Here is a 42810-nt window from a genome sequence, read left to right on the forward strand (position 1 = left end):
TACAGGTCGTTCATCAGCGTGTAGTGCCAGAACGTCGCCCAGCCTTCGTTCATCACTTGGGTCTGGCGCTGTGGATAAAAATACTGGGCGATCTTACGTACGATGCGCACGATTTCCCGTTGCCAGGGCTCCAGCAGTGGTGCGTGTTTTTCCAGAAAGTACAGGATGTTTTCCTGAGGTTCGGCGGGGAAGCGCGCATTGTCCTTGTCGCTGTTTTTCCCGGCACGTTTTGGAATGGTGCGCCACAGGTCGTTGATCTGTTTTTGCAGGTGCTCCTCGCGTTCCTTCTGGCGCAGGCGTTCTTCTTCGGCGGAAATCGGGTAGGGCCGTTTGTAGCGGTCGACCCCGTAGTTCATCAGCGCATGGCAAGAGTCGAGCAAGTCTTCCACCGCATCAATGCCGTGGCGTTCCTCGCATTGCATGATGTACTGCTTGGCGAACACCAGGTAATCAATGATTGAGCTGGCATCGGTCCAGGTGCGGAACAGGTAGTTGCCCTTGAAGAAGCTGTTGTGTCCGTAGCAGGCATGGGCCACTACCAGCGCCTGCATGCAGATGGTGTTTTCTTCCATCAGGTAGGCAATGCACGGGTCGGAGTTGATCACGATCTCGTACGCCAAGCCCATCTGGCCTCGGGTGTAGGACTTCTCGGTGCTGAGAAAGTGTTTGCCGTAGGACCAATGGTGATATCCCAACGGCATGCCGACAGAGGCGTAGGCATCCATCATCTGTTCCGCGGTGATCACTTCGATCTGGTTGGGGTAGGTGTCCAGGGCATAACCCGCCGCGATGCGGCTGATTTCCCGGTCATAGGCCTGGATCAGTTCAAAGGTCCACTCGGAGCCCGTGGATATGGGTTGGCGCTTATGCTCTTTTTTGGCGGTCATGTCACTAACCTGCGCTGGAAGAGTTCACGGAAGACCGGGTAGATATCGCCGGCCGAGACCAGTTGCTGCTGGGCGAATGTGTCGGCAAAGGCTTCGCCAATGCGCTCGTATTCGAACCACAGGGCCTGATGCTCACGGGGGGTGATTTCAACGTAAGTGTAGTACTGCACGAACGGCATAATCTGGTTGATCAGGATGTCGCGGCAGATGGGCGAGTCGTCGTTCCAGTTGTCACCGTCCGAGGCCTGGGCCGCGTAGATGTTCCACTCGTTGGCGGGGTAGCGCTCGGCCATGATCTCCTGCATCAGCTTCAAGGCACTGGAGACGATGGTCCCGCCCGTTTCCCGTGAGTAGAAAAACTCCTCCTCGTCGACCTCCCGCGCGCTGGTGTGGTGGCGGATGAACACTACGTCGATCTTGTCGTAGTTCCGCTTGAGAAACAGGTAAAGCAGGATAAAGAAGCGCTTGGCGATGTCCTTGGTGGCCTGGGTCATGGAGCCGGATACGTCCATCAGGCAGAACATCACTGCCTTGGAGCTGGGGTTGGGTTGTTTGACCAGCAAGTTGTATTTCAAGTCAAAGGTGTCTAGGAATGGCACACGATGAATGCGCGCACTGAGTTTCTCGATTTCCGCCTCGATTTGCTGAATGTCGCCGAAGTTGTCCGGTTCCTCACGTTTCAAACGCGCCAGCTCTTCCTTGGCATCTCTCAGTTTGGCGCGGCTGCTGCCAGACAGTGCGATGCGCCGCGCGTGGGCCGAGCGCAGGGTACGGATGATATTGATGCGGGAAGGGTTGCCCTCGTTGCTGATCCCGGCGCGAACGGTCTTGAAGGTGTCGGTGCCGGTCAGGTTGCGCTTGACCAGATTAGGCAGCTCCAGGTCCTCGAACATGAATTCGAGAAATTCTTCCTGAGTGATCTGGAACACGAACTCGTCCATGCCTTCGCCGGAATTGCCCGCCTTGCCAGGGCCTTTACCGCCGCCACCGCCTTGTGGGCGCTGGATGTGCTCGCCGGTGGTGAATTCCTTGTTGCCCGGATGCACGACGGTCTGTTTGCCGCCCCGGCCGTGGTGCAGCACCGGTTCGTCGATGTCCCGTCCGGGAATGCTGATTTGCTCGCCATGCTCCATATCCGTAATGGAGCGGCGGCTGATGGCCTCCTCGACGGCTTTTTTGATGTGGTCACGGTAACGCCGCAGGAAACGCTGGCGGTTTACCGTGCTCTTGTTCTTGCCATTGAGGCGTCGGTCGATCACATAGCTCATAGGCCCCTCCGGGGAGCTTCAAGTCGTAAGCTACAAGCCGCAAGTCAAAGCCCATCAATTCCGCGAAACCACGGGTTCAATAGCTTTTCTCTTGCGGCTTTCAGCTAGAAGCTTGCAGCTGCTTCACTGCGATTTCCGGACCCGTAGGTACCATTCCGAAAGAAGCCGTACCTGTTTGTCGGTGTAGCCGCGCTCGACCATTCGTGTGACGAAGTCGTTGTGCTTTTGCTGATCCTCCTTGCTGGCCTTGGCGTTGAAGCTGATGACCGGCAGCAGATCCTCGGTGTTGGAGAACATCTTCTTCTCGATGACCACTCGCAGTTTCTCGTAGCTGAGCCAAGTCGGGTTCTTGCCATTGTTGTTGGCCCGGGCGCGCAGCACGAAGTTGACGATTTCGTTGCGGAAATCCTTCGGATTGCTGATGCCGGCCGGTTTCTCAATTTTCTCAAGCTCCTCGTTGAGTGCGACGCGGTTGAGGATCTCGCCGGTTTCCGGGTCGCGGTATTCCTGGTCCTGGATCCAGAAGTCGGCGTACAGCACGTAACGGTCGAAGATGTTCTGGCCGTACTCGCTGTAGGACTCCAGGTACGCGGTCTGGATTTCCTTGCCGATGAATTCGATGTAGCGCGGCGCCAGGTACTCCTTGAGGAATCGCAGGTAGCGCTCGCGGGTTTCCGCCTGAAATTGCTCCTGTTCGATCTGCTGTTCCAGCACGTAAAGCAGGTGCACCGGGTTGGCGGCGATTTCGTGGGGGTCAAAGTTGAAGACCTTGGACAGGATTTTGAACGCGAAGCGCGTCGACAGGCCGTTCATGCCCTCGTCCACACCCGCCGTGTCGCGGTATTCCTGGATCGACTTGGCCTTGGGATCGGTGTCCTTGAGGTTTTCACCGTCGTACACGCGCATCTTCGAATAGATATTCGAGTTCTCCGGCTCCTTGAGGCGCGACAGCACGGTGAACTGGGCGAGCATCTTCAGGGTGTCGGGTGCGCAATGGGCCTTGGCCAGGGAGCTGTTGAACAGCAGTTTGTCGTAGATCTTGATTTCATCACTGACGCGCAGGCAGTACGGCACCTTGACGATGTAGATCCGATCGATGAAGGCTTCGTTATTCTTGTTGTTACGGAAGGTGTGCCATTCCGATTCATTGGAGTGGGCCAGCAAGATTCCGGTGAACGGAATCGCGCCCAGCCCTTCAGTGCTGTTGTAGTTGCCTTCCTGGGTCGCGGTAAGCAGTGGGTGCAGCACCTTGATCGGCGCCTTGAACATCTCCACGAACTCCATCAGGCCCTGGTTGGCGCGGCACAGTGCGCCTGAATAGCTGTAGGCGTCGGCGTCGTTTTGCGGGAATTCTTCGAGTTTACGGATATCGACCTTGCCCACCAGTGCCGAGATATCCTGGTTGTTCTCGTCACCCGGTTCGGTCTTGGCCACGCCGATCTGGTTGAGGATGGACGGGTAGAGTTTCACCACGCGGAACTGGCTGATGTCACCGCCGAATTCGGCCAGGCGCTTGGTGGCCCAGGGCGACATGATGGTGTTGAGGTAACGACGCGGGATGCCGAAGTCTTCTTCGAGGATTGCGCCATCTTCCGTGGCGTTGAACAGGCCCAGGGGCGACTCGAAGACCGGTGAGCCCTTGATGGCGTAGAAGGGCACCTTCTCGATCAGTTGTTTGAGTTTTTCGGCCAGGGACGACTTACCGCCGCCGACGGGGCCGAGCAGGTAGAGGATCTGTTTCTTCTCTTCCAGGCCCTGGGCGGCGTGGCGGAAGTAGGAGACGATCTGGTCAATGCACTCTTCCATGCCGTGGAAGTCTTCAAAGGCCGGATAACGGCGGATCACCTTGTTGGAGAATATTCGCGACAGCCGCGAGTTGTTGGCGGTTTCCACCAGCTCCGGCTCGCCAATTGCCAGTAGCAGGCGTTCGGCGGCAGACGCGTAGGTGCTGCGGTCCTGTTTGCACAGCTCGAGATACTCTTGCAGTGTGAGTTCTTCTTGCTGTGTGGACGCGAAGCGTTGTTGGAAGTGGCTAAAGATACTCATGACGTCGTCACCTCGCTCGATACGTGGAGCCGACGCCGGATCAATCAGTCGATGCTGGCAGACATTGGCAGACGCCAATGACTGTTTTCCCCCCAAACACCCTGAAACACTACCGATGACCCGCACGCCGGTGTACCGGCTCTCCCCTGATTCGGATGGCCTGCGCTTAAGGATAGTTCGGAATCGGAGAGGTCAAGGCGCGATGCGCAATTAGTTTGGCTGCGCCGTTCGTCAGAAACGGCGCGAGCCCAAGCGTCACGCGGGGTAGCGGGGTGTTAAAAAAATTATTGCGAATTGCCTGAAGAAATTTCCGCAGGATAAGTCGCACGCCACAGTTCAAAGCCGCCATCCAGGCTATAGACGTCGGAGAAGCCCTGGCTGATCAGATAGGCCGCAGCGCTTTGGCTGGAGTTGCCGTGGTAGCAGGCCACGATTACGGGCGCGTCGAGGTCGGCGGCGCGGATGAAATCGGCGATGTTGACGTTGTCCAGGTGCTGGGCGCCGCGGATGTGGGCGGCCAGATAAGTCGGCTGGTCACGGATGTCGACCACTACGGCGCCTTTCTCGCGCAGGGCCTGGGCTTGTTCGGGAGGGATACGTTTGAATTCGCTCATGGCGGGCTCCTAGGGCTTGGCGGTGATAGGTTGGGGCGGTTCGCACTGGCAGCTCTGGCGCTCGCCGGTATCGATATTCATCAGGGTCATGGCGCCGCCCCACACGCAACCGGTGTCGAGGGCGAACACGCCGGGCTCATCGCATTGGCCTTCAAGTGCCGCCCAGTGACCGAAAATGATCTGGGTGTCGCGGGCCTTGCGGTCCTTGTGCGCGAACCAGGGCTTGTAACCCGGCAATGCGGTGTCGGCGCCTTCCTTGCTTTTGAGGTCCAGCTTGCCCTCGGCGGTGCAGAAGCGCATGCGCGTGAAGTAGTTGGTGATCACCCGCAGGCGTGCAACGCCGGTGAGGTCGTTGTCCCACTTCACCGGCTCGTTGCCGTACATGCCGTCGAGGTAGGCGGTGTACAGAGTGTCATCGGCCAGCGCGCTTTCGACTTCGGCGGCGCACTTGAGGGCTTTCTTCAGTGTCCACTGGGGCGGGATGCCAGCATGGACCAAGGCCATATTGCAGCCTTCGTCGTAATGCAGGATTTTTTGCCGGCGAAGCCAGTCGAGCAACTCGGTGCGATCTGGTGCTTCGAGGATTTCCCGCAGGGTATCGCCCTTTTTCAGACGCTCAATGTTATGGGCGGCCGCGAGCAGATGCAGGTCGTGGTTGCCCAATACGCACACCAGGGAATCGCGCAGGCTATATAAGTAGCGCAACGTCTCGAGGGACTCGGGGCCGCGATTGACCAGGTCACCGACCAGCCACAGGCGATCTTTCGCTGGGTCGAAGGCCACGCGGTCAAGCAGGCACTTGAGGGGCTCCAGGCACCCTTGCAGGTCTCCGACCGCATAGGTCGCCATCAGTGCAGGGCTCCCGGCACGGCGAGGCGGAAGGGCGGGATGATGGCGTCGAACAATTTACCGTCGGTGGCCTTCATCTGATAGGAGCCCTGCATGGTGCCGACTTTGGAGGTCATCACCGTGCCGCTGCTGTAGGTGTGGCTCGCGCCGATGTCGATCAGCGGTTGCTGGCCTACCACGCCTGCGCCGCGTACTTCTTCGACCTGGCCGTCACCGTCGGTGATCACCCAGTGGCGGGACAGCAGCTTGGCCGGCACCAGCCCGTTGTTTTTCACCGTGATGGTGTAGGCAAAGGCGAAGCGGTTATGTTCAGGTTGCGATTGGTCCGCCAGGAAGCGGGTGACGACGCTGACGTCGATCTGGTAGCGAGGATCGGACATGCAAGAGGCCTTAAAAGCAAAAGCGGAGGACAGCAGATGCGGGTCAGTCTAGGCCAAGAGCGGGGCACTAGGCCAGACATGGTGTCTGGCCCAGGTACGGCCGACTTCAGCCCGCGGCTGGCGCAGGCTGGATGGCAAGCTGGTCGGCCAGGCGCACGAACGCCGCGAGGTCCAGTTGCTCTGGGCGCAGGCTGCCGTCGACACCAGCAGCTTCGATTTCAGCGGTGCTCAAGAGGTTCTTGAGTGTATTGCGCAAGGTTTTGCGGCGCTGGTTGAACGCTTCGCGTACGACGCGCTCCAGCAATTTGTGATCCTTGGCCGGGTGGGGCAGCACGGCGTGAGGCACCAGGCGCACGATGGCCGAGTCGACCTTCGGCGGTGGGTTGAACGCGCCGGGCCCGACGTTGAACAGGTGTTCGACGCGGCAGTGGTACTGAACCATGATCGACAAACGACCCCAATCGCCACCACCAGGCCCTGCAGCCAGGCGCTCGACCACTTCCTTTTGCAGCATGAAGTGCATGTCGCGGATGATCCCGGCGTTGTTCAGCAGGTGGAAGATCAGCGGCGTGGAGATGTTGTATGGCAGGTTGCCCACCACCCGCAGGCTGTTGGGCGCTGCGTTGAGGCTGTTGAAGTCAAACTTCAGTGCATCGCCCTGGTGCAGGTTGAAGTTCGGCTTGTCAGCGAACTGCTGGTTGAGGATCGGGATCAGGTCCTTGTCCAACTCAACCACATCCAGTTGGCCGCCACTGTTAAGCAGACCTTTGGTCAGTGCGCCCTGGCCCGGGCCGATTTCCAGCAGACGGTCTTCGGGCTTGGCATGGATAGAGCGCAGGATACGGTCGATCACGCCAGCGTCATGCAGGAAGTTTTGCCCGAAGCGCTTACGCGCCCGGTGTTGGTAATGCTCGGTCATATACGGGTCTCGGCCATCTGATAGGCGGTTTCCAGGGCCACGTGCAGGCTGCCGGTATCGATCTTGCCGCTGCCCGCCAGGTCCAGGGCAGTGCCATGGTCGACGGACGTCCGGATGATCGGCAGGCCCAGTGTCACGTTGACGGCGGCGCCGAAGCCTTTGTATTTAAGCACCGGCAGCCCCTGGTCGTGGTACATCGCCAGCACTGCGTCGCAGTGCTCCAGATATTTGGGGGTAAACAGAGTGTCCGCAGGCAGTGGGCCACGCAGGTCCATGCCTTCTTGGCGCAGACGCTCCAAGGTTGGTTCGATGATGTCGATTTCTTCATGGCCCAAGTGGCCGCCTTCACCCGCGTGGGGGTTGAGCCCACAGACCAGGATGCGCGGTTGGGCAATGCCGAATTTCTGTTGCAGGTCGGCATGCAGGATGCGCGTCACACGCTCCAAACGTTCGGCAGTGATGGCGTCCGCAATCTCACGCAGGGGCAGGTGCGTGGTCACCAAGGCGACTCGCAGGCCGCGCGTGGACAGCATCATGACGACTTGAGCGGTGTGGGTCAGCTCGGCGAGGAATTCGGTATGGCCGGAAAAGGCGATGCCAGACTCATTGATCACGCCCTTGTGCACTGGGGCGGTGATCATGCCGGCGAAGTCGCCGTCGATGCAGCCTTGCCCTGCGCGAGTCAGGGTTTCCAGCACGAACGCCGCATTGGCCTTGTCCAGTTGCCCGGCCACTACCTTGGCCTGCAGCGGCGTGTCCCACACATACAAGCTGCCGGCGGGAGCGGGCAGGTCGGGCCAGTAACCCGGCGCCACGTCCAGCAAATTGACGGCCACACCCAGTTGCGCGGCCCGCTCGAGGAGCAGGTCGCGGCTGGTAATGGCGATCAGGGGGTATGGCTGGGATTGCGAGGCGAGCAGCAGGCACAGGTCAGGACCAATGCCGGCCGGCTCGCCGGGTGTCACCGCGAAACGCTGGGGTTTCACTGAGTAGCCTGGTCGGTGCCTGTTTGCTCGGCGCCTGGCAGCTTGTTCTCAACGTAGGCTTCGTCGCGGATCTGACGCAGCCAGGTTTGCAGCTCTTCGTCGTATTTTCGGTTACGCAATACGTTCAGTGCTTGTTGCTCGCGGGCCTGGCTGGTGTTGTCGGTGGCGCGACGGCCAAGGACTTCCAGCACATGCCAGCCATATTGGGTCTTGAACGGCTTGGACAGCACACCTTGCGGAGTATCGGCCATCACTTGCTGGAACTCTGGCACCAAGGCTTTCGGGTCGATCCAGTTCAGGTCGCCGCCGTTGAGAGCAGAACCCGGGTCTTCCGAGAAGCTTTTGGCCAGGGTGGCGAAGTCTTCACCGCTTTCGATGCGGTCATAGATCTTCTGGGCCAGTTCCTTGGTTTGGGCTTCGGTGCGGATTTCGCTTGGTTTGACCAGGATGTGACGAACGTGTACTTCGTCTTTCAGCGAGGTCTCGCCACCGCGTTTTTCCAGCAACTTGAGAATGATGAAACCGCCTGGGGTACGGGCTGGCTGAGTAATGCCACCCACTTCCATAGCGCTCAGCTCGCGGTCGAACGGTGGAGGCAACTGAGCAGCCTTACGCCAGCCCATATCACCGCCTTCGAGGGCGTTGTCGCTGCCCGACTGGGCGATCGCCATTTGGGCGAAGTCAGCACCGGCCTTCAAACGATCATAAATAGCCTGGGTTTTAGCGGCGGCTGCATTGAGCTGCTCGGAGTTCGAGCTGTCCGGTGTCGGGATCAGGATGTTGGCCAGGTGCAGTTCTTCGGAAAGCTGCATCTTGCCAAGGTCCGACGCCAGAAAGTTCTTCACTTCCTGCTCGGACACTTGAACCCGCTCGGCGACACGGCGCTGACGCACACGGCTGATGATCATTTCACGGCGGATCTGGTCACGGGCGTCCTCATAGGACAAACCGTCGTGGGCCAGTGCTGCACGGAACTGATCAATGCTCATATTGTTGCGCTGGGCAATGGTGCCTACCGCCTGGTTCAGTTCCTCGTCCGAAATACGGATGCCGGAACGATCACCGATCTGCAATTGCAGGTTTTCGACGATCAGGCGCTCCAGAACCTGTTGGTCCAAGACGCTGGTCGGTGGCACGCCACCGCCACGTTTGGCGATGGTTTGCTGGACTTCCTTGACGCGTTGGTCCAGTTGGCTCTGCATGATCACGTCGTTATCGACGATGGCCACTACCTTATCCAGCTGTTGAACCGCAGCGTGTGCCGATGCGGTCCCCAGGAACAGCGCGCCCAGCACTAGCGGGCGCAGACAATCAGAAAGCTTGGTTTTCACGTTCACGATAACCTTCAATGCCTTTGTCGAGGAAGCTCTCTACCTTGGCGCCGGTCAGGCCGCCGAGTCCTTTGAGGACGATCTGCAGGAAGAGCCCGTGGTCACCCTTTTCGTTAAGCGGGGCGATCTGGCTGTATTCGTCGTTGGAAACCCAGTAGCGGTTGATGACGCGCAGTTTCCAGCAGCAGTTGTCGTACTCGAAACCACCGAAGGCTTCCAGCGTACGGTTGCGAGCGTAGTCATACTGCCAGCGGGTGATCAGGTTCCACTGAGGAATGATCGGCCACATCATCGAGAAGTCGTGTTGCTGGATTTTGTAGTAATCCTTCACGAAGTTCGCGTCGCCTGGCTGGCCGTAGTCACCGCCGAACTGCCATTTGCCGGTCAGCTGGTTGTAGACGACCTGGTCGTTACGATAGCGATAACCGACGTTGATGATCTTGTTCGGGTTGTCTTCCGGCTGGTAGTGAAGCATCGCGCTGCCGGAACGAGGACTGTGTTCCTCGGTGTCCCAGTTGTAGTCGGCCGTGGCGCGCCAATCGCGGTTGAAGCGGAACTCGTAGTCCAGGGCGACTGGCGATACGTCCGACTGTGCATCGGCACGGTCGGCGGCGAGGATGCCCGGCAGTTGAACTTCACGATCCTTGAAGTACAGCGCCTGGCCCACGGCTACGCGCTGACGCTCGAAACCGTTGTCTTCGATCCAGCGGCTGGTCAAGCCCAGCGACAGCTTGTTCTCGTCGCCGATACGGTCGGAGCCGCTGAAACGGTTGTCGCGGAACAACGACGCGTAGCTGAACGAGTACTCGCTGGTGTCGAAGACCGGGATGTCAGCCTGGTCCTTGTTCGGCACATACAGGTAGAACGCACGTGGTTCGAGGGTCTGGCGGTAGTCTTTGCCGAACCAGTTGGTATTGCGGTCGAAGTACAGGCCGCTGTCGACGCTGGCCACCGGAACCGCACGGTCCTGGGAGCTTTTGAACGTGCCGCCTGCGTACGGGTTGGCCGGGGTGGCTGCAGCTTGAGCGGCAATGATGTCGTTCTTGCCAATGCTGTCCAGGTCCAGATCGTACTTGGTGTAGACGTACTTGAGTTTCGGCGTAACAAAGCCGTAGGTCCAGTTCATCGGGTATTCGACGGCCGGCGCTACGTTCAGGCGAGTACCGTTCGCGCGGGTCAGGCCCGTGACGTAGGTATCCAGGCGGCGTGTTGCTACGCCATCCTGATCCTTGAAGAATCCGTTCTCCAGGTCACGGTCGAAGCGCACGGCTTCGGTCTCGTAGCTGAAGTTCAGGCCGCCAGGGTGGTATGGCAGCTGACCGTTGAAGGTGATCTGCGGCAGGCGGTCATACGGGGTGATCTGGGAGATCGTTGCCAACTGGTAGGCCTGAAGGTTCAGGCGAGCCTGGAAGGTGTCACCGCGATACGTCACGGAACCCTGCTGGTTGACGTAGTCTCGGCTTTCGACGCCTTCCTGGTTGGACTTGAGGTCCTGGAAGAAGTAAGGGTCGCTGATCGTTGTGTAGTCGACCTGGGTCATTACACGCGAATCCAACCCGCCCTTGTGTTGCCAGTTGAGCATGTAGCGGGTTTTTTCGTAATCGGTCTGCTTGCTGCGCTCGTCGTTGTCGTCGTTCAGGTACGCGCCGCCGAACTGGCCTTCGCTAGACTTGGTGAGGTAGCGGAATTCGCCTTCCATCATCATGCCGCGCTTGGTCATGTATTGCGGGTACAACGTGGCGTCGTAGTTTGGCGCCAGGTTGAAGTAGTAAGGCGTAACCAGGGTAAAGCCGTTTTCGCTGCCGCTGCTGAAGCTCGGTGGCAGGAAGCCGGATTGACGACGGTCGTCGATCGGGAAATAGATGTAAGGGGTGTACAGGATCGGGATGTTCTTGATCCGCAATGTCGCGTTGGTCGCCGTACCGAAGCCGGTTGCCGGGTTCAACGTGATGTTGTTGCCTCGCAGCTGCCAGGCGTTGCTGTCTGGCTCGCACGTCGTGTACGTGCCGTCCTTGAGACGGATGATCGCGTTTTCGGCACGCTTGGCGTACAGCGCGTTACCGCGGATACGCGACTTGTGCAGCACGTATTCGGCGTTGTCGATCTGGGCGGCGCCGGTGTCGAGTTGCACTTCGGCATGGTCGCCGACGATCAGTGCACCGTTGTCGCGCAGACGGACTTTGCCATTCAGCTCGCCACGGTTCTCGGCCTGGTACAGGCTGGCTTCTTCGGACTCCATCTGCATGCTGCCCTGGCGCATGACGACGTCACCGGCCAGGGTCGCGACTTGCGACTCCTGCTCGTAACGCGAGGCTTTGGCACCGATGAAGGTGGGCGCATCGCTCTTGTTCGTCTTGTCGTTCATGCCAGGACGAATCGGCTCGATGTACGCACCGCCGCAATACGGGCCGGTTTCGGCCAACTGCGCTGCGGTCAGCTTGTCGCGCGGTACCCAGTCCAGGTGGCTGTAGTCGGCGCTGCGCGAGCGCAGGCCACGGCCCTTGGAGTCGGTGACCAGTGCGGTCTGCGGCACGGCCTCGGCTTTGCCGCCAGCCTCGGCTTGCGCCGTGCTGTTGGCGGAGCTGACGGCTGCGCCGTCATGCACCGGGCGTGGTGGCAGAGGGGCTGCGGCGGTTTTCGGCGCGCAATCCCAGGCACCCGAAGCAGAGACTGAGCAGTCATACTGTTCCGCGGCGACCACGAATGAGGTGGCGAAGGGTTGCAAGGCCAGCAGACTGCCGGTTACCAGCAACGGAAATTTTCTACGAAACGCGGGGGATTTCAATGCCATCTTATTAGTCCGGGCTTCCTGCGTGCCATCTGCCCGCGGTTTGGGCCGCACGCCTCTCGATGGTCTGAAAAAGATGCGTGATAATAAAGCATGCCCCGCTTGACGGCTAGCGCCGTCGGAGACCCTTGTAATGCCAGAGCAAGATCTACGTTTACAACAGCTGGAAGTCTGGCTGGATGAGCAGTTGCCGATCCTTTTCAACGCTCAAGGCTGGGGTGCTGTACCCCCGGCCACATTGACCGCGGCCAGCAGCGACGCGAGTTTCAGGCGCTACTTCCGTTGGGAAGGCGGTGGTCATACATTCGTGGTAATGGATGCGCCACCCCCCCAGGAAAACTGCAAACCTTTCGTCGATATCGCACATTTGCTGGCGAAGTCAGGGATAAATGTTCCAAAAATTTATGCAGAAGATTTGCCGCGAGGCTTTCTTTTGCTCAATGACCTGGGCAGAAAAACCTATCTGGACGTGATTGACGACAAAAACGCCGACCCATTGTTTGTCCAAGCCATCGATGCCTTGCTGGCGTTCCAGCAGTTGCCGATGGACGCGCCATTGCCAAGCTATGACGTGGCCTTACTCCGTCGTGAGCTCGAATTGTTTCCGGAGTGGTACGTGCGTCGCCATCTGGGTATCGAACTCGATACGCAACAACAAGCGCTCTGGCAGCGCGTCAGTGACCACCTGATCAACAGTGCCCTGGCGCAGCCGAAGGTGTTGGTGCACCGCGACTATATGCCACGCAACCTGATGATCAGCGAGCCGAACCCCGGCGTGCTGGATTTTCAGGATGCGGTCTACGGCCCGGTGACCTACGACATCACCTGCCTGTTCAAGGACGCCTTCCTCAGTTGGCCCCAGGCCCGCGTGCGGGAATGGCAGCGCGGCTATTGGGAGCGCGCGGTAAGACTGGGCATCCCGGTGCAGGCCGATTTCGAAGACTTCCTGCGTGCCAGCGACCTGATGGGCGTGCAGCGCCACCTCAAGGTCATCGGTATCTTCGCGCGCATCTGCCATCGTGACGGCAAGCCACGCTACCTGGCCGATGTGCCGCGCTTCTTTGCTTATATAGACGCGGTGTTGGCGGACCGTTCGGAGTTGAGCGAGCTGGGTGAATTGCTGGCCAGTCTGCGCCCACCTGCGCAGGTGAGCGTATGAAGGCGATGATCCTGGCCGCTGGCAAAGGTGAGCGGATGCGTCCGCTCACGTTGCACACGCCCAAGCCGCTGGTGCAGGCCGGCGGCAAGCGTCTGATCGAGTATCACTTGGAGGCGCTGGCCAAGGCCGGCTTCACTGACATCGTGATCAACCATGCCTGGCTCGGCCAGCAGATTGAATGTTATCTGGGGGACGGCGCGCAGTTTGGCTTGCGCATCCGTTACTCCCCCGAGGGCGAGCCGCTGGAAACCGGCGGTGGGATTTTCCAGGCATTGCCGTTGCTGGGCGACGAACCCTTCCTGGTGGTCAATGGCGATATCTGGACCGACTACGACTTCACCCCACTCAAGCGACCGCTCAAGGGCCTAGCCCATCTGGTGATGGTCGACAACCCGGCGCATCACCCTTCAGGTGGCGATTTCTACCTTGATCAAGGTTTGCTTCATGATGCTGCGGCCGGTGCCGATAACCTGACCTTCAGTGGCATTTCAGTGCTCGACCCCACGTTGTTCGCGGGTTGCAGTGCGGGTGCCTTCAAGCTGGCGCCGCTGCTGCGGGCGGCCATGGCTAAAGGTCTGGTAACGGGGGAGCACATGGCGGGACGCTGGATTGATGTCGGTACGCTGGAGCGCCTGGCGCAAGTCGAAACCCTGCTGACAGCGGGGCAGTAACATGCTGTGGCCAGGGACGCTGATCGGCGCGGGGGCTGGCTTTGCCATAGCCAGTATTCCGGGGGCCTTGTTGGGTGCGCTGTTGGGGCAGGCGCTGGACCGTCGCCTGCAACTGCAAAGCTGGGCGCAGTTGCGCGAGCGGCTGGGCGGGCGCCCGGCGTTGCGCAATGACGAGCTGTTGTTTGTGTTGCTGGGGCGTTTGGCCAAGAGCAATGGGCGCGTGGTGGACGGCCATATTCAACAGGCGCGCCAGGAGATGCGCTCGCTGGACATGACCGAGTCAGCCCAACGTCGTGCTATCGCAGCGTTCAATCGTGGCAAGTCCGGCTCCGACCGGGTACGCCGCTATCTGCGGGTGCTCAAGGCGCAACCCCACGCGGCCGAAGGTGTATTGCGTGCGTGCTGGCGCATGGCCTGGGCAGACGGCAAGGCGGATGACGCCGAGCGTGACTTGATCGACTTGTGGGGCAAATGGCTGGGCTGGACGCCGCAACAGCTCCAGGCGTTGGCGGCCGACTACACACCGGAGCGTAAGCCGCTGGTCAGTCGGGGGCCTACCTATCAGGACGCGTTGCGCGTGCTGGGTGTGACGGCCACCACCGAACCGTCGGTGATCAAGCAGGCTTATCGCCGCCTGCTCAGCCGCCATCACCCGGACAAGGTTGCCGGCAGTGGCGCGAGCGCTGCGCAAGTGCGTGAGGCGACCGAACGTACTCGCGAATTGCATAGCGCTTATGCGTTGATTCGCGAGCGGCGGGATTTCCGCTGATTATTTTTGCGTGAAAACCCGATCTACTGTGGGCGCTCGCTTGCCTGGGATAGCGGCGGGTCAGCAATGCCTTTGGCACTGATAGTCCGCCATCGCAGGCAAGCCCGCTTCCACATTTCGACCGGGTTGCCAATCCGGTTTCAGTCAGTCGTCGCCTGCGGACTCAACCACCCGCGAACCCGTCGATACAACTGCTCCTGCTCAGCCGCGCTGTTACCGGGCAAGGTTTTCAGCGACACCTGTTTATAACCGTCATTCTTCAAACGCTTGGCCGCCTGGGCGCGGGCCAGGGCGTTTTTGCGTGTCTGAGGGTCGTCTTGATAGAACACGTCGGCGGTCGGCAGCTTCAGGCCGGGGGCCAGTTGCTGGATGTCCGGATGGCGCCCGGTTGGCGTCTGCGCCGCGACCATGACGAACTTCTGCACCTGGGACGGCTGCTTCTCGCTCAAATAGCGCGCCGCCCACCAGGCGCCGGTGCCATGGCCGAGCAGCACCACACTGCGCGCACTCTGGGTCTGGGCGAAGGCCACGGCGGCATCGATGCGGGCAAAGATGCGCGAAGCATCGGTCTTGTCCTGCTCGTCGGCCCCAGGAACCACTGCCGGGTCAGTGCCCTCGGCCTCAGCGCTGGCAGCCTGCTCGATGGGTTTGTCGGCGGTGCTCGCTTCCTTGCTGCTGGCATCGACGGTGGCCTTGGGCGCTTCCATCACACGCGGCGGCAGGGTGTCCACGCTCACGTCCGGCAACGACAGGCTGAGGCTGCCCCAGTTGGCATCCGGCAATTTGTGCCGCAACGGACTGATCGCTTGCGGCCAGTCAGCATTCTCTCCGGCGCCCGGTACGAGAATCACCACACCTTCGGGTTCGGCACTGTTGGCCGGTTTCCACAGGGCGAGGAATGAATCGCTGCCGGCCTGTAATTGTTGCTGCTCCTGTTGCGGGATTTTGCGTTCCAGGGCGCTGGCTTCTGCCAGGCTGCGCTCAGGCAGAGGCTGGCGCTCGACGGGTTTTTCTGCGGCAGGCTCTGGGGCGTCAGCGGCCTGTACAGAAAAGGCACTGGTAAAAAGCAGCGACAGGCACAATGCTGGCAGTGCCGAACGGTGGAAAAAGGGCATCGTTAATTCCCGGCCAGAAGTGATTCCAGCAGCCTAATGGGTTGGTCAGTGTTTGTCAGTGATGTGAGGCGTGGATCATGGGTTTTCGCTGTCTGCTGGTTATCGGCTGTATGTGCCTTGCCTTGATGGCAAACGCCGCCCCTGCGCCCGCCGTTCCCCAGGCGCAGCTCGATGTACAGCAACGCGAATGGCTGGCCCAGCACCCGGAGCTGCGGGTGGGCCTGGTGTTGCAGGCACCTTACGCGCAATACGACCGGCGTTTGCAGCGGCTGTCCGGGGCCAATGTCGAGTTGATGCAATGGTTAGCCAAGGCGCTGAACATCGAGCTGACCTGGCGCAACTTCCCCAACCAGGAGCAATTGGAAGCCGCCGTACGCGATGGCGAAGTGGACATCGCCCCCGGCCTGCAACAAACCCCTGCCGGTTTGCGTCTGTGGTTGTTCACCGACCCTTATATGCGCGTGCCGCAGCACATTGTCGGTATCCGCGATGGCGGTGGGGCCGTGGAGTTGGAGAAACTCGATGAGCAATCCCGCGTCGCCGTGCGCATGCCCAGCGCTGTGGCCGATTACCTGCGCAGCACCTACCCCGGCCTCAATCTTCAAGGCGTGCCCATGGAGCGCCAGGCTCTGCAGTTGCTGGTGAGCCGGCAGGCACGCTACGCGGTGGTGGACGAAGCGCAATTGAGCCGTCTGTCCGGCGAAGCGGAATTCGCCGGGCTGGCGGTGGTGGGCGATATTGGTCTGCCGCAATTGCTGCGGGTGGCTACGCGGCGGGAATGGCCAGAATTGGCCAGCATCATGGAAAGCGCCTTGCGCGCCATCCCCGCACGCGACCTTGACCAACTGCACAGCCGCTGGCTGCAACCTAAATACCCACACCTCACAGCATCCCCAGGGCTGTGGCAAAACCTCTGCCTGTTGCTGGGGCTGTTGCTGCTCGCCAGCCTGGCTGTCGTGTTTTGGCAGCGTCGCCAGCAGCGTGTGCTGGAACACGGCTTGCTGGCCGCCCGCGAAGAAAGCACGGCCCGCGCCGCCGGTGCCGAAGCCTTGCGGTTGACGCAATTTTCTATCGACCAAAGCACTGTCGGCATCCTCTGGGTCAACTGGGACAGCCATGTGCGCTACGCCAATCGTGCGGCCGAGAGCATGCTCGGCTACGGCCCCGGTGCGCTGATCGAGCGGCCGCTGGTTGACCTTGATCCAAGCCTGCATATGGACCGCTGGCTCAACCTGTGGAAGCGCGCGCGGGCCAGCGAAGACGGTCCGCAGAATTTCGCCACCGATTGCCAGCGTGCTGACGGCAGCATCCTGCCGACCAACGTGTCCTTGAGCTTCCTGCGTTTTGCCGAGGCCGAATACCTGGTGGTCTACCTCAACGATGTCACTGAGCTACGCCGTACCCTGACGGCCTTGCTGCAAAGTGAAGCGCAATTGCGCGAGCTGTCCGCCCACCTGGAAACCGTGCGCGAAGAAGAAAAGGCGCGGATCGCCCGTGAGGTGCACGACGAGCTTGGGCAAATGCTCACGGTGCTCAAGCTCGAGACCTCAATGTGCGAGCTGAGCTATGCGCAACTCGACCCCGGTTTGCACGACCGCTTGAACAGCATGAAGCGCCTGATCGCGCAGCTATTCCAGCTGGTGCGCGATGTGGCGACGGCGCTGCGCCCGCCGATTCTCGATGCCGGCATTGCCTCGGCCATTGAATGGCAGGCCCGGCGTTTCGAAGCCCGCACGCAAATTCCCTGTCTGGTACAAGTCCCGGATAACCTGCCGGCCCTCAGCGATGCCAAGGCCATTGGCCTGTTCCGGATCCTGCAGGAGGCGCTGACCAATGTGATGCGTCATGCCCAGGCGCATACTGTGGAGCTGACCCTCGCCGTCGAGGGCGCCGGTTTGCGGCTGACCATCAGCGATGATGGCGTCGGTTTCGTCCAGGTTCAGGGGCGCCCTGTGTCGTTTGGCCTGGTGGGCATGCGCGAGCGGGTGCTGATCATGGGCGGGCAACTGAGCCTGGACAGCGAATTGGGGGAGGGCACCACCCTGAGTGTCACGGTGCCGTTGGATGCATAACACCAAGAGGAAGTCCCTGTGATCCGCGTACTGGTAGCCGAAGACCACACCATCGTTCGTGAAGGCATCAAGCAATTGATCGGCCTGGCCAAAGACCTGTTGGTCGTTGGCGAAGCGAGCAATGGCGAGCAACTGCTGGAGACCTTGCGCCATGTGCCGTGTGAAGTGGTGCTGCTGGATATCTCAATGCCTGGCGTCAACGGCCTGGAGGCGATTGCACGCATCCGTGCGCTGAACAATCCGCCGGCGATCCTCGTGCTGTCGATGCACGACGAAGCGCAAATGGCCGCCCGTGCCTTGAAGGTCGGCGCCGCCGGCTATGCCACCAAGGACAGCGACCCGGCGCTGTTGCTCACGGCAATTCGCAAGGTGGCGGCCGGTGGGCGTTATATCGACCCGGACCTGGCGGACCGCATGGTTTTCGAAGTGGGCCTCACCGATACCCGGCCGCTGCATTCGTTGCTGTCGGAGCGCGAGTTCTCGGTATTCGAACGCTTGGCCCAGGGCGCCAACGTCAACGACATCGCCCAGCAGTTGGCGTTGAGCAGCAAGACCATCAGCACCCACAAGGCGCGGTTGATGCAAAAACTCCATATCACTTCGCTGGCTGAACTGGTGAAGTACGCCATGGAGCACAAGTTGTTGTGATGACATGCCTGTTTGCGACTACCGGTGAGATGCGCTGAAGCCATTTCCGGCGTATCGCGCCGTTGCACTGTCCCATCCCCGCCATCGTTGTAGGGCAATCCCTACCCCAAACCTTCCATCCGGCTGATGCGATTCTCTCCTGGCCCCCGATTTCCGGGGGGCTCGCGCCTGGACTACGCTTGTCTCACAGCAGTCCAAAACACAAAGGTGCGGGTATGAGCGAGGTGGATTCAAATGATGTGCTGGTCAGCTTTCGTGGCGTGCAGAAGAGCTACGACGGCGAGAACCTGATCGTCAAAGACCTCAACCTGGAGATTCGCAAGGGCGAGTTCCTCACCTTGCTCGGGCCTTCCGGTTCGGGCAAGACCACCAGCCTGATGATGCTGGCCGGTTTTGAAACGCCGACGGCAGGCGAGATCCAGCTGGCCGGACGCTCCATCAACAATGTGCCGCCGCACAAGCGCGACATCGGCATGGTGTTCCAGAACTACGCGCTGTTCCCGCACATGACCGTCGCCGAGAACCTGGCGTTCCCGCTGTCGGTGCGCGGCTTGAGCAAGACCGATGTCAGCGAGCGGGTCAAACGCGTGCTGAGCATGGTCCAGCTCGACGCCTTCGCCCAGCGTTATCCGGCGCAACTCTCCGGCGGCCAGCAACAGCGCGTGGCCCTGGCCCGTGCGTTGGTGTTCGAGCCGCAACTGGTACTGATGGACGAACCCCTCGGCGCCCTCGACAAGCAACTGCGCGAACACATGCAGATGGAGATCAAGCACCTGCACCAGCGCCTCGGCGTGACCGTGGTGTACGTGACCCACGACCAAGGCGAAGCGCTGACCATGTCTGACCGCGTGGCGGTGTTCCACCAGGGCGAAATCCAGCAGATCGCCGCGCCGCGCACCTTGTACGAAGAACCGAAGAACACCTTTGTTGCCAACTTCATCGGCGAGAACAACCGCCTCAATGGTCGTCTGCACAGCCACACCGGCGAGCGCTGCGTGGTGGAGCTGGCACGTGGCGAGAAGGTCGAGGCACTGGCGGTCAACGTCGGCCAGATCGGCGGCCCGGTGACCCTGTCGGTGCGCCCGGAACGCGTCAGCCTCAATGGTTCCAGCGAAAGCTGCGTCAACCGCTTCTCCGGGCGCGTGGCGGAATTCATCTACCTGGGCGACCACGTGCGTGTGCGCCTGGAAGTCTGCGGCAAAGCCGATTTTTTTGTGAAACAACCGATTGCCGAGCTGGACCCAGCATTGGCGGTCGGCGACGTGGTACCGATTGGCTGGCAAGTCGAGCACGTTCGCGCACTCGACCCACTTCTAGAGGCGAACTGATCGCCCCCATGGCTTCACCAACCCTGCACGTGGAGAGAACAACAATGTTGAGATCCCTTAAATATTCAGCCCTGGCCTTGAGCTTGATGGGCGCGACACAGGCCATGGCAGGCCCGGACCTGACGATCGTGTCCTTTGGTGGCGCGAATAAGGCGGCCCAGGTCAAAGCTTTCTACGCACCGTGGGAAAGCGCGGGCAACGGCAAGATCGTCGCCGGTGAGTACAACGGTGAAATGGCCAAGGTCAAAGCCATGGTCGACACCAAGAGCGTGTCCTGGGACCTGGTGGAAGTGGAATCCCCGGAGCTGTCCCGTGGCTGCGACGAGGACATGTTCGAACCGCTGGACCCGAAACTGTTCGGCAACACCGCCGACTACGTGAAGGGTGCGATCCAGCCGTGCGGCGTAGGCTTCTTCGTATGGTCGACCGTGTTGGCCTACAACGCCGACAAGCTCTCCACGGCACCCACCAGTTGGGCAGACTTCTGGGACACCAAGAAATTCCCGGGCAAGCGTGGCCTGCGTAAAGGCGCCAAGTACACCCTGGAATTCGCCTTGATGGCAGACGGCGTCGCGCCGAAGGACGTCTATAAAGTGTTGGCCGGCAAAGATGGCCAGGACCGTGCGTTCAAGAAACTCGACGAACTCAAACCGTCGATCCAGTGGTGGGAAGCGGGTGCACAACCGCCGCAATACCTGGCCTCGGGTGACGTAGTGATGAGCTCGGCCTACAACGGCCGCATCGCCGCTGTGCAAAAAGAAAGCAACCTGAAAGTGGTGTGGAACGGCGGCATCTACGACTTCGACGCATGGGCCATTCCTAAAGGCTTGGCCAAGGACCGTGCCGAAGCAGCGAAGAAATTCATTGCGTTCTCGGTGCAACCGCAGCAGCAGAAGATCTACTCGGAAAACATCGCCTACGGCCCGGCCAACACCCAAGCCGTACCGTTGCTGGCCAAGGACATCCTCAAGGATATGCCGACCACCCCGGAAAACATCGCCAACCAGGTGCAGATCGACGTGAGCTTCTGGGCGGATAACGGTGAGCAGCTCGAGCAGCGCTTCAACTCCTGGGCTGCCAAGTAACACCGCCTGCTGTGGTGGATAGGTTTGTTGTAGTGAGCGGGCAAGCCCGCTCACTGCAAATCAGAGCCCAGCCATAGGTGTAGTCTTTTTTCAGTTTTTCGGAGTCAGCCATGGCCATCGCCGTTCCCTCGAACGAGGTCAATAGCCCTACCCTCAAGCAGCGCCTGGCGCGTGCCGAGCGGCTCAACCGCTGGAAGGCCCAGGCCTTGATTGCGCCGTTGGTGCTGTTTTTGCTGCTGGTGTTCCTGGTGCCGATTGTCGCACTGCTGGTCAAAAGCGTCGGCAACCCGGAAGTGGTGGGCGGTTTGCCGCGCACGGTGGTGGCGGTGACGGCCTGGGATGGTCGTGGTCTGCCGGGCGAGCCGGTGTATCAGGCCCTCAGTGAGGACTTGGGCGAAGCGCGCAAAAACCAGACCTTGGGCGACCTGTCCAAGCGCCTCAACATGGAACTGGCCGGCTACCGCAGCCTGCTGACCAAAACCGCGCGGGCGCTGCCGTTCAGCGAAACGCCGGCCTCTTATAAAGAAGCGTTGGAAAACCTCGACGAACGCTGGGGCGACCCCGCTTACTGGCAGGCGATCCGGCGCAATACCAGCAGCCTGACGCCGTTCTATTTGTTGGCGGCCGTCGATCACCGCATCGACGACCTCGGCGAAGTGGCGCCGGCCACGCCAGACCAGGCGATCTACCTGGACATTTTTGCGCGCACCTTCTGGATGGGCCTGGTGATCACCACCCTCTGCCTGCTGCTGGCCTATCCTCTGGCCTATTTGCTGGCCAATTTGCCGGCGCGCAAAAGCAACTTGCTGATGATCCTGGTGTTGCTGCCGTTCTGGACCTCGATCCTGGTGCGAGTAGCGGCGTGGATCGTACTGCTGCAATCCGGCGGCCTGATCAACAGTGCACTGATGGGCGTGGGCCTGATCGATACACCTCTGGAACTGGTGTTCAACCGCACCGGGGTCTACATCTCCATGGTGCATATTCTGCTGCCGTTCATGATCCTGCCGATCTACAGCGTGATGAAGGGTATTTCGCCCACTTATATGCGCGCAGCGATTTCCCTGGGCTGTCATCCGTTCGCCAGCTTCTGGCGCGTGTACTTCCCGCAGACCTACGCCGGCGTGGGCGCCGGTTGCCTGTTGGTGTTCATCCTGGCAATTGGTTACTACATCACCCCGGCACTGCTGGGCAGCCCGAACGATCAGATGGTCAGCTACTTCGTGGCGTTCTACACCAACACCAGCATCAACTGGGGCATGGCGACGGCGTTGGGTGGCTTGCTGTTGCTGGCCACCGTGGTGCTGTACCTGATCTACAACCAGCTGGTCGGCGCCAGTCGCCTGCGCCTGAGCTAAGGAGACCTTGCGATGCTGAGCCCTTATATGTCGCCCGTTGAGCGGGTCTGGTTCTACAGCTTGCGGATCCTTTGCGGCTTGACCCTGTTGTTTTTGATACTGCCGGTGCTGGTGATCATCCCGCTGTCGTTCAACAGTGGCAGTTTCCTGGTGTATCCGCTGCAAGGCTTCTCGCTGCAGTGGTACCAGGACTTCTTCGCCTCGGCTGAATGGATGCGTGCACTCAAGAACAGCGTCATCGTTGCCCCGTCGGCCACGGTGCTGGCCATGGTGTTCGGCACCTTGGCAGCGATTGGCCTGACCCGTGGGAATTTCCCCGGCAAGGCGCTGGTAATGGCGCTGGTGATTTCGCCGATGGTGGTGCCGGTGGTGATCATTGGTGTGGCCAGTTACCTGTTCTTTGCGCCACTGGGCCTGGGCAACAGCTTTTTCTCGCTGATCGTGGTGCATGCGGTGTTGGGCGTGCCGTTTGTGATCATCACCGTGTCGGCGACCTTGCAGGGGTTCAACCACAACCTGGTGCGGGCGGCGGCCAGTCTCGGTGCTTCGCCATTGACCGCGTTTCGCCGGGTGACCTTGCCGTTGATCGCACCAGGGGTGATTTCCGGGGCGCTGTTTGCTTTCGCCACTTCGTTTGATGAGGTGGTGGTCACGCTGTTTCTCGCCGGCCCCGAGCAAGCGACCCTGCCGCGCCAGATGTTCAGCGGCATCCGCGAAAACCTCAGCCCGACGATTGCTGCTGCGGCGACCTTGTTGATTGCCTTCTCGGTCTTGCTGCTGCTGACCCTGGAATGGCTGCGTGGGCGCAGCGAGAAACTGCGCACTGCCCAAGTCTGAAGCCAACGGCGATCAAAATGTGGGGGCGAGCAAGCCCGCTCCCACATGGTCCTGTGTTGAACCAGAAATGACCATTCAGTCGCTGAATGCTAGGCAACCCAAAATCTCCAGCTATCCTTGTGCCAGCCCACCACCGATAGGAGGCCGCGCACATGAGTATTTCCTCATTCAAGATCGCCCATAAACTGCTGACCGGCGCGGGCGCCATCGAACAACTGGCCTTTGAGCTAACGCGACTGGATGTGGATAACCCGCTGATCGTCACCGACGCCGCGCTGGTCAAGTCCGGCACCGTGGCGCTGGCACTCGAACACCTGAGCGAACGCAGCTACGAAATTTTCGACCGCGTGCTGCCGGACCCGGAAATCGCCATTGTCGAAGATTGCATGCGCGTCTACCGCGACGGCGGGCATGACGGCTTGATCGGCCTGGGCGGCGGCAGTGCCATCGACATTGCCAAAAGCGTGGCCGCCTATGCCGGCTACCACGGCGCCCTGGCGGACTTGTTCGGCGTCGATCAGGTACCGCGCAAGGGGCCGCCGCTGATCGCCATTCCCACCACAGCCGGCACCGGCTCGGAAGTGACCAATGTAGCGATCCTCTCCGACAAGGTCGCGCAGCTGAAAAAGGGCATCGTCAGCGATTATCTACTGCCGGATGTGGCGCTGATCAGCCCGCAAATGACCCTGACCTGCCCGCGCAGCGTCACCGCCGCCAGCGGCGTGGATGCGCTGGTGCATGCCATCGAATCCTACCTGTCGCTGAACGCCTCGCCGATTACCGATGCATTGGCCATTGGCGCGATCAAGCTGATTGCCAACGCGTTGCCCAAGGCCTACGCCAACCCGGCCAACCTGCAGGCACGCGACGACATGGCCACCGCTAGCCTGATGGCGGGGATGGCCTTTGGGAATGCCGGGGTCGGCGCGGTGCATGCGTTGGCGTACCCGCTGGGTGGACGTTTCAATATCGCCCATGGCGTGAGCAACGCGCTGTTGCTGCCCTATGTAATGCACTGGAACAAGTTTGCCTGCGTGGAGCGCATGCAGGACATTGCCCAGGCCATGGGCGTGAATGTCACGGGGTTGAGCGTCAACGATGCCGCCGACCAAGCCGTCGAGGCTATGACGCGGCTGTGTGCCGCCGTCGAAATCCCGGCGGGGCTCCACAGTTTCGGGGTGCCCGAGGACGCTATCCCGGCCATGGCCGTGGAAGCGGCGGGCATTGAGCGGCTGATGCGCAACAACCCGCGCAAGCTCAGCGCAGCCGATATCGAGAAAATCTATCGGGCCGCGTACTAGTCATTGAGCCAGGTCACGGTGCGCGCGGCAAAGCATGAGGTATACAATGCGCGCCATCGTGATTTAGCTCAAAAAAGGTGCGTCATGCAGCCCTTCGTCATTGCTCCATCGATTCTCTCCGCCGACTTCGCCCGCCTGGGTGAGGAAGTGGACAAGGTGTTGGCCGCCGGTGCCGACTTTGTGCACTTCGATGTCATGGACAACCACTACGTGCCCAACCTGACCATCGGCCCGATGGTCTGCGCCGCGCTGCGCAAGTACGGCATCACTGCGCCGATCGACGCGCACCTGATGGTCAGCCCGGTGGACCGCATCATCGGTGACTTCGTGGAAGCCGGCGCGACCTACATCACTTTCCACCCGGAAGCCTCGCTGCACGTCGACCGCACCTTGCAACTGATCCGCGAAGGCGGCTGCAAGGCGGGCCTGGTGTTCAACCCTGCCACCCCGCTGGACGTGCTCAAATACGTGATGGACAAGGTCGACATGGTCCTGCTAATGAGCGTCAACCCAGGTTTCGGCGGGCAGAAGTTCATCCCCGGCACCCTCGACAAACTGCGCGAAGCCCGTGCACTGATCGACGCTTCTGGCCGTGACATTCGCCTGGAAATCGACGGCGGGGTCAACGTCAATAACATCCGCGAAATCGCAGCAGCTGGCGCCGACACCTTTGTGGCCGGCTCGGCGATCTTCAACGCGCCGGACTACCAGGAAGTCATCGCCAAGATGCGCGCCGAATTGGCGCTGGCACGTCCGTGAGCGGCTTTGAGCAACTGTTCCCCGGCAAATTGCCACGGCTGGTGATGTTCGATCTGGACGGTACCTTGATCGACTCGGTGCCCGACCTGGCGGCGGCGGTGGACGAGATGCTGCTCAAACTGGGACGCAAGCCCGCCGGGATCGAGTCGGTGCGCGAGTGGGTGGGCAACGGCGCGCAGATGCTGGTACGCCGGGCTTTGGCCGACAACATTGATGCCGAAGGGGTGGATGAGGTCGAGGCCGAACACGCCTTGGAACTGTTCAACGCCGCCTATGAAGACGGCCACGAATTGACCGTGGTTTACCCCGGCGTGCGCGACACCCTCAAGTGGCTGAGCAAGCAGGGCGTGGAAATGGCCCTCATCACCAACAAGCCGGAACGCTTCGTCGCGCCGCTGTTGGACCAGATGAAAATTGGCCGGTATTTCCGCTGGATCATCGGTGGTGATACCTTGCCGCAGAAAAAACCCGACCCGGCGGCACTGTTTTTCGTGATGAAAATGGCCAATATCCCGGCCTCGCAGTCGCTGTTTGTCGGTGATTCGCGCAGCGATGTGCAGGCGGCAAAGGCCGCTGGCGTGCAGTGTGTGGCCCTCAGTTACGGCTACAACCATGGCCGGCCGATTGCCGAAGAGTCGCCTTCATTGGTAATTGATGACCTGCGCCTGCTAATCCCCGGTTGCTTGGGAGCGAGCGCTGAGATAACGTTGCCTGATACCGATCCGTCCCCTTCTGGAAATTCCATCGTGGTGGTCACTCGCAAACTCTGGATGAAAGTCATCAAGGCCCTGGCCCGCTGGCGTTGGCGCGCCTGACTGATCCTGGCCGCGCCATGCGGCACGTTTGCATACCTGACTGTTAGACCCTCAAGCCACGAGGCACATCATGACCCGCGAAGAATTCCTGCGTTTGGCCGCTGCCGGCTACAACCGCATTCCCTTGGCCTGCGAAACCCTGGCCGACTTCGACACGCCGCTGTCGATCTACCTGAAACTGGCCGACGAGCCCAATTCCTACCTGCTCGAGTCCGTACAGGGCGGCGAGAAGTGGGGCCGTTACTCGATCATCGGCCTGCCGTGCCGCACCGTGCTGCGTGTGCACGACCATCATGTGAGCATTACCCATGATGGCGTCGAGATCGAAAGCCACAATGTTGAAGACCCGCTGGCGTTCGTCGAGGCGTTCAAAGCGCGTTACAACGTGCCGACCATCCCGGGTCTGCCGCGTTTCAACGGTGGCTTGGTGGGTTACTTCGGTTACGACTGTGTGCGCTACGTGGAAAAACGCCTGGGCAAGTGCCCGAACCCGGATCCGTTGGGTGTACCGGATATTCTGTTGATGGTCTCCGACGCGGTCGTCGTGTTCGATAACCTCGCCGGCAAGATGCACGCGATTGTGCTCGCCGACCCTTCCCAGGCCGACGCTTTCGAGAGCGGCCTTGCCAGCCTCGAAGCCCTGCTGGAGAAGCTGCGCCAGCCGATCACTCCGCGTCGCGGCCTGGACCTCAGCCGTCCGCCAGCCGCTGACCCGATCTTTCGTTCAAGCTTTACCCAAGATGACTACGAGCGCGCCGTCGATACCATCAAGGAATACATCCTTGCCGGTGACTGTATGCAGGTGGTGCCGTCGCAACGCATGTCCATCGACTTCAAGGCTGCGCCGATTGACCTGTACCGCGCGCTGCGCTGCTTCAACCCGACGCCGTACATGTACTTCTTCAACTTTGGTGACTTCCACGTGGTGGGCAGTTCGCCGGAAGTGCTGGTGCGCGTCGAAGACAACTTGATCACCGTGCGCCCGATCGCCGGGACGCGCCCACGTGGCGCGACTGAAGAGGCGGATTTGGCGCTGGAAGAAGACCTGCTGAGCGACGACAAGGAAATTGCCGAGCACCTGATGCTCATCGACCTGGGCCGTAACGACACCGGGCGTGTCTCGGAAATCGGTTCGGTCAAGCTCACTGAGAAGATGGTGATCGAGCGTTATTCCAACGTGATGCACATTGTGTCCAACGTCACCGGTGAGCTGAAAGCCGGCTTGACGGCGATGGACGCACTGCGCGCGATCCTGCCGGCGGGCACCTTGTCGGGCGCGCCGAAGATCCGTGCGATGGAAATCATCGACGAGTTGGAGCCGGTCAAGCGCGGTGTCTACGGCGGCGCCGTGGGGTATTTCGCCTGGAACGGCAACATGGACACGGCCATTGCGATCCGCACGGCCGTGATCAAGGACGGGGAGCTGCACGTGCAGGCCGGTGGCGGGATTGTCGCCGACTCGGTGCCGGCCCTCGAATGGGAAGAAACCCTGAACAAGCGCCGCGCGATGTTCCGCGCTGTTGCGCTGGCTGAACAGACCCCCAATTCTTGAGGTTTCCCCATGTTACTGATGATTGATAACTACGACTCCTTTACCTACAACGTTGTGCAGTACTTGGGTGAACTCGGTGCCGAGGTCAAGGTAGTGCGCAACGATGAACTGAGCGTGGCTGAAATCGCTGCGCTGAATCCGGAGCGCATCGTGGTGTCGCCAGGCCCATGCACGCCGACCGAGGCGGGTATTTCCCTCGAAACGATCAAGTATTTCGCCGGCAAGCTGCCGATCCTGGGCGTGTGCCTGGGCCACCAGTCTATCGGCCAGGCGTTTGGCGGTGACGTGGTGCGCGCGCGCCAGGTGATGCACGGCAAGACCAGCCCGGTGTTCCATCATGATGTGGGCGTATTTCATGGGCTTAACCTGCCGGTGACTGTGACCCGTTACCACTCGCTGGTGGTCAAGCGTGAAACCCTGCCGGAATGCCTGGAACTGACCGCCTGGACCCAGCTGGAAGACGGCTCGGTCGATGAAATCATGGGCTTGCGCCACAAGACACTGAATATCGAAGGGGTGCAATTTCACCCCGAGTCGATCCTGACCGAGCAGGGCTACGAGCTGTTCGCTAATTTTCTCAAGCAGAGCGGCGGCACGCGCTAAGGACTTTCCATGGATATCAAGACTGCCCTGAGCCGTATCGTCGGCCATCTGGACCTGAGCACCGCTGAAATGAGCGATGTGATGCGCGAGATCATGACGGGTCAATGCAGCGATGCGCAGATCGGCGCCTTCATGATGGCAATGCGCATGAAGAGTGAGAGCATCGACGAGATCGTCGGCGCCGTGTCGGTGATGCGCGAGCTGGCGGACAAGGTTGAGCTCAAGACCCTCGACGGCGTGGTCGACGTGGTCGGCACCGGCGGTGATGGTGCCAATATCTTCAACGTGTCGACGGCGGCATCGTTTGTGGTCGCGGCGGCCGGATGCACCGTGGCCAAGCACGGCAACCGTGCAGTGTCCGGCAAGAGCGGCAGTGCCGATTTGCTGGAAGCCGCGGGCATCTACCTGAACCTGACGCCGGTCCAAGTGGCGCGCTGCATCGATAACGTCGGTATCGGCTTCATGTTTGCTCAATCCCACCATGGCGCAATGAAACACGCTGCAGGCCCGCGCAAGGACCTCGGCCTGCGCACCCTGTTCAACATGCTCGGCCCGCTTACGAATCCGGCCGGTGTGAAGCACCAGGTGGTGGGCGTATTCAACCAGGCGCTGTGCCGGCCATTGGCGCAAGTGCTGCAGCGCATGGGCAGCAAGCATGTGCTGGTGGTGCATTCCAAAGATGGCCTGGACGAATTCAGCCTGGCGGCACCGACCTTCGTGGCGGAGCTCAAAGATGACCACGTCACCGAGTACTGGGTCGAGCCGGAAGATTTGGGCATGAAGAGCCAGAGCCTGCACGGCCTGGCAGTGGAAAGCCCGGCGGCGTCCCTCGAGCTGATTCGCGATGCCCTGGGGCGTCGCAAGACCGAGAATGGTCAAAAAGCCGCTGAGATGATCGTTTTGAATGCTGGCGCGGCACTTTATGCAGCCGACCATGCCTATAGTCTTAAGGAAGGGGTCGCCTTGGCCCACGATGCGCTGCACACCGGTCTGGCTCGCGAGAAGCTGGAAGAGCTGGGAGCATTCACCGCGGTATTCAAGATGGAGAATGAAGGATGAGTGTGCCGACCGTTCTGGAAAAGATCCTGTCGCGCAAGGCTGAAGAAGTCGCCGAGCGCCGAGCCCGCGTGAGCCTCGCCGAACTGGAAGCTCAGGCAAAGATCGCTGATGCGCCGCGTGGCTTCGCCAATGCGCTTATCAAGCAGGCCAAGGAAAAGCAGCCCGCCGTCATTGCTGAAATCAAAAAGGCTTCGCCGAGCAAGGGCGTGATTCGCGAGATCTTCATTCCTGAAGACATTGCCAAGAGCTATGAGAAGGGCGGGGCGACCTGCCTGTCAGTACTGACCGATATCGACTACTTCCAGGGTTCCGACCTGTTCCTGCAGCAAGCTCGCGCCGCGTGCAAGTTGCCGGTGATCCGCAAGGACTTCATGGTCGATCCGTACCAGATCGTCGAAGCCCGTGCGTTGGGTGCTGACTGCGTGTTGCTGATCGTTTCCGCCCTGGATGACGTGAAGATGGCCGAACTGGCGGCCGTGGCCAAAAGCGTCGGCCTGGATGTGTTGGTGGAAGTGCACGACGGCGATGAGCTGGAACGCGCACTTAAAACCCTCGACACGCCGCTGGTGGGCGTCAACAACCGTAACCTGCACACCTTCGAAGTCAGCTTGGAAAACACACTTGACCTGCTGCCGCGAATTCCGCGCGACCGATTGGTGATCACCGAGAGTGGCATCGTCAACCGTGCTGATGTGGAGTTGATGGAGATCAGTGGTGTGTATTCGTTCCTGGTGGGCGAGACCTTCATGCGTGCCGAAAACCCGGGGGCGGAGTTACAGCGTCTGTTCTTCCCGGAGCGTGGTGCGGCGGTCAGTGGTTCGACATTGGACTGACTTGAACACGGTCAGGATTTGAAATGCAGTCTAAATGTGGGAGCGGGCTTGCTCGCGAATGCGGTACATCAGACACATATTCAGTGACTGACCCACCGCATTCGCGAGCAAGCCCGCTCCCACATTGGGTTTTGTGTTTATTCAGATAGGTAGGTGTTTGATGGTTAAGCCGGTGTCGATGACTGTTGAAGCTGGGCTGGCCGCCGAGCAAGCCTTGCTGGCAGCCGTTTGCGCCGGTGAGCAGGAATTCGGCCTGCTGTTCTGGCAACCCAGCGATCAAGCCTTGGTGATGCCGCGTCGTTTAAGTCGGCTACCGGCGTTCGAAACCGCCAGCCAGGTCTCGGCCGCCGCCGGTTGGCCTGTATTGCTACGCGAGACCGGCGGTGAGCCGGTGCCGCAATCAAGTGCCACGGTCAATATCGCACTGGTCTACGCGCCACCGCGCAGCGAGGGCGATCAGAACCGCATCGAAACCGGCTACTTGCGTTTATGCCAGCCGATCTGCGACTTGCTGATCGAGCTGGGTGGCGACGCCTCTGTCGGCGAAATCGACGGGGCATTTTGCGACGGTCGCTACAACGTCAACCTCAACGGTCGAAAAATGGTCGGCACCGCGCAGCGCTGGCGCCAAAGCGGTGGCCGCCCGGTGGGGTTGGTGCACGGTGCCTTGTTGCTGGATAACGACCGCGATGCGTTGATCACGGCGGTCAACCGCTTTAACGAAGCCTGCGGTCTCGAGCAGCGGGTTCGCGCCGACAGCCATATCGCTCTGCACGAAGCCTTCCCAGCACCGGATGCGATCAGCCGGCTGGATACCTTGTATCGTCAAATGCTGGCCAGCGTCCTGCCGGGTTAACGGGTGCCGAACACCACCATCGTCTTGCCTTTGACGTGCACCAGGCTGCGCTCTTCCAAGTCTTTGAGCACGCGACCGACCATCTCCCGTGAACAGCCGACAATGCGCCCGATTTCCTGGCGTGTGACCTTGATCTGCATGCCGTCGGGGTGAGTCATGGCGTCGGGCTGTTTGCACAACTCCAGCAGGCAGCGGGCTACTCGGCCGGTCACATCAAAGAATGCCAGGTCGCCGACCTTGCGCGTGGTGTCGCGCAGGCGCTGGGCAATCTGCCCGCTGAGGGCGTAGAGGATGTCGGGATCCTGCTGGGCCAGTTCGCGGAACTTGGCGTAGCTGATCTCAGCGACTTCGCACTCGATCTTGGCACGTACCCAGGCGCTGCGTTTCTGTTCCTTACCGGCTTGTTCGAACAGCCCCAACTCCCCAAAAAAATCTCCGGTGTTCAGGTAGGCGATGATCATCTCACGGCCGTCTTCATCCTCGATCAGAATGGTGACCGAGCCTTTGATAATGAAGAACAGTGTTTCTGAACGTTCGCCGGCGCAGATGATGTTGTGCTTGGCCGGATGGCGACGGCGCTGGCAGTGCATCAACAGTTTGTCGAGATTCTTGATCTTGGATATGGGAGTAAGGGCAACCATGGTTGTGTCCCGAAAAAACTGCGCGAGGTAGTTGGAGTCGTTGTATTCGTCGGTATCGGCATTGATACACATTGCATGAATGGTGGCGAAGAGCCATCCATTTGGCGCCAGCTTAACAGACACATCCTGTCTCGATTAGCCCATTTTTGGCGCAAACCCTGCTATTGATCGCTTTTGCGTGAAACGCTGACGCGTGCGGGCCCTGTGCTAAGCTGGCGACCCTTTTTTAGCAGTGGAGTCTGGGCGATGAAGGCACGCATCCAATGGGCGGGCGAAGCCATGTTTCTCGGAGAGTCGGGCAGTGGCCATGTGGTGGTCATGGACGGCCCTCCGGAAGCCGGTGGCCGTAACCTGGGCGTACGCCCGATGGAAATGCTCCTGCTTGGCGTAGGCGGTTGCAGCAATTTCGACGTGGTCAGCATCCTGAAAAAGTCCCGCCAGGCCGTGGAAAGCTGCGAAGCCTTCCTGGAAGCCGAGCGCGCCACTGAAGATCCCAAGGTATTCACCAAGATCCATATGCATTTCGTGGTGAAGGGCCGGGCGTTGAAGGAAGCCCAGGTCAAGCGTGCTATCGAGCTGTCGGCTGAGAAGTACTGCTCGGCGTCGATCATGCTCGGCGCGGCCGGTGTGGCCATCACCCATGATTACGAAATCATCGAATTGGGCTGATCGCTCAATCGGCAAAAAGAAAGGGCGCTGTGACGGCGCCCTTTTTTTGGATTTTATACGCTTAGATACGATAGGTGCTTTTGGTCATGACCTTGGCCAAGAGGCTCATGCCTAACCTTACCGGCGCCGGGAAGCGGAAACCGCCAGCATCCAGTGCGCTTTCGGCGTGGTGTTCTTCATCGATACGCATCTGCTCAAGAATCGCCCGGGACTTTTCGTCTTCGGCCGGCAGTTGTTCCAGATGCTCATCCAGATGCTTGCACACCTGACGTTCGGTCGCCGCGACAAAACCCAGGCTGACCTTGTCGCTGATCAGCCCGGCAGTAGCGCCGATACCAAACGACAAGCCATAAAACAGCGGGTTCAGCACGCTGGGATGGCTGCCGAGTTGGCGAATGCGTTGTTCGCACCAGGCCAAGTGATCGATTTCCTCTTCGGCGGCATGTTCCATGGCGGCGCGTACCTGCGGTAACTTGGCAGTCAGCGCCTGGCCCTGGTAGAGCGCCTGGGCACAGACTTCACCGGTGTGGTTGATGCGCATTAGGCCGGCGACGTGGCGGGTCTCGGTCTCGCTCATCTGTGCGTCGGGGCGCACGATGGCGGGCGAGGGGCGATACGGTTGGCCGCTGAATGGCAGCAGCGTGCGCATGGCCGTGTCGGCTTGCAGCAACAAACGGTCAATCGGCGAGTAGTGACGTTGGGTAGTCATGCTGACCTCCGGGAAGAATCTCGGCGGCCAGTTTACCGCAAGAGAGGGGGAAGCGTTTGCGCCGCGTCAAGGGCATGGGGTCGCAGCCTGGGTCACGACCCATGTTCGAGGGCCGATCAGCCCGGCGGCCAGTTCATCTGGCGCTGACCCAGCACGTGCATATGGATGTGATAAACGGTCTGCCCGCCGTCTTCATTGCAGTTCATCACCACACGAAAACCTTTTTCGCAGCCTTGCTCAACGGCCAGGCGCTGGGCGGTGAACAGAATATGACCTGCTAGGGCTTTGTCGTCTTCTGTCAGGTCGTTCAACGTGCGGATAGGTTTCTTGGGAATGACCAGAAAATGCACGGGTGCCTGCTGTGCAATATCGTGGAAGGCCAGGACCTGGTCATCCTCGTAGATAATCTTCGCGGGTATTTCTCTGTTGATGATCTTGGTGAACAGAGTATCCACAGCTGTTTCTCCATTATGAATGTGCAGGGTGAGTGTACTCAGCCGTTCAGCGCGGGCAATAGGCCTTGTTAATGGCACCGGCGATCTTGCGGGTCAGCCATCGGGGGCTGAAACGTGGACTGAAGGCGATCCAGCGGTTGCGTCGGCCGGGAATGATGATGGCTTTGTTCTTTTCCAGGGCGCGCACGGTATAAAGCGCCACTTCTTCGGGGCTCATCAGTTGTTGGCTACGGTCGAGCTTGGCGGTGTCCATTTGCGCGGTGCCGAAGAATGCAGTGCGTGTCGGGCCGGGGCAGAGGACCGAGACCTTGATGCCGCAGGTCTTCAACTCTTCGCGCAGACCTTCGGAAAAGTGCAGTACGTAGGCTTTGCTGGCGTAGTAGGTGCTCATCCACGGGCCTGGCTGGAATGCCGCGACGGACGCTACATTGAGAATCTGCCCGCCGCCCTGCAGGGCCATGGTGTTACCGAGGGCATGGCACATACGAGTCAGGGCCAGGATGTTGACCTCTATGAGGTCTTGCTCGGTCATCCAGTCCTGAGCCAGGAAGGGACCGCTGGTGCCGATGCCGGCGCAGTTCACCAGCAAGTCGATCTGCCGTTCGCCTTCTTCAAGCTCCAGCAGGAAGCCGGACAAGCGCAGTGGCTCGCCCAGGTCGCAGGCCCGGAACAGCACCTCGACACCGAAGCGTTGAGTCAATTCGATTGCAATGCTTTCCAACTGATCACGCTGGCGGGCCACCAGAATCAAGCTGCGGCCGCGACGGGCCAGCGCTTCGGCCAAGGCCAGGCCGATGCCGCTGGAGGCGCCGGTGATCAGAGCGTAACGGGTCATGCCTTTCTCCATCGCAACACCGCCGCGCCTGTGACAAAGGCATCACAGGCCGGCGCGTTTCTTTACTGTTCTGGAGAGTCTACAGGTTCGCCCGCTTCGTCAGCACTTTGCGCTTCGTCTTCTTCTACGGCCGTGGCTTGGTCGGCATCTTCATCGGCGGTGATGGAGCTGCTTTCGTAGCTGCTGTCCATGTTGGCTTCGAGTTGGTTCAGGTAACCGTTCATGCCCAGGGTCACCACGATGGCGAGCATGACTGGGATAAACGCCAACCACAGCGTGGCCAGGACTTTTACCGCTGTGGAGTTGCGGGGTGGTGGTGCGCCGTATTGGTTGGCGCCTGCATTTCCTGGCAATACCAGCAACAGGATCGGGAAGACGCTGTTCACCAGCGGTACCAGGTTGAGGAAGTACAGCCAGCCTGACCAACCCAGATCGTGCAGGCGCTGCACACCGATTTGTACACTGACCCACACCAGCGCAACAAACAACGCGAGACCCAGCAACACCCCAAGGAGGGTACCTGCGGTTGGCGAGGCGGTGGCGACCGCAAAGCTGACGGTGCTGATGATGCCACCCGCGACCAGCATCGCTAGGGTCAACACGAGTGTCCAGGCGAGATACCGCAGTCGCCCGATGCGCCCGTGGATAGTGAAGACTTTTAGGGTGGAGTACTCCGGCAGGTTTTCACCTACGGCAGCGCGCGGCGGTGCATAGGGTGAAGCGTCCGGGCGGGAGAAGTCGGAAGCTCCGGAATCCGTCTCATGGGTTTCGGCGAGGCTGAAGGCTACGGGTTGTTCGGCTTCGATGCGTGCGTCGACCCCGGCGTTTTTCAGCGCGGTGAGGTAGGTTTCCGCATCCGGGCGCGACAGGTCACGTTTGAGCGCAACAGGGCGGCCGGTGAAGAGCTTCTCGATGGCTTCAACTTCGCTCTTGAACAGCTCGGCCAGGTTCAGTTTTGCTGTGGTGCTTTCGACGCCCGGGAGCAAGGCCCCATCAAACACAATCTTGAAACGGTTGTCGCTCATGCGGGCTTCCTTGTCACTTGTTCAGGGAGGTTGTGCAGGCCCGCTCAATCGGCGGGCCTTGCGGTTGGGTCAGCGAGGCCAGCGCAGTTGAACTGCCTGTTCGCGTGCCTTGCGGTATTCGGCATCGAGGCGCGCAACCAGTTCATCGACACTTGGCAAATCATCGATTTCACCGACACCTTGGCCGGCAGACCATACAGTCTTCCATGCTTTGGCCTCGTCGCTCAACGGTTTGAGCTTGGAGCCAAAGTTGACTTCGCCTTTGCCTTGCAGGGCGGCGAGGTCGAAGCCGGCGTTTTCCAGGCTCTGGCGCATAAAGCTGGCGGGGACGCCGGAGACAGCAGGAGTGTGCACGATGTCGGCGGCGCGCGATGTGAGCAGCATCTCTTTATAGGCATCCGGGGCATGGCTTTCAGTGGTGCCAATAAAGCGAGTGCCGAAATAGGCCAAGTCGGCGCCGAGCAGTTGGGCGGCGAGAATCTCGTGCCCGTGGTTGAGGCAGCCGGCCAGCAGCAGCGTTTTGTCGAAGAACTGGCGAATCTCGGCGATCAGCGCGAACGGGCTCCAAGTGCCAGCATGGCCCCCGGCGCCCGCGGCTACGGCGATCAGGCCATCCACGCCGGCTTCGGCCGCCTTTTCAGCGTGGCGCCGAGTGGTGACGTCGTGGAACACCAGGCCGCCGTAGCTGTGCACGGCGTCTACCAGTTCCTTCACAGCGCCCAGGCTGGTAATGACGATCGGTACTTTGTGTTCAACGCAGATCGCCAGGTCCGCCTCCAGGCGCGGGTTGCTGCTGTGCACGATCAGGTTGACGGCGTAGGGCGCAGGATTGTCCAGCGCTGCCAGGCCCGCTTCGATTTCCTCCAGCCAGGCCTTGAACCCGCTGCTTTCGCGTTGGTTAAGCGCCGGGAAGCTCCCGACCACCCCATTGCGGCAGCACGCCAGGACCAGTTGCGGGTTGGAAATCAGAAACATCGGCGCAACCACGACGGGCAGGCGCATACGTTGTTCAAGCAGAGCGGGCAGCGACATTGGAGGTACCCCGAGTAATTGAAGTTAGAACGGTTTGACCACGACTAAAATTACGATAGCCAGCAATATCAGAACGGGTACTTCATTGAACCAGCGATAAAAGACATGGCTGCGGGTGTTCTCGCCACGGGCGAAACGTTTTACCTGAGCACCGCACATATGGTGGTAGCCGATCAGCAACACCACCAGGGTCAGCTTGGCGTGGATCCAGGCGCCCGATTGAAAGATGCCGGGGTTGAGGGCGATCAGCCAAATACCGAATACCAGGCTGGCCAGCATCGCCGGATTCATGATGCCGCGGTACAACTTGCGCTCCATGACGCTGAAGCGTTCCTTGCTGACGGTGTCCTCGCTTTGGGCGTGGTAGACGAACAGGCGTGGCAGGTAGAACAGCCCGGCAAACCAGCAGACGATGCTGACAATGTGGAAGGCTTTGATCCATAGATAGAGCATTTCTAGTTATTCCCAGGTTCACGGTAACTGAAGATAGTAGTGGCTCATGCGCCCGTACGTCACGTTGACGGTTGTCGCAGGACGATACGGCCCCTATTATCGACGGCTTTCCAGTGGTTCGTTGAGGGCAGGTTTATGGTCAAGGTCGGTATCGTCGGCGGCACGGGTTACACCGGTGTCGAATTGCTGCGTCTGTTGGCTCAGCATCCGCAAGCTGAGGTTGTGGTCATCACCTCCCGATCCGAGGCCGGCCTGGCCGTGGCCGACATGTATCCGAACCTGCGAGGCCATTACGATGGCCTGGCGTTCAGCGTTCCGGACATCAAGACCCTGGGCGCCTGCGACGTGGTGTTCTTCGCCACCCCTCATGGTGTTGCCCATGCCTTGGCTGGTGAGCTGCTGGCGGCGGGCACCAAGGTGATCGATCTGTCGGCGGACTTCCGTTTGCAGGACGCTGATGAATGGGCCAAGTGGTATGGCCAGCCTCACGGTGCGCCTGAACTGCTGGAGGAAGCTGTCTATGGCCTGCCGGAAGTCAATCGTGAGCAGATCAAGCAAGCGCGTTTGATCGCGGTACCCGGTTGCTATCCAACAGCCACTCAACTGGGTTTCCTGCCATTGCTGGAGGCTGGGTTGGCGGACGCTTCGCGCTTGATCGCAGACTGCAAGTCGGGCGTGAGCGGTGCTGGCCGTGGCGCGGCGGTCGGTTCGCTTTATTCCGAGACGTCAGAAAGCATGAAGGCCTATGCAGTAAAAGGGCATCGCCACTTGCCGGAAATCCGCCAGGGGCTGCGTCGCGCGGCCGGTAAAGACGTGGGCCTGACCTTCGTACCGCACCTGACGCCGATGATTCGCGGCATTCACTCTACGTTGTACGCAACGGTGGTTGATCGCTCGGTAGACCTTCAGGCGCTGTTCGAAAAACGTTATGCCAACGAACCGTTCGTCGACGTTATGCCAGCCGGCAGCCACCCGGAAACCCGCAGCGTGCGTGGCGCCAATGTGTGCCGGATTGCTGTGCATCGTCCGCAGGATGGCGACCTGGTCGTGGTGCTGTCGGTGATCGATAACCTGGTCAAGGGCGCGTCGGGCCAGGCGGTGCAGAACATGAACATCTTGTTTGGCCTGGATGAGAAGCTGGGCCTGTCCCACGCAGGCATGCTGCCTTAAGGGCAGCGGCAAGCTTCAAGTCATCAGCGGCAAGCTTGAAGCTAGTAGCTCGAAGCTTGCCGCTGCTCCCATAATAGTTGACCGCTTTTCTAGGAGAAGCGGATAATGCCTGCCATTACGCATATGGCGGCGGTACGCCGGGAGATTATTAGCATGAGCGTTGAATCCTTCACCCCCACGGCTTTGCAATTCACCCACGGTGCTGCGCACAAGGTGAAGAGCCTGGTCGATGAAGAGGGTAATGATCGCTTGAAGCTGCGCGTATTTGTTACGGGCGGCGGTTGTTCAGGGTTTCAGTACGGTTTTACCTTCGATGAAGATGTAGCCGATGATGACACCATCGTTGAACGCGAGGGCGTGAGTTTGGTCGTGGACCCGATGAGCTTCCAATACCTGGCAGGAGCCGAGGTGGATTACCAGGAAGGTCTGGAAGGTTCGCGTTTCGTGATCAAGAACCCTAACGCTACCACCACCTGTGGTTGCGGGTCTTCGTTCTCGATCTGATCGACAGGGCATGTTAAAACGCCGCTTGGCTGTGATAGGCCAAGCGGCGTTTTGCTGTCTGCGGATTCTGGAGGCGGTCAGGCAGGGTAGATCGCGCCCAGTACCCGAAGCCCGCGTGCACCGGTGACGCTGGGGCGGTTGGCGGCAATGCCTTCAAGGCAGCAATGGGCCAACCAGGCGAAGGCCATGGCTTCGACCCAGTCGGGGTCCACGCCGTAGGTGGCGGTGCTGCTGACCTGGGTTGATGGCAACAACGCGGCCAGCCGACTCATCAGCGTGGCGTTGTGAGCGCCGCCACCACACACCAGCAGCGTTTCTGTCTGGGGCTGGGCGGACCGTAGGGAATCGACAATGGTCAGGGCGCTCAGCTCCAGCAGCGTGGCTTGCACATCCTGAGGCTCGAACGCGGGCAAGTGGCTGAGGTGTTGGTGCAGCCATCCCAGGTTGAACACTTCGCGCCCGGTGCTTTTAGGGCCCTTGGTCACGAAGAATGGGTCACTGAGCAGGTCGTTGAGTAGTTGAGCCTCTACCTTGCCGCTCGCCGCCCACTGCCCATCACGATCAAAGTGTTCGCCGCGTTGTTGGTGTATCCATGCATCGAGCAGGACATTGCCCGGGCCGCAGTCGAAGCCGGCTACAGGTTTGCCGGTCTCGATCAGGCTGAGGTTGCTGAAACCTCCTACATTCAATACTGCGCGGTTACCGGTGTGGTCACTAAACAGTGCTTCATGGAATGCGGGCACCAGTGGGGCGCCCTGGCCGCCGGCGGCAACATCACGACTGCGGAAGTCGCTGACCACGGTGATACCCGTCAGCTCGGTGAGCAGGGCTGGGTTGCCGATTTGCACGGTAAAGCCCCGGGCGGGTTCATGGCGGATGGTCTGGCCATGGCTGCCAATTACGCGAATGTCCTGAGGCTTGAGGTTTTGTTGCTTGAGCAGAGTGTGAATGCCTTGAGCGGCAAGATTCACCCAGTTCTGTTGGGCAATGGCTGAACGGGCGATCTCATCTGGGCCGCTGGCGCACAGAGCAAGCAGCTCGGCGCGCAGGGTTTCCGGCATGGGAATGTAGTGCGTGGCGATCAGCTTGATCGCCGGATATTGCTCGATCAAGGCAATGTCCAGTCCATCGAGGCTGGTCCCGGACATCACGCCTAAGTAGAGCGCCATACTTTAACGCTTCGCCGAAGCCAGCAGGGTGGAGCGCTCCTGGTCCATGCGTGCCATCAATGGCTGGCTCTGTTGCATGAACCGTGCACGCTCGGCCTTGGCGATCGGGTCGGCCATCGGTAGCTTCTGACCCAGCGGGTCGACGTGTACGCCATTGACCTGGAACTCATAGTGCAAGTGCGGCCCGGTAGAGAGGCCAGTGGTACCGATATAGCCGATCACTTGGCCTTGCTTCACGGTGCCGCCAGTGTGCACACCCTTGGCAAAGCCTTGCATGTGGCCATACAGCGTACGGTAGGTGTTGCCGTGCTGGATGATCACGGTATTGCCGTAGCCACCACGACGGCCGGCCAGCAGCACTTTACCGTCGCCTGCTGCCTTGATCGGCGTGCCACGTGGCGCGGCATAGTCGACGCCTTTGTGGGCGCGGATTTTGTTCAGAATTGGATGCTTGCGACCCATGGAGAAACGCGAGCTAATGCGAGCGAAGTCTACCGGTGTACGGATGAAGGCCTTGCGCATGCTATTGCCGTCGGCGGTGTAGTAGCTGCTATTGCCTTGCTTGTTGGTGTAGCGCACGGCGGTGTAGGTCTTGCCGCGGTTGGTAAAGCGCGCGGAGAGGATGTTGCCAGTGCCCACAACTTTGCCGTTGACGACTTTCTGCTCGTAGATCACATCAAATTCGTCGCCTTGACGGATGTCTTGGGCGAAGTCGATGTCGTAGCCAAAAACACTGGCCATGTCCATGGTCATGCTGTGGGACAGTCCGGCGCGGGCGGCAGATTGCGAAAGGGAGCTGTTGATCACCCCGTGAACGTAGGCCGAGCGCGTCACCGGTTTGGTGGTGATGCGGTTGAAGGCAAAGCCTTTGGCGCCTTTGGTCAGCGTGATGCTTTCAAGGTCGCTGACGGTACTGTGGAGCTTGTTGAGTTGGCCGTCGGGGGTCAGTTCGAATTCAAGCTTTTGACCGCGTTTGAGCTGGGTGAATTGCTTGGCTTGTTTGTCGCTGGCCAGTGCGTCGTTGAGGGTAGCGGCAGGCAGGCCGACTTTCTCGAACAGTGTCGATAGTGTATCGCCCTTGCCTACGATGATTTCGCGGTGCAGAGGACTCTTGGCCACCTCTACAGTCGGCGTCTCGCCAGCTTGCTGTGTGTCTTTCGGGCTGTTTTCTATCTGGGCGAAGGGTGAGCCGGCGGGGGCGTTTGTGGCTTGTTGCGCATCGGAAGCGTCTTGATCTTGTGTCAGTTGTTCAACTGGGCTTTCCAGGTCAAGGCTCAGGGATGTTCGTTTGGCTTCTACGTCACTGGAAGGGAATACCAGGAGTGCCAGGCTGAGAAGGGCGGCGATGCCACTTGCGGCGAGCAAGTGGGTCTTCGGGTAAAGCGGCGGCGCTTTAGACGGTTCAGTGGTCATAGGTAATTTTGACTTTGAAGATGAAATGGAAAAGATGAATGACATGATGAAGATGAAATAACTGTATAAAATATAACCAAATCATCTGTGGCGCAAGCTCGCGAACGCTGGGCTTGCTGAACGGTGTCCGTTCGCAGGGCAAAACTTGTAATTAGTCCCTGATCTTGTATGGTTGGTTCCCTTTTGAATCTGAGCCTTGCGGGTCTGTTATGAAGTCGGTTGAAGAACAGCTAGCGCTGATAAAACGTGGTGCGGAAGAACTGTTGGTCGAAGCTGAGCTGATCGAAAAGCTCAAGCGTGGTCAACCCCTGCGTATTAAGGCTGGCTTTGATCCGACGGCGCCGGATCTGCACCTGGGTCATACCGTGCTTATTAATAAGCTGCGTCAGTTCCAGGAGCTGGGGCATCAGGTCATCTTCCTTATAGGTGATTTCACCGGGATGATCGGTGACCCAAGTGGCAAGAGTGCCACGCGTCCGCCGTTGACTCGTGAGCAGGTGCTTGATAACGCCGAGACCTACAAGACACAGGTGTTCAAGATTCTTGATCCGGCCAAGACCGAGGTGGCGTTCAATTCTACTTGGATGGATCAGATGGGGCCGGCGGATTTCATTCGCTTGACCTCCCAGTACACCGTTGCGCGCATGCTTGAACGTGATGACTTCGACAAGCGTTACTCCACCAACCAGCCGATCGCCATTCATGAGTTCCTCTATCCGCTGGTTCAGGGCTACGACTCGGTAGCGTTGCGTGCTGATGTTGAGCTGGGTGGCACTGATCAGAAATTCAACCTCTTGATGGGGCGTGAACTGCAGCGTGCGTATGGGCAGGAGGCTCAGTGCATTCTGACCATGCCGTTGCTGGAAGGCTTGGATGGCGTCAAGAAGATGTCCAAGTCCTTGGGCAACTATGTCGGTATCCAGGAAGCGCCGGGTGTGATGTACGGCAAGCTGGTTTCGATTCCTGATGCGCTGATGTGGCGCTACTTCGAGTTGCTGAGCTTCCGCTCGATGGATGAGATCAATGCGCTGCGTGCTGACGTAGAAGCAGGCACTAATCCGCGTGACGTGAAAATCAAGCTGGCGGAAGAGATCGTTGCGCGCTTCCATGGTGAAGAGGCTGCGGCCAGTGCTCACCGTGCGGCGGGTAATCGTATGAAGGATGGCGAGCTGCCGGATGATCTGCCGGAGATTGAGCTGTCCGCTGTCGAGGCGATGCCGATCGCTGCTGTCCTTAATAAGGCGGGCTTGGTGAAGAACTCGGCGGTTGCGCGTGATTTGTTGGGTTCCGGTGGTGTGCGTATAGATGGTGAGGTTGTAGACCGCACCTTTATATGCGAGCTGGGTGCTACTCACGTTTGCCAGGCTGGAAAGAAGGCATTTGCGCGTATTACGCTTAAATCCGAATAAACCTGAAATTAAGTGTTGACGGCGATTTATATCTGTCTATAATTCGCCCCACTTCCGGCGCAGTCGAAACGGAAAACTCCTTGGTAAACAAAGAGTTATGCGAAATTCGACAGCGAGTTGCTTTAGTTCATCGAAGCCCAGAAGGAGTTGGTAGAGCAGTGTTGTTTGGCTCTATTAACGTTTCGATCCTCTCGGTCGAAAGCGGGGAAAAAGAGGTGTTGACAGCAGCGTGTAACGCTGTAGAATTCGCCTCCCGCTAACGAGAGATCGGAAGCGCAAGTGGTTGAAGTTGTTGAAGAATTCTTCGAAAACTTCTGAAAATAATCACTTGACAGCAAATGAGGCTGCTGTAGAATGCGCGCCTCGGTTGAGACGAAAGATCTTAACCAACCGCTCTTTAACAACTGAATCAAGCAATTCGTGTGGGTGCTTGTGGAG

The 42810-nt window shown here is 59.9% G+C and carries 41 protein-coding genes (1 of these 41 only partly in view); 21 read left to right on the plus strand and 20 right to left on the minus strand.

Annotated elements, in window-relative coordinates; all coding sequences use genetic code 11:
- From AACY08_RS13235 to AACY08_RS13280, 10 genes are all read right to left on the minus strand, one after another.
- Positions 1-887, minus strand: the 5' portion of a protein-coding gene (locus AACY08_RS13235) for a SpoVR family protein (protein ID WP_049711259.1). The gene continues 679 nt to the left of window position 1, outside the view; the window shows 887 of its 1566 coding nt (coding positions 1-887); the start codon lies at positions 885-887; the stop codon falls past the left edge of the window.
- Positions 884-2155: a YeaH/YhbH family protein gene (locus AACY08_RS13240; RefSeq protein WP_339415415.1), complete on the minus strand. Its 1272-nt coding sequence runs from the start codon at positions 2153-2155 to the stop codon at positions 884-886. Before AACY08_RS13240 ends, AACY08_RS13235 begins: the two co-directional genes overlap by 4 nt.
- Positions 2156-2278: 123 nt before the next feature.
- The gene (locus tag AACY08_RS13245) at positions 2279-4201 is read right to left on the minus strand and encodes a PrkA family serine protein kinase (protein ID WP_003194732.1); all 1923 of its coding nucleotides are present in this window, start codon (positions 4199-4201) and stop codon (positions 2279-2281) included.
- A gap of 284 nt (positions 4202-4485) precedes the next feature.
- Complete coding sequence (gene glpE / locus AACY08_RS13250) at positions 4486-4815, minus strand: thiosulfate sulfurtransferase GlpE (RefSeq protein ID WP_065871790.1); 330 nt, start codon at positions 4813-4815, stop codon at positions 4486-4488.
- Positions 4816-4824: 9 nt separating this feature from the next.
- Entirely contained in the window at positions 4825-5664 is an 840-nt protein-coding gene (locus tag AACY08_RS13255) for a symmetrical bis(5'-nucleosyl)-tetraphosphatase (protein ID WP_339469801.1), read from the minus strand.
- Entirely contained in the window at positions 5664-6044 is a 381-nt protein-coding gene (apaG, locus tag AACY08_RS13260) for a Co2+/Mg2+ efflux protein ApaG (RefSeq protein ID WP_339415418.1), read from the minus strand. Before apaG ends, AACY08_RS13255 begins: the two co-directional genes overlap by 1 nt.
- A 106-nt stretch (positions 6045-6150) precedes the next feature.
- Entirely contained in the window at positions 6151-6963 is an 813-nt protein-coding gene (gene rsmA, locus AACY08_RS13265; RefSeq protein WP_339469802.1) for a 16S rRNA (adenine(1518)-N(6)/adenine(1519)-N(6))-dimethyltransferase RsmA, read from the minus strand.
- Positions 6960-7949: a 4-hydroxythreonine-4-phosphate dehydrogenase PdxA gene (pdxA, locus tag AACY08_RS13270; RefSeq protein ID WP_339469804.1), complete on the minus strand. Its 990-nt coding sequence runs from the start codon at positions 7947-7949 to the stop codon at positions 6960-6962. Before pdxA ends, rsmA begins: the two co-directional genes overlap by 4 nt.
- Entirely contained in the window at positions 7946-9286 is a 1341-nt protein-coding gene (locus AACY08_RS13275; RefSeq protein WP_339469806.1) for a peptidylprolyl isomerase, read from the minus strand. The genes pdxA and AACY08_RS13275 overlap by 4 nt, the downstream gene beginning before the upstream one ends.
- Positions 9261-12071: an LPS-assembly protein LptD gene (locus tag AACY08_RS13280; protein ID WP_339469807.1), complete on the minus strand. Its 2811-nt coding sequence runs from the start codon at positions 12069-12071 to the stop codon at positions 9261-9263. Before AACY08_RS13280 ends, AACY08_RS13275 begins: the two co-directional genes overlap by 26 nt.
- 130 nt (positions 12072-12201) lie before the next feature.
- On the opposite strand from AACY08_RS13280, the gene AACY08_RS13285 reads away from it, so the two are divergent.
- Genes AACY08_RS13285 through AACY08_RS13295 form a run of 3 tightly spaced genes read left to right on the plus strand, consistent with a single transcriptional unit; the run spans position 12202 to position 14667 of the window.
- Positions 12202-13227 carry an aminoglycoside phosphotransferase family protein gene (locus AACY08_RS13285; RefSeq protein WP_339469809.1) on the plus strand — a complete coding sequence of 342 codons (1026 nt, stop codon included), beginning with the start codon at positions 12202-12204 and terminating at the stop codon, positions 13225-13227.
- Positions 13224-13898, plus strand: coding sequence for an N-acetylmuramate alpha-1-phosphate uridylyltransferase MurU (murU, locus tag AACY08_RS13290; protein ID WP_339469810.1), 675 nt, complete (start codon positions 13224-13226; stop codon positions 13896-13898). The genes AACY08_RS13285 and murU overlap by 4 nt, the downstream gene beginning before the upstream one ends.
- Before the next feature lies 1 nt (position 13899).
- Positions 13900-14667, plus strand: a complete 768-nt coding sequence (locus AACY08_RS13295) for a TerB family tellurite resistance protein (protein WP_339469811.1) — start codon at positions 13900-13902, stop codon at positions 14665-14667.
- 140 nt (positions 14668-14807) lie between these two features.
- On the opposite strand, the gene AACY08_RS13300 is transcribed toward AACY08_RS13295, so the two are convergent.
- On the minus strand, positions 14808-15782 hold the full coding sequence (locus AACY08_RS13300; protein ID WP_339469813.1) for an alpha/beta hydrolase family protein: 975 nt from the start codon (positions 15780-15782) through the stop codon (positions 14808-14810).
- 77 nt (positions 15783-15859) lie between these two features.
- Here AACY08_RS13300 and AACY08_RS13305 point away from each other — a divergent pair, with 77 nt between their 5' ends.
- From AACY08_RS13305 to AACY08_RS13370, 14 genes are all read left to right on the plus strand, one after another.
- Entirely contained in the window at positions 15860-17854 is a 1995-nt protein-coding gene (locus tag AACY08_RS13305) for a PAS domain-containing sensor histidine kinase (protein ID WP_339469814.1), read from the plus strand.
- 18 nt (positions 17855-17872) lie between these two features.
- Entirely contained in the window at positions 17873-18502 is a 630-nt protein-coding gene (locus AACY08_RS13310) for a response regulator (protein WP_049711271.1), read from the plus strand.
- A gap of 215 nt (positions 18503-18717) precedes the next feature.
- Positions 18718-19830: an ABC transporter ATP-binding protein gene (locus AACY08_RS13315; RefSeq protein WP_049711272.1), complete on the plus strand. Its 1113-nt coding sequence runs from the start codon at positions 18718-18720 to the stop codon at positions 19828-19830.
- A 44-nt stretch (positions 19831-19874) separates the two neighbouring features.
- A complete protein-coding gene (locus AACY08_RS13320; protein ID WP_339469815.1) occupies positions 19875-20915 on the plus strand; it encodes an ABC transporter substrate-binding protein in 1041 nt (346 codons plus the stop codon).
- A gap of 110 nt (positions 20916-21025) precedes the next feature.
- Positions 21026-22273, plus strand: coding sequence for an ABC transporter permease (locus AACY08_RS13325; RefSeq protein ID WP_339415429.1), 1248 nt, complete (start codon positions 21026-21028; stop codon positions 22271-22273).
- Between the two features lie 12 nt (positions 22274-22285).
- Positions 22286-23110, plus strand: coding sequence for an ABC transporter permease (locus AACY08_RS13330; protein WP_339469816.1), 825 nt, complete (start codon positions 22286-22288; stop codon positions 23108-23110).
- Positions 23111-23262: 152 nt separating this feature from the next.
- Entirely contained in the window at positions 23263-24411 is a 1149-nt protein-coding gene (locus tag AACY08_RS13335; RefSeq protein ID WP_339469817.1) for an iron-containing alcohol dehydrogenase, read from the plus strand.
- An 84-nt stretch (positions 24412-24495) separates the two neighbouring features.
- Positions 24496-25170 carry a ribulose-phosphate 3-epimerase gene (rpe, locus tag AACY08_RS13340; protein ID WP_034101050.1) on the plus strand — a complete coding sequence of 225 codons (675 nt, stop codon included), beginning with the start codon at positions 24496-24498 and terminating at the stop codon, positions 25168-25170.
- On the plus strand, positions 25167-25985 hold the full coding sequence (locus tag AACY08_RS13345) for a phosphoglycolate phosphatase (protein ID WP_339469818.1): 819 nt from the start codon (positions 25167-25169) through the stop codon (positions 25983-25985). Before rpe ends, AACY08_RS13345 begins: the two co-directional genes overlap by 4 nt.
- 70 nt (positions 25986-26055) lie before the next feature.
- Positions 26056-27537: an anthranilate synthase component I gene (gene trpE, locus AACY08_RS13350; protein WP_339469819.1), complete on the plus strand. Its 1482-nt coding sequence runs from the start codon at positions 26056-26058 to the stop codon at positions 27535-27537.
- A 9-nt stretch (positions 27538-27546) separates the two neighbouring features.
- Positions 27547-28140: an aminodeoxychorismate/anthranilate synthase component II gene (locus tag AACY08_RS13355; RefSeq protein WP_339469820.1), complete on the plus strand. Its 594-nt coding sequence runs from the start codon at positions 27547-27549 to the stop codon at positions 28138-28140.
- A 9-nt stretch (positions 28141-28149) separates the two neighbouring features.
- Positions 28150-29199, plus strand: coding sequence for an anthranilate phosphoribosyltransferase (gene trpD / locus AACY08_RS13360; RefSeq protein ID WP_339469821.1), 1050 nt, complete (start codon positions 28150-28152; stop codon positions 29197-29199).
- On the plus strand, positions 29196-30032 hold the full coding sequence (gene trpC / locus AACY08_RS13365) for an indole-3-glycerol phosphate synthase TrpC (RefSeq protein ID WP_339469822.1): 837 nt from the start codon (positions 29196-29198) through the stop codon (positions 30030-30032). Before trpD ends, trpC begins: the two co-directional genes overlap by 4 nt.
- A 160-nt stretch (positions 30033-30192) precedes the next feature.
- Positions 30193-30888: a lipoate--protein ligase family protein gene (locus AACY08_RS13370; protein ID WP_339469823.1), complete on the plus strand. Its 696-nt coding sequence runs from the start codon at positions 30193-30195 to the stop codon at positions 30886-30888.
- Here the strand turns inward: AACY08_RS13370 and crp are convergent.
- Positions 30885-31529, minus strand: coding sequence for a cAMP-activated global transcriptional regulator CRP (gene crp / locus AACY08_RS13375; protein WP_065871978.1), 645 nt, complete (start codon positions 31527-31529; stop codon positions 30885-30887). The two genes, AACY08_RS13370 and crp, sit on opposite strands and share 4 nt — an antisense overlap.
- A 246-nt stretch (positions 31530-31775) precedes the next feature.
- Here crp and AACY08_RS13380 point away from each other — a divergent pair, with 246 nt between their 5' ends.
- The gene (locus AACY08_RS13380) at positions 31776-32198 is read left to right on the plus strand and encodes an OsmC family protein (RefSeq protein WP_005792019.1); all 423 of its coding nucleotides are present in this window, start codon (positions 31776-31778) and stop codon (positions 32196-32198) included.
- Between the two features lie 61 nt (positions 32199-32259).
- Here the strand turns inward: AACY08_RS13380 and coq7 are convergent, their stop codons facing one another.
- The 6 genes from coq7 to hemJ form a co-directional block, all read right to left on the minus strand.
- Positions 32260-32907 (minus strand): 2-polyprenyl-3-methyl-6-methoxy-1,4-benzoquinone monooxygenase, encoded by a 648-nt coding sequence (gene coq7, locus AACY08_RS13385; RefSeq protein ID WP_339415439.1) that lies wholly within the window; start codon positions 32905-32907, stop codon positions 32260-32262.
- A gap of 116 nt (positions 32908-33023) precedes the next feature.
- Positions 33024-33362 (minus strand): histidine triad nucleotide-binding protein, encoded by a 339-nt coding sequence (locus tag AACY08_RS13390; protein ID WP_339469824.1) that lies wholly within the window; start codon positions 33360-33362, stop codon positions 33024-33026.
- 46 nt (positions 33363-33408) lie between these two features.
- The gene (locus AACY08_RS13395; RefSeq protein WP_339415440.1) at positions 33409-34197 is read right to left on the minus strand and encodes an SDR family NAD(P)-dependent oxidoreductase; all 789 of its coding nucleotides are present in this window, start codon (positions 34195-34197) and stop codon (positions 33409-33411) included.
- 62 nt (positions 34198-34259) lie between these two features.
- Positions 34260-35222 carry a DUF805 domain-containing protein gene (locus AACY08_RS13400; RefSeq protein WP_339469825.1) on the minus strand — a complete coding sequence of 321 codons (963 nt, stop codon included), beginning with the start codon at positions 35220-35222 and terminating at the stop codon, positions 34260-34262.
- A 69-nt stretch (positions 35223-35291) separates the two neighbouring features.
- Positions 35292-36254, minus strand: a complete 963-nt coding sequence (locus tag AACY08_RS13405; RefSeq protein WP_339469826.1) for an NAD(P)H-dependent flavin oxidoreductase — start codon at positions 36252-36254, stop codon at positions 35292-35294.
- A 24-nt stretch (positions 36255-36278) separates the two neighbouring features.
- Positions 36279-36707, minus strand: coding sequence for a protoporphyrinogen oxidase HemJ (hemJ, locus tag AACY08_RS13410; RefSeq protein ID WP_339415443.1), 429 nt, complete (start codon positions 36705-36707; stop codon positions 36279-36281).
- Between the two features lie 135 nt (positions 36708-36842).
- On the opposite strand from hemJ, the gene argC reads away from it, so the two are divergent.
- Together argC and erpA are read left to right on the plus strand one after the other, a co-directional pair.
- Positions 36843-37877, plus strand: a complete 1035-nt coding sequence (gene argC / locus AACY08_RS13415; RefSeq protein ID WP_010206935.1) for an N-acetyl-gamma-glutamyl-phosphate reductase — start codon at positions 36843-36845, stop codon at positions 37875-37877.
- A 153-nt stretch (positions 37878-38030) separates the two neighbouring features.
- Positions 38031-38381 carry an iron-sulfur cluster insertion protein ErpA gene (gene erpA / locus AACY08_RS13420; protein WP_003176443.1) on the plus strand — a complete coding sequence of 117 codons (351 nt, stop codon included), beginning with the start codon at positions 38031-38033 and terminating at the stop codon, positions 38379-38381.
- Between the two features lie 77 nt (positions 38382-38458).
- Here erpA and AACY08_RS13425 read toward each other — a convergent pair whose 3' ends face one another.
- Positions 38459-39550, minus strand: coding sequence for an anhydro-N-acetylmuramic acid kinase (locus AACY08_RS13425; RefSeq protein WP_339469827.1), 1092 nt, complete (start codon positions 39548-39550; stop codon positions 38459-38461).
- Between the two features lie 3 nt (positions 39551-39553).
- Complete coding sequence (locus tag AACY08_RS13430) at positions 39554-40963, minus strand: peptidoglycan DD-metalloendopeptidase family protein (RefSeq protein WP_339415446.1); 1410 nt, start codon at positions 40961-40963, stop codon at positions 39554-39556.
- 209 nt (positions 40964-41172) lie between these two features.
- Here AACY08_RS13430 and tyrS point away from each other — a divergent pair, with 209 nt between their 5' ends.
- Positions 41173-42372: a tyrosine--tRNA ligase gene (tyrS, locus tag AACY08_RS13435; protein ID WP_339469836.1), complete on the plus strand. Its 1200-nt coding sequence runs from the start codon at positions 41173-41175 to the stop codon at positions 42370-42372.
- Positions 42373-42810: the final 438 nt, after the last annotated feature.

It is taken from the genome of Pseudomonas sp. EL_65y_Pfl1_R83, assembly GCF_963970695.1.
Taxonomy (GTDB): Bacteria; Pseudomonadota; Gammaproteobacteria; order Pseudomonadales; family Pseudomonadaceae; genus Aquipseudomonas; species Aquipseudomonas tritici.

What these genes read in the sequence shown, in the direction of transcription:
- AACY08_RS13240 (WP_339415415.1), bottom strand. Translation starts at nt 2,155, where the DNA reads ATGAGCTATGTGATCGACCGACGCCTCAATGGCAAGAACAAGAGCACG.
- AACY08_RS13245 (WP_003194732.1), bottom strand. Translation starts at nt 4,201, where the DNA reads ATGAGTATCTTTAGCCACTTCCAACAACGCTTCGCGTCCACACAGCAA.
- glpE (WP_065871790.1), bottom strand. Translation starts at nt 4,815, where the DNA reads ATGAGCGAATTCAAACGTATCCCTCCCGAACAAGCCCAGGCCCTGCGC.
- AACY08_RS13255 (WP_339469801.1), bottom strand. Translation starts at nt 5,664, where the DNA reads ATGGCGACCTATGCGGTCGGAGACCTGCAAGGGTGCCTGGAGCCCCTC.
- apaG (WP_339415418.1), bottom strand. Translation starts at nt 6,044, where the DNA reads ATGTCCGATCCTCGCTACCAGATCGACGTCAGCGTCGTCACCCGCTTC.
- rsmA (WP_339469802.1), bottom strand. Translation starts at nt 6,963, where the DNA reads ATGACCGAGCATTACCAACACCGGGCGCGTAAGCGCTTCGGGCAAAAC.
- AACY08_RS13280 (WP_339469807.1), bottom strand. Translation starts at nt 12,071, where the DNA reads ATGGCATTGAAATCCCCCGCGTTTCGTAGAAAATTTCCGTTGCTGGTA.
- AACY08_RS13285 (WP_339469809.1), top strand. Translation starts at nt 12,202, where the DNA reads ATGCCAGAGCAAGATCTACGTTTACAACAGCTGGAAGTCTGGCTGGAT.
- murU (WP_339469810.1), top strand. Translation starts at nt 13,224, where the DNA reads ATGAAGGCGATGATCCTGGCCGCTGGCAAAGGTGAGCGGATGCGTCCG.
- AACY08_RS13295 (WP_339469811.1), top strand. Translation starts at nt 13,900, where the DNA reads ATGCTGTGGCCAGGGACGCTGATCGGCGCGGGGGCTGGCTTTGCCATA.
- AACY08_RS13300 (WP_339469813.1), bottom strand. Translation starts at nt 15,782, where the DNA reads ATGCCCTTTTTCCACCGTTCGGCACTGCCAGCATTGTGCCTGTCGCTG.
- AACY08_RS13305 (WP_339469814.1), top strand. Translation starts at nt 15,860, where the DNA reads ATGGGTTTTCGCTGTCTGCTGGTTATCGGCTGTATGTGCCTTGCCTTG.
- AACY08_RS13315 (WP_049711272.1), top strand. Translation starts at nt 18,718, where the DNA reads ATGAGCGAGGTGGATTCAAATGATGTGCTGGTCAGCTTTCGTGGCGTG.
- AACY08_RS13320 (WP_339469815.1), top strand. Translation starts at nt 19,875, where the DNA reads ATGTTGAGATCCCTTAAATATTCAGCCCTGGCCTTGAGCTTGATGGGC.
- AACY08_RS13325 (WP_339415429.1), top strand. Translation starts at nt 21,026, where the DNA reads ATGGCCATCGCCGTTCCCTCGAACGAGGTCAATAGCCCTACCCTCAAG.
- AACY08_RS13330 (WP_339469816.1), top strand. Translation starts at nt 22,286, where the DNA reads ATGCTGAGCCCTTATATGTCGCCCGTTGAGCGGGTCTGGTTCTACAGC.
- AACY08_RS13335 (WP_339469817.1), top strand. Translation starts at nt 23,263, where the DNA reads ATGAGTATTTCCTCATTCAAGATCGCCCATAAACTGCTGACCGGCGCG.
- rpe (WP_034101050.1), top strand. Translation starts at nt 24,496, where the DNA reads ATGCAGCCCTTCGTCATTGCTCCATCGATTCTCTCCGCCGACTTCGCC.
- trpE (WP_339469819.1), top strand. Translation starts at nt 26,056, where the DNA reads ATGACCCGCGAAGAATTCCTGCGTTTGGCCGCTGCCGGCTACAACCGC.
- AACY08_RS13355 (WP_339469820.1), top strand. Translation starts at nt 27,547, where the DNA reads ATGTTACTGATGATTGATAACTACGACTCCTTTACCTACAACGTTGTG.
- trpD (WP_339469821.1), top strand. Translation starts at nt 28,150, where the DNA reads ATGGATATCAAGACTGCCCTGAGCCGTATCGTCGGCCATCTGGACCTG.
- trpC (WP_339469822.1), top strand. Translation starts at nt 29,196, where the DNA reads ATGAGTGTGCCGACCGTTCTGGAAAAGATCCTGTCGCGCAAGGCTGAA.
- AACY08_RS13370 (WP_339469823.1), top strand. Translation starts at nt 30,193, where the DNA reads ATGGTTAAGCCGGTGTCGATGACTGTTGAAGCTGGGCTGGCCGCCGAG.
- crp (WP_065871978.1), bottom strand. Translation starts at nt 31,529, where the DNA reads ATGGTTGCCCTTACTCCCATATCCAAGATCAAGAATCTCGACAAACTG.
- AACY08_RS13380 (WP_005792019.1), top strand. Translation starts at nt 31,776, where the DNA reads ATGAAGGCACGCATCCAATGGGCGGGCGAAGCCATGTTTCTCGGAGAG.
- coq7 (WP_339415439.1), bottom strand. Translation starts at nt 32,907, where the DNA reads ATGACTACCCAACGTCACTACTCGCCGATTGACCGTTTGTTGCTGCAA.
- AACY08_RS13395 (WP_339415440.1), bottom strand. Translation starts at nt 34,197, where the DNA reads ATGACCCGTTACGCTCTGATCACCGGCGCCTCCAGCGGCATCGGCCTG.
- AACY08_RS13400 (WP_339469825.1), bottom strand. Translation starts at nt 35,222, where the DNA reads ATGAGCGACAACCGTTTCAAGATTGTGTTTGATGGGGCCTTGCTCCCG.
- AACY08_RS13405 (WP_339469826.1), bottom strand. Translation starts at nt 36,254, where the DNA reads ATGTCGCTGCCCGCTCTGCTTGAACAACGTATGCGCCTGCCCGTCGTG.
- hemJ (WP_339415443.1), bottom strand. Translation starts at nt 36,707, where the DNA reads ATGCTCTATCTATGGATCAAAGCCTTCCACATTGTCAGCATCGTCTGC.
- argC (WP_010206935.1), top strand. Translation starts at nt 36,843, where the DNA reads ATGGTCAAGGTCGGTATCGTCGGCGGCACGGGTTACACCGGTGTCGAA.
- erpA (WP_003176443.1), top strand. Translation starts at nt 38,031, where the DNA reads ATGAGCGTTGAATCCTTCACCCCCACGGCTTTGCAATTCACCCACGGT.
- AACY08_RS13425 (WP_339469827.1), bottom strand. Translation starts at nt 39,550, where the DNA reads ATGGCGCTCTACTTAGGCGTGATGTCCGGGACCAGCCTCGATGGACTG.
- AACY08_RS13430 (WP_339415446.1), bottom strand. Translation starts at nt 40,963, where the DNA reads ATGACCACTGAACCGTCTAAAGCGCCGCCGCTTTACCCGAAGACCCAC.
- tyrS (WP_339469836.1), top strand. Translation starts at nt 41,173, where the DNA reads ATGAAGTCGGTTGAAGAACAGCTAGCGCTGATAAAACGTGGTGCGGAA.